We start from the raw sequence: 57,671 nt of genomic DNA on the forward strand, positions 1-57,671 counted from the left end.
AAAGAAGGACATCTCGCAGGCGCGGCTGTGGCTGTGGACGTATTCCCGAGGGAACCGGCATCAAACAAAGAGCGTTTTGAAACACCGCTGCAAGGTTTGGATAATGTCATTCTGACCCCGCATATTGGAGGGTCGACCGAAGAAGCCCAAGAACGTATTGGAAGAGAAGTCTCGAGGAAGCTTGTCGAATATTCGGACATCGGCTCGACCCTAGGCGCTGTCAACTTTCCCCAGGTTCAACTGCCGCCACGTCCAAACGGCACGCGTTTCATCCATGTTCATGAAAATCGCCCTGGCATTCTCAACAATCTGAATACGGTTTTTTCGTCTCGTGGACTTAATATTGTGGGCGAGTTCCTGCAGACGCACGGCGATACGGGTTACGTGGTTATTGAAGTCGAAGGCGTTGGCCAAACTGCAAATGATATACTTGATGCACTCCGCCAGATTCAAGGAACGATACGGGCTCGATTGGTTTACTGACGCCGTTGGGAATGCCTTTTCCAGGGTGCTCGCCAGGATCAGGGCTCATCGTGACGTGCCCCGTTAAACATTGTGCAGCAGCCATAGCCATTGCGTTGAAGGGGTTCGAACCGTCGACCCGTAGATTATTGGTATGTTCACGCGGTTGGGGGCAAAGGATCAGTGCCTTCGCCAAGGATCGCGACGCGAGTATGGGTTTCGGCCGCTATTTAAGCAAGCGTGGCTTTATTTAAATAAGGAGAAAGCTAAGGTAAGCGCTCTTAAGTAATCTTCGCCACGTTCGACCGCCTTGAACGGATGTGAACCAGCAACCCGCCTATTTCCAGAACCTCAGTTTCTCGAAGATGCATATATCGCCTTTCGTCGGATTTCAGCGGGCATCCTCCTCAATCTCGCTTCGGGCGAGCTTTGATCATTGGATGGCCTACCTCATCGAGGATGATTGGGGTCTTGAAAGGAGTCGAACCGTGAATTCGGCCTGGCACGCGTGAGACTTTGACCCGATATGACACGTTAACGACATACTGTCGTCTCCTGGTACAAAATCATTAGGGCAAGCATATCGTCTTTTGGGGCGGAATTTGCGGCTCGTCTTGCCTCCGGTCGTCTGCTCCCTAGATCCGACACATGGATACCGAGCGAACCACAGCTCCTATCAAACCGGTAAGGGCGTCTTCGCGGAAACCTCTCCAGAGGTTGAGCCCGGCCATTGTGGAGCAAGTCGAGCGCCTGCTCGGTGGACGCACGCGTGATATCCGCTTCAATGGGGAACTGGCTCAGCTTTTTCGCGAACGCTCCTGGCCGCGGACTGCCAAGATCATCCGCGCGTGGATGGTTTGGGTTATCGTGCTCGACGTTCTGACGTTGGGCCTCAACGCGATCTTGCTTCCGACCGAAACCGTAATGTCGATGCTTTGGCCAGCGTCTATCCTTCCCCCCGCAGCTCTTGTCGCCGCGATAGCCTTCCTGCGGCCGCACGCTTTGTGGGTGCAGGGAGTTTTCCTCCTCTCGGCTGTTTTTCTCATCCTTCTTTCGGTAGCCTTGGTGGGCGTTAACACCGGTGGCGAGTTTTACGAGCGGCATTTGACCATCATGCTCTTTGTGGCCGTCACTGCCATTATCATATTTCCCGTTCCACTCGGTTGGGCGATGACGATCGGTGCAGCTGCCCTCGGTATTTACCTTGTGTTTCAGCTGCGAAATCCGGGCATTGAAGTGGGGAGTGCTCTGGCCGGTACGCTGTTTTTCGCAAGCGGTGTGGCGGCAACCGTCGTTGCCAGACGCACCGCCACCATCTTCGCTCAGAAAACCTTCTTGCTTGAGTTACGAGATCGAACTCGCCTCGTGGAGCTTACTGACGCCAATTCCCAGCTGGAGTTGCTGGCGCGGACCGATCCGCTGACCGGTGTCGCCAACCGGCGTTCGATGATGGAAACGCTCCATCATTTCTGGAACGAGGACCTTAAACGAACGAGCAGCGCGGCGATGCTGATGTGCGATGTCGATGACTTCAAGCGCCTCAACGATAATCGCGGGCATGCCGAGGGCGACCGTTGCCTGGTGAAAGTTGCCGGCATCATTCAGAGCAGCATGAGAGACGAGCGAGACCAAGTCGCCCGGTACGGAGGCGAAGAATTTCTCGTCTTTCTCCCACGCGCCGATGAACAAGAGGCCCGGCTGGTTGCTGAGAGAATTCGAAGCCGAGTAGAAGCTGCGTCTCTTCCAAATCCTACCTCCCGCGTCGGTCCCTGGGTCACTGTCAGCATCGGAATAGCGATATTGATGGAAAACAGTGAATTCGTGTCCGCAGAGCACATGCAGCGACAGGCCGATGCGGCACTCTACCTTGCCAAAAGGACCGGCCGCAACTGCGTGGTGGTCCATGCTGCAGAGGTCGGTCAAGCCTCCGGCTGAGGTCGTTCCAGGAAAACTGAGCTGTTTGCATCTTGTCGTTCTGGCCCCCAGGAACGACCGCCTCAACCAGATGCGAGCGGGGTTCGGTGTCAATCGTTTAAGCCTGACCATTTGACAGATATCCTACAAGTGGATATGTAATATCCATCTTATTGGCGATGCGAGAGAGTGGCCGGCATGACATTGAAATCGATGAAGCCGCTGACGCGCGCGCCGCTGCTGCATGTCTCCGTGCAGGAAAGTCTGCGCGCCTATATCGACGACAATGGCCTTGCGCCCGGAACCCTTCTTCCGGCGGAAGGAGAGCTTGCCACCCAGCTCGGCGTCAGCCGCAATTCGCTGAGGGAAGGCATCAAGGCGTTGGAATCGCTCGGTGTGCTGGAGACGCGGCGCGGCGTCGGTATCTTCGTGAAGGCCTTTTCCTTCGAGCCGCTTCTCGACAACCTCGCCTACGGCCTCGGCGGCGCCCTGCGACAGATCGAGGAAGTCCTCGAAATCCGACGCACGCTGGAAGTGGGATTGATCAGCAAGACGATCGACGTGATCGGGGAAGAGGACATCGCCGAACTGCGCGCCACCGTCAATCGAATGCGCTCCCATGCCGAACGCGGTGAAACCTTTGCGGAAGACGACCAGCTGTTCCACCGACTGCTGTTCCGCTGCCAGGACAATGAAACGCTCGTGCGGCTGATCGATGTCTTCTGGCTCGCCTTCTACAAGGCATCGGATTTCGTCAATCTTGAAAATACGGATCCGATGGCGACGTGGCGCGACCATGCCGCGATCGTCGATGCGATCGAGGCAAGGGATCTGGAGGAGGCGCGCAGACGCCTGGATCGTCACTACGAGGGCATCGCCCGGGTGATTGCCAACAACAAGACAAGTTCAAACGTGGGAGGAACACATGAAAAGACTGTCTAGATTATCCGCTATTGCGCTTGGCGCCCTGCTGTCGACGGCTGCCGTTCCGGCTCTTGTCGTTTCGGGCGTTGCAACCCAGGCTCAGGCAGCCACGCTGTCCGGCGGCTTCGATGTCGGCCCCGGCGGTTTCCAGGGCAACTTCAATCCGCTTGCCGCCACCGCCGGCTTCACCTGGCTCAGCGTCTACTACGAACCGCTGATCACCTATGACGAGAAGCTGCAGAAGGTCGTCGGCGCGCTGGCAAGCTCCTACGAGGTCAGCCCGGACCAGATGAGCTACACGTTCAAGCTGGCGGACGCCAAGTGGCATGACGGCAAACCGTTCACCGCCAATGACGCGAAGTTCACCATGACCCTTGCGATGGATGCGAAAACCGGCTCGGTACTCGCCGCCCGATTGAAGGGCATATCGTCCGTCGAGACGCCGGACGATCACACTGTTGTCATCAAGCTCAGCGCACCGAGCAGCAGTTTTCTCGATACGATGACCAAGGTGATGATGCTGCCCGAGCATGCGCTCGCCTCGATTCCGGCCGACCAACTGGCAAAGAACACGTGGTGGTCCACCGCGCCGATCGGCACCGGCCCGTTCAAATTCACCAAATACGTCTCGGATCAGTATGTCGAACTTGCCGCAAACACCGATTATCGCGGTGGCAAGCCCGCACTGGAACGCGTCATCGATCGCTATTTCGCCAACCCGGCCGCGGCGATCGCGGCGCTCAGATCCGGCGAAATCCAGTTCACCTATGTCGATTCCAACGATGTGCCGACCTTCAAGGACAACAAGGACTTCAAGGTCATCGAAGGCAACTCTTTCGTCGTCAACTATCTCGGCTTCAACCACGATTCTCCGCTCTGGAAGGATGTGCGCGTGCGCCAGGCGGTGATGTACGCGATCAATCGCGATGCCATCATCCAGAGCCTCTATGGCGGTGCGGCCAAGCCTGCCAATTGCGCCTATGTCGCCGAACAGCTGACACCGCCTGATATCGACACCTATGCCTACGATCCCGAGAAGGCCAAGCAGTTGCTGACCGAAGCCGGCTGGGACCAGATCAACGGCGGCAAGCCGATCACGCTTCTGACCTATTACACCACGCCGCTTGCCACCAACGTGCTTGCGGCAGTCCAGGCGATGCTGGCCCAGGTCGGCATCAACATCGTCCCGCGCGCCGTCGATGCGCCGACTTATAACAGCATCGTGCTCAATGCGACGCCGGATATTGCCCAGTTCCAGCTGGTTTACGCCGGGCTGCAGAACGGGCCGGATGCCGGAAGCATCAATGTCGGCCTCAACGAGAAGCAGATTCCTCCGGCCGGACCGAATGTCGCCAGGGTTCGCATGCCTGACCTCACCAAGGCGCTCGACAGCGCGCTGGCCGAGCCGGACAGTGCCAAGCGGGATGTGGCCTACCAGGACGTCTGCAAGGTGATGAACACGAACCTACCGTGGGCGACGCTCTGGGTGGCAAACCGCTACGGCATCGTCTCGACCAAGGTGAAGGATTTCGTCTGGACGCCGGCGCCGGGCGGCGGCCCCTACCAGGCCAACCCGCAGAAGTGGTCGATCGCCGAATAGGCGTTTTCCGAAAAGCCTTGAGGGTGGCCTCGGCCACCCTGTCAAGACGGCCTGACAAGACGGCCCGATAAGACGGATTGCCGATGCTCCAATACAGTCTGAGACGCCTGGTGATAGGAATAGGCATGCTCGTCGCCCTGAGCATGCTGATCTTCCTGCTGCTGCGCCTGACACCCGGCGATCCGATCGATGCCTATATCGATCCGAACCTGCCGATGTCGCCGTCTGACCTTGCCGATCTGCGCAGAAGTCTCGGGCTCGATCAGCCCTTGCCCGTGCAGTATCTGGGCTGGCTACAGCAGGCGCTGACAGGCAATCTCGGCTATTCGATCAAGCGTCTCGATCAACCGGTTCTCGGTCTGGTGCTGTCACGGATTGGCCCGACAGTGCTATTGATGGGCACCGCACTTGCCTTCGCCGTCGTCGCAGGCATCACCTTCGGGGTGATCGGCGCGGTCCGCCGCAATTCGCTTGCCGATCTCTCCTTGTCGGTGGTTGCGCTTGCCGGCATTTCCAGCCCGGCATTCCTCAGCGCGCTGATCGGCCTTTATATTTTCTCCGTCCGCCTGCACTGGATGCCGTCTGGCGGCATGCTGACGCCGGGCGAGGAATTCTCGGTGAGCGATCTCCTCCACCATCTGATCCTGCCGGCGGCACTTCTGTCTGTCGCGCAAGCCGCATTGATCATGCGCTACATGCGCGCTTCGCTGCTCGAAGTCCTGAACCAGGATTACGTGCGCACGGCCCGAGCCAAGGGTGTTCGTGAATTCTGGGTCATCAGCAAGCATGCGTTGCGCAATGCGCTTCTTCCGATCGTCACGCTGATCGGCTCCACCATCGGGCTTGCAATCGGCGGCGCCATCTTCATCGAGAGCGTCTTCAACTGGCCGGGCATGGGGCTGTTGCTCGTCGATGCCGTGCAGACCCGCGACTACCCCGTCATCATGGGGGCGACGCTCGTCATCGGCACTTGCGTTATCGTCGTCAATCTTCTGACCGACATCACCTATGCGGTCGTCGACCCGCGCATCAAGGTGGGTTGATATGCTGGCACGATCTCCCGAACGCCGCAGCCCGGGGCCACTTGCCCGCGCCTTCAGTCGATTTCTGCTCAATCGCGCAGCCGTTGCCGGCGTCTGCATTGCCACGCCAATGCTGCTGTTGATCCTTTCCTATCCGCTGTGGTGGGCTTTCCGGCCGAACGACATCGATCTCCTGGCGATGAATAGCGGCCCGACGGCAACGCATTGGTTCGGAGCCGACGGCGTCGGACGCGACGTCTTCGCCCGCGTGCTCGAAGGTGGCCGGATTTCGCTCCTGGTCGCCGTCGCATCGACCGCGCTTTCCGCAGTCATCGGGTTTCTCTTCGGGGCCATCTCGGCGCTTGCGGGACGTTGGACGGACGCCGTCTCGATGCGCTTCGTCGATCTGGTGATGACCCTGCCGCCCGTCATCTTCCTGCTTGTGCTCGCCTCGATCGCCGGTACCGGCATCTGGCCGACCGTGATCGTCATCTCGCTACTTTCCTGGCCGCTGCTTGCGCGCATGATCCGCTCGCGGCTGCTGGAATTGCGTGAACGCGACTTCGTCCTGGCCGCCCGCGGCATGGGCGCCGGCATCGGACATCTGCTGTTTCGCCACGGCCTGCCGAACTCGATCGATATCCTCGTGGTCTATGCGACGCTGCAGATCGCCAATGCCATCCTGCTCGAGGCCGGCCTGTCCTTCCTCGGTCTCGGCATCGCCCCGCCGGCGGCCAGCTGGGGCAACATGCTGAACGCGGCCCGCTCGACCGCCGTGCTCGAACAATATCCGTGGCAATGGCTCTTCCCCGGCGCCGCGCTCATCCTTGCCGTCCTGGCAATCAATTTCATTGGCGATGGCCTCAGAGATGCCTTCGACCCGCGTGCCGAACTGAACTGACAATCGAAAGAAGCGAAAATGACCAAATTCAAGGGTGTCGTCCCTCCCGTCGTAACCCCGCTCAATCCGGATTTCACCGTCGACTATCCTTCCTATACGCGTGTGCTCGAGCACCTGATCGATGCCGGTTGCCATGGCGTATTCGTCCTCGGCTCGACAAGCGAGGTGATCTTCCATGACGAGAAGACCCGGCGGGAAATCATCGAACATTCGGCCAAGGTAGTGAATGGCCGCGTGCCGTTGATCGTCGGCGTCATCGATCCGACCACGGATCGCGTCATCGCCCACGCAAAGGTTGCAAAGTCCGCCGGTGCCGACGCGGTCGTCGTGACGGCGCCATTTTACACAGTCACCAGCCAGTCCGAGATCCTCGATCACTTCCGTTATATCCGCGACGCGGTGGACATTCCGCTGATCGCCTACGACATTCCCGTTTGCGTTCACGTCAAGCTGCAGCGCCAGACGGTCGTCACGCTTGCTGGGGAAGGCGCGATTATCGGCCTCAAGGATTCCAGCGGCGACGACGGCAACTTCCGCTATGCGCTCCTCGACCTTGCCGAACACAAGGACGTCTTCCTGATGACCGGCTCCGAGATCGTCGTCGACACCGCCTTGTTGATGGGGGCCGACGGCGTTGTCCCCGGTATCGCCAATGTCGATCCGCACGGCTATGTCCGCCTTTGGGATGCTGCGCAGCGCGGCGACTGGGTCGCCGCGAGGAAGGAACAGGAGCGCCTCTGCCGCCTCTTCGAAATCGTTTGGGTCGCGCAGGGCCGCGTCAGCGGCGGCGCAGCGGGAATCGGCGCTTTCAAGACCGCCATGCGTAGCCTCGGCATCATCGATTCTGCCGTCATGCCGCGGCCGCGTGCCAGCCTGAACGAGACGGAAACGGCACGGATCGACGAGATCCTGCGTGCAACCGGCCTGCTGAACTGAGACGACTGATGGAACAAACCGCCGAACCCGTTCTCGACATCAAGGGATTGCGAACGATCTTCCGTACCCGCGGCGGCGAGATCACGGCGGTCAACGATATCGACCTGACCGTTGCCGCCGGCGAGACGCTTGCGCTCGTCGGCGAATCCGGCTCCGGCAAGTCGGTCACCAGCCTGTCGGTCATGCGGTTGCTCACCCGCAATATCGGCGTGATCGCCGCAGGCAGCATCCGCCTCGCGACCAGCGGCGGCGCGGTCAGAGATCTCGTTTCCCTCGACGAAGAGAGCATGCGCAGGATCAGGGGCGACGACATCGGCATGATATTCCAGGAGCCGATGTCGAGCCTCAATCCCGTCTTCACTATCGGCGACCAGATTGGCGAGCCGATTCGCATCCATCGCGGCGCCGACCGCAAGGCGGCGATGGACGCAGCCGTCGCGTTGCTTGAAAGCGTCGGCATACCGGACGCTCGACGCCGTGCCGGCCAATATCCGCACGAACTGTCGGGCGGCATGCGGCAGCGTGCGACGATCGCCATGGCGCTCGCCTGCGATCCGGCGCTGCTGATCGCCGACGAGCCGACCACGGCGCTCGACGTGACGATCCAGGCGCAGATTCTCGACCTGCTTCTCAAACTGCAGCGTGAGCGTGGCATGGCCATGCTCTTCGTCACACACAATCTCGGTGTCGTCGCCGAAATCGCCCACCGCGTTGCGGTGATGTATGCCGGCCGAATCGTCGAAGAAGGGCCGGTCGGCGAGGTTTTCCGCAATCCCAAGCATCCCTACACGATGGGCCTTCTCGCCTCCATGCCGCGCCTTGGCGATGCAGCGCGGATGAAACAGGCCGGCGAAAAGCTCGCCGCCATTCCCGGCATGGTCCCGAGCCTGATGAACATCCCGAGCGGCTGCGCCTTTTCCCCGCGCTGCAAATTCGCGGTCGATGCCTGTCGCGTCGCGGTTCCCGCGCTCGAACAGGTCAATTCGCAGCACCGCAGCCGCTGCATCAGATGGAAGGAGATCTAGATGAGCACCCCCCTGCTCTCCGTCCGCGACCTTTCGAAACACTATACTTCCCGTGGCACGCGGCTGAACATTCTCCAGGGCATCTCCTTCGATCTCGGCAAGGGTGAAGTCGTCGGGCTTGTCGGCGAATCCGGCAGCGGAAAGACCACGATCGGGCGTACCGTCCTTCGCCTCGTCGAGCCGTCGTCTGGCAGCGTCCGCTTCGACGGCACGGAACTAACAGCGCTTCCCGCCTCCGCGCTCAGACGACAACGGCCGCGCATGCAGTATATTTTCCAGGACCCCTTCGCCAGCCTGTCGCCGCGCATGACGATCGGCGAGATCCTGACAGAAGGCCTGAAGATCCAGGGGATCGGCACCGCCCGTGACAGGCTCGAACGGGCGCGGTCGGCACTGGCCCAGGTCGACCTGCCCGCCGACGCGATCAATCGCTACGCGCATGAATTTTCCGGCGGCCAGCGCCAGCGCATCGGGATCGCCCGTGCGTTGACGTTGTCACCCGAATTCATCGTCGCCGACGAGCCGGTTTCGGCGCTCGACGTGTCGATCCAGGCGCAGGTGATCAACCTGCTGCGCGAACTGCAGCAGCGGCTTGGCCTGACCATGCTGTTCATCTCGCATGACCTCGCCGTCGTCGAATATATCTGCGACCGGGTGATCGTGCTCTATCTCGGCCGCATCATGGAAGTCGCGCCGAGTGCCGATCTCTATGCGAGACCACAGCATCCCTATACGCGCGCCCTGCTCTCGGCGATTCCGTCGCCCGATCCGGATGCCCGCCGCAACAGGCAGATCCTGAAAGGCGATATTCCAAGCCCGGCCAATCCGCCGAGCGGATGTGTCTTCCGCACGCGCTGTCCAAGCGCGCTCGATGCCTGCGCCGGTACGATCCCGCAATTGCGGGAAGTCGCTCCCGGCCACTTCAAGGCCTGCATCCGCGACGACCTCAACTGATCCGCCAGCCACCGGAGACAATAGATGAACGCGACGACGCCACATCCCGCCATCGGCGGAAACTGGGCGAGCCTGCTTCTACCGATCGCAGCCGATGACAGCATCGAATTCGACAAGCTCGGTGAAGAGATCGATATCCTCATCGATGCCGGCGTCGACGGTATTTATTCGAACGGCACTGCCGGCGAATTCCACAATCAGACGGAGGAGGAGTTCGACACTATCCAGGCAATGCTGGCCGAACGCTGCAAGGCTTCCTCTATGCCATTCGTCATCGGCGCCTGCCAGCCCGATCCGCTGATCATGCTCAATCGGGTCCGCCGCGCCGCCGCGCTCGATCCCCGCGCCATTCAAGTCATATTGCCGGACTGGTGGCCGCTCAACGATGACGAAGCGGTCGACTTCCTGAAACGAGCAGCCGACGCTGCCGACGGAATTCCGCTCATCCTTTATAATCCGCCGCATGCAAAACGGGTGCTGGCGCCAAAGGCGCTGGGCATGGTCTGCGCGGCAGTGCCTGAGGTGATCGGCATCAAGGTCGCCGACGGCGACGACTCTTGGTATGCGGAGGCACGTGAACGTCTTTCCGGTCTGTCGCTCTTCGTTCCCGGTCACCATCTCGCAACCGGCATCAAACAGGGCGTCGCGGCAGGGTCCTTTTCCAATGTGGCCTGCCTTAGCCCCCGCGGCGCTCAGACCTGGACGGTCTCGATGCGAAACGATATCGACGCCGCGCTCGATCTGGAACGACGCATCTGCACGTTCATGGACGCGCATATCGTCCCTTTCCGCCAGCAATTCGGCTATTCGAATGCCGCTCTCGACAAACTCTTGAGTGCCATCGGCAATTGGGGACCCGTCGGCACCCGTTTACGGTCTCCTTATCGCTCGATAGACACGGCAGAAGCGGTCAGGTTGCGACCCATCGCACGCTCCGAACTCCCCGATCTTTTCCCCTGAATTTGCCTAAAGAGCGGGCATGGCACGAAACAACCTGCGTTGGCTCGCCTTGATGGGCGTCGAACCGAAGAGACAAGGTCCGATATGGCGCAGGACGAAAAGTTCTACCATCCCAGCCGGGCCGATATCTTGCTGGAGGCCTCCTTCAGCAGAACGATGAAGCGGTCGACGTCGCTTTTTTGCGTGCGGAAGGCCGGGGCGCCGACATTCACCGCGGCGATCACGGATCCGTCGAATGCCAGAACCGGCACTGAGACGGAGACAAGTTGCTCGCTCACTTCACCATAGCTCACACAAAATCCCTGGCGGCGGATTTTATCCAATTCAGCCACCAACTTGCCGCGATCCGTGATCGTGCGCTTGGTCAGCCGCGGCAAAGTTTCGGGGATCATTTGCAACTGCACCTGGGGCTGGAGATAGGCGAGAAGCACCTTGTACGAGCCCGCCGTGAGCGGCCGTCTTCGACCGATCATCGCCTGCACCCGCAAGTCGCGCATCGGTTCGAACTTTGCAATGCACAGGGATTCCCCATTGTCGATGATCCTGAGCTGGGTCGTTTCGTTCGCCTTCTGACCGACTTCTTCAAGGATAGGATTGGCTATTCTCACCAGATCAACCTGTGTCGATGCAGCGGTCCCGAGAATGATCGCAGTCGTCCCCAGCCGGTAAGTGCCTGTCTCGCTCTTCCGCACCAGGCCACGACGTTCCAGTGTGCGTAACATGCGCAAAATTCTCGGCTTGGTTTCCCCGAGGTTCTGCGCCACCTCAGTCAGTCTGATATCCGGGTTTTTGGCGACATTCAGCAATACCTCGATGCAGACATCAACCGATTGCACGATATCGCTTTTTGATGGTTGTCTTTTGTCCATGGGACAAGAATTTTCTCCGCGACCAGAGCCGAAGGATTGGCATAATTTCAGGTTACGCCTATCGTAACGCACTTGTTTTCCGTTTGACAGTCCCCTTGAGGGCCCCTTACCAATTTGTGTCAAGAGTGGACGGGAACCTGCTCGTACCGACCAGCAGGGTCGGCCTAAAAACGCTAAACCGGGATGGAAGAAATGGCCGCAAAAACATTAACGCGGGCAGCGATCGGGCTGCTTGGAACGATTGCTATTCCTGCAATGGTCGTCGCACAGGAAACCCCGCTGACGATCGGGATGTCGACGACGCCGACGACGCTCGATCCCCATGAAGACAGTTCGGCTCCCAACAATGCGACCTCGCGCCATATCTGGGACAGCCTGCTAAACCTCACGGGAACGTCGGCAAATGCGCCGGAACTCGCCACCGAATGGAAGGTCATCGACCCGACCCACTGGGAGTTCAAACTGCGGAAGGGCGTGAAATTCCATGACGGCAGCGAGTTCAACGCCGATGACGTCATCGCTTCGCTTCTGCGTGCCCGCGACAAGCCCAGCCAGAGCTTTGCTTCTTACACCCGCAATATTGTCAATGTCACGGCCACGGATCCCTATACCATCGTCGTCGAGACGAAGGTTCCGGATCCGATCCTGTTGAATTCCGTCAGCCGAATTCGCATTATCAGCGCCGATTGCAAGGAGGCGCCTGTCCAGGATTTCGACAACGGCAAGTGTGCAATCGGAACCGGGGCCTATTCCTTCGTCTCCTATTCGCCAGGCAGCAGCCTGACCTTGAAGCGCAATGACAGCTATTTCGCTGGCCCCTCGCACTGGTCGAACGTCACGCTGCGCTTCCTGCCCGATGACGGCGCCCGTCTGGCATCGCTTCTTTCCAACGAGATCGACATTGTCGAAACCCTTCCTGCCGATGGAATGGCACGCGTGGAAGCGAGCGATAATCTGCAGATCATCAATGGCCGGTCTTCCCGCTTTGTTTATCTTGGCCTTGATGTGAGCCGCGATGTTTCGCCTTTCGTGAAGTCTGCGGATGGCTCCGATCTCGGCAAGAACCCGCTCAAGGATGAACGGGTGCGTCGCGCAATGCTGATGTCGATCAACCGGCCGGCAATCGTCGACCGCGTCATGCAGAAGAACGGCACGGTGGCCGACCAATTCGTCGCCCAAGGCTATGCGGGCTTTTCCGGAAAAGTCGAGAAGGTGGGCTATGATCCCGCTGCCGCCAAGGCGCTTCTGGCCGAGGCCGGTTATCCGGATGGCTTCAGCCTGACCCTGCATGGCCCCTCTGGCCGTTACGTCAAGGATGCCGAAGTTCTGCAGGCGGTCGGCCAGATGTTCACGCGCATCGGCATCAAATCGAAAGTCGAGGTCCTGCCTTGGTCGATGTATTCGGAAGCCTATTCAAAAGGCACCTACAGCACCTATTTCGGCTCCTGGGGTGTGAACACCGGTGAAACCACCAATCCGACTGTTGCGCTGGTCGCAACGCGCGACGAGAAAAAGGGGACCGGCAGATATAACGGCGGCGGCGTGTCCGATCCGAAGATCGACGAGGTGCTGGCCAAGGCCAGTTCGACGCTCGATGAAGCTGCACGCGCGCCCCTTCTCGAGGAACTGTCGACCGAGACCTTCAACAACCTCTGGCTCCTCCCGATGCACTACGAAAACGTCGTGCTGGGCGCAAAGAAGACCGTGTCCTACACCCCGCGCGGCGATAAATATACGCTCGCTTACGACGTAAAGCCGGCGGACTAATGCATGCCGTCCAAAAGCGTGCCGCGGTTTTGGGACAAATAAAGATTTGAAGTGCGTCGCGTCGATCCATTCGATGCGACGCGGTTTAAAACAGCAGCATGGGGCCGCACCAAGGCCGTCCCGTTCTTCATCTCCCAGGAGACATTCATGCAGGAACTTGGAACGGGCGAAGCCGTCGCCCGGGCGAAGGCCATCTATGACTATGGCCAGACGGCCATCTTCGCATCTCAGGCCGATCCCCGCCTCCATATGGTGCTTTATGTGCCACCGACGGCGGCAGACGGCCGCAAGCTCGACCTCCTGGTCGCGGTCCACGGCACCGGACGCACGTCGGCCATCGACTTCCGCGACGGTTTTGCCGAATTCGGGCTCTATAACGACTGTGCCATCCTTTGCCCGATATTCCCGGTCGGCGTTCACGGCGACGGTGCGCGTTCCGGCTACAAGTTCCTTGAGGAAGGCGACATTCGCTACGATCAGGTCGTCCTCGCGATGGTCGCGGAGATGGCCGACAAATACCGCCAGGACTGGTCCAAATTCGCCATGTTCGGCTTCTCCGGCGGCGGGCATTTCGTGCACCGTTTCGCCATCCTGCATCCGGAAAGGCTCTGGGCGGCATCGATCGGCGCACCTGGTTCCGTCACTCTTCTGGATCCGACGCGTGACTGGTGGGTCGGCATTCGGGATCTGGAGGCGCGCTTCGGCAAGTCCTTCCGGCCCGAAGATCTTGCTAAGGTGCCGGTGCATATGATCGTCGGCGATGCCGATCTGGAGACGTGGGAAATCACCCATAAGCCGGGCGGCAAATACTACATGGATGGCGCCAACGACGCCGGCAAAACGCGGCCGGAGCGCCTCGCCGCCCTGGCGGGCTCATTCCGCGAAGCGGGTGTCGATGTGACGTTCGATCGTGTTCCAGGCGTCTCTCACGACCGGATGAAAGTTCTCGGCCACGTCAAGGCCTTCCTGGCAAAGGTGCTAGAGGGGCGGCGCGCGAAATGAGAAATGCAACGATCGTAGCGCCTCAGCCGGAGGCAGTCGAAGCCGGTGCGGAAGTTCTCGAACGCGGCGGCAATGCCATCGACGCAGCACTCGCCTGTGCCTTCGTCCAAGGTGTGGTCGACCCGCAGATGGCCGGCATCGGCGGCTTCGGCTCCATGCATGTCTACATGCCGAAAAAGGGCGTGCACGAGATCCTCGAATTTTATGCGCGGGCGCCGTTGAAGGCTGCGCCGGACATGTGGCTCGACAAGATCAAGCACCAGAGCCGCGACGGTTTCGGCTATGTGCTTGAAGGCAATATTTCCGATATCGGCTATCTTGCCGTCTGCACCCCCGGCTCGCTCAAGGGCTATGAGACCGCGCTGCGCGACTACGGCACCTTCGATTGGGCCGATCTCATCAAGCCGGCCATCCGCCTTGCCCGTAACGGTTTCATGATCCGAAACCACATGCACTGGTATTGGGCCAAGGACCAGTCGAATGACGGTTTTGCCAACACGCTCGACAAGCTGCGCTTTTCTGCAACGGGCCGGAGAACCTATTTCCACGACGACGGTACGCTCAAGAACGTCGGCGACCTCCTCGTCAACAAGGACATGGCAGAGACCCTCGAACGCATCGCGCGAAGCGGTGGCTCGGACATCTTCTATCACGGCGAACTGGCCGAACAGATCGCCGGCGATTTCAAGGCAAATGGCGGCTTGATCGATCGGGAGGATCTGGCGCGTTACGAATTGTCGAAGGTAGAACCGGTTTGGGGCGACTACCGCGACAACCGCATCGCCACTTCGCCTCCGCCAGGCTCGGGCTTTCCGATGCTGGAACTCCTCCATATCATGGAGCAGTTCGACGTCGGCTCGCTGCAGCATGGCAGCGCCGAACATGTCCGCATCCTGTTCGAGGCCATGAAGCGGATGACGATCGACAAGGACGCGCATATGGGCGATCCCGCCTATGTCGACGTGCCCTATGAAAAGCTGCTGTCGAAAGAGCATGCAAAGGCGCATGCTGGCGCGATCAAGGCAGGTGAGATCGCCAGCGTATCGCGCCTTGATGGATCGCAGCGCGACACCACGCATATCTCGGTGATCGACAAGGACGGCAATGCCGTCGCGATGACCCACACCCTCGGCAGTCCCTCGGGCGCGATCACCGACGGCCTCGGCTTCATGTACAATGGCACGATGAGCCGCTTTAACCCGGTTCCCGGTAAGCCCGGCTCCATCGCGCCCGGCAAGCGGCGTCCAAGTTCGGCTGCGCCGACGATCGTCTTCAAGGACGGCGAGCCCAGCATCGTCATCGGAGCGCCAGGCGGCAGCTATATCGCGCCCGCGGTTGCGCAATGCCTGATGAACATGATCGATTTCGACATGTCCGTGCTCGAAGCCGTCTCGGCGCCGAGGATCGTAGGGGTGTCAAACACGATCGACATCTGCAATCGCATTCGACACTCTGTCGAAGACGAGCTTCGGGCGCAAGGCTATCAGGTGGCGCGGTCGCCGCAGACATATGCGTTCGCCGCAGTCCACGCGATCAAGATTGACGGCGGCATCTCGAAAGGCGCGGCCGATCCGCAGCGCGACGGGATGGCCATCTCCGTCGCCTAGATTCAAAGTGTTACAGCGTCCTTTGCGGTTCTCGAAAAGACGCGCGGCGCTGTAGGGAGAGGTTCAATGGTCACATCCATTATCAGGCGGTTGATACAGGCGCTCTTCGTCATTGTCGCGATGACGATCATTGTCTTCATCGGCGTCAATGTGATCGGCAACCCGGTCGACATCCTCATCAACCCGGACGCCAATCAGGCGGAGCGGGCACTCGTCATCGCGCATTACGGTCTGGATCAGCCGCTGTGGAAACAGTATCTGCTGTTTCTCCAAGGACTTCTGCACGGGGATTTCGGCAACAGCTTCGTTTATGGGCGGCCGGCGCTGGGTCTGATCCTCGAACGTCTCCCAGCGACGCTCGAACTGGCGATCACGGCTCTCGGCATCGCGCTGCTGTTCGGCTTGCCGCTTGGGCTGTATGCAGGGCTCTACCCCAATCGGATTTCCTCCAAGCTCATCATGAGCGGCTCGATTCTGGGCTTCTCGCTTCCGACCTTCTGGGTCGGTCTCATGCTGATCATGGTGTTTTCCGTCGAGCTCGGCTGGTTGCCGACGAATGGCCGCGGCCCGACGCAGGAGCTGCTCGGCGCACAATGGTCGTTTCTGACCGCAGACGGCATCCGGCACCTCTTATTGCCGGCCTTCAACCTCGCTCTGTTCAAGACGTCGCTCATTCTTCGGCTGACCCGTGCCGGCGTGCAGGAGGTCCTTCCCCAGGACTATGTGAAGTTTGCCCGCGCCAAGGGATTGCGAGAGCGGCGGATCATTTCCGTGCACGTTCTCAAGAACCTGATGATCCCGGTGGTGACGATTATCGGTCTCGAGTTCGGCTCACTCATCGCCTTTTCGGTCGTCACCGAAAGCATCTTTGCGTGGCCGGGCATGGGCAAGCTCATCATCGACTCGATCAACCTTCTCGATCGCCCCGTCATCGTCGCCTACCTGATGATGATGGTGCTGCTCTTCGTCGTCCTCAACTTCATCATCGACATCTGTTATACCCTTCTGGATCCGCGGGTCCGGCTGGAAGGAAAGGCTTGACCCCATGGCCGAACCACACACGCAAGACACAAGCGCTCCAACGCCCGAACCCAGTCGTCTGTCGAAAGGGATCGCGGATTTCTTCAGCTCTCCGGCAGCTGCGATCGCCTTCCTCACGCTGGTGATCATCTGTTGCCTGGCGCTGTTTGCGCCATGGATCTCTCCGCAAAATCCCTATGATTTGATGCAGCTCGACATCATGGATGGACGACTGCCGCCGGGGTCCGAATCCATGACCGGGCTCGTCTATCACCTCGGTACCGACAGCCAGGGCCGCGATATCCTGTCCGGCATCCTCTATGGCCTGCGCACCTCTTTGCTGGTGGGTGTTCTGTCGGCTTTCGCCGCTGCCATCATCGGAACCTCAGCCGGCTTGTTCGCCGCTTACATGGGAGGGCGCACGGAAACCGCGATGATGCGGCTCGTCGACCTGCAGCTGTCGTTTCCCACAATATTGATGGCGCTCATGATGCTCGCCGTGCTCGGCAAGGGTGTGCCCAATGTCGTGATCGCACTGATCATCGCCGAGTGGGCGACCTATGCCCGCACGGTCCGCGGCACCGCTCTGGTCGAGCGCGAGAAGGAATATATCGAGGCGGCCCGGATGCTGCGCCTGCCCGGATGGCGCATCCTCTTCAGGCACCTGCTGCCGAACTGTCTTGCGCCGGTCATCGTCATCGCCACCATGCAGATAGCGAGGGCAATCGGCCTCGAAGCAACCTTGTCCTTCCTCGGTCTCGGTGCATCTGTGACCGAACCCTCGCTCGGCATGCTGATCTCGACGGGCTACCAGTATCTTCTGACGGGCCTCTACTGGATCAGCTTCTTTCCCGGCATTGCCCTTCTGGTCACGATCGCGGCGATCAATCTCGTCGGTGACCGGCTGCGCGATGTGCTCAACCCGAGGAACATGTCATGACCCCGTTGCTGCAAGTGAGCAATCTTGTCACCGAATTCGGCGGCGGTAGGGGACGCCCCAGCCTTTGCGCCGTCAATGATGTGTCGTTCACGGTGGAGCGCGGCAAGGTCCTTGGTCTTGTGGGAGAATCCGGATCCGGAAAGTCGGTGACCGGCTTCTCGATCATGCGGCTCCTCGATAAACCCGGCCGGGTTGCCGGCGGCCGGATCATCTTCGACGGCGCCGACATCGCGAAATATTCGGACGAAGAGATGCGGCAGCTGCGCGGCAAGCGGATCGCCATGGTATTCCAGGATCCGACGATGACGCTCAACCCGGTCCTGACGGTCGGGACGCAGATGGTGGAAGCCGTTCAGGCACACGAGCGAGTCCCGAAGGATACCGCCCGGCAGCGGGCGCGTGATGCTTTAGCGCTGGTTGGAATACCAAGCCCTGAAGAGAGGCTTGCCGCCTATCCGCATCAATTTTCCGGCGGAATGCGCCAGCGCGTGGCGATTGCCATCGCGCTTCTTCACAAACCGGACCTCATCATCGCCGATGAACCGACAACGGCGCTTGATGTGACGATCCAGAGCCAGATCATTTCCGAATTCCAGAAACTCACCGAAGAGGGAAATACGGCAGTGATCTGGATCACCCACGATCTGGCGATCGTCTCAAGATTGGCCGACGAGATCGCCGTCATGTATGCCGGCCGCCTCGTCGAGACCGGACCGGTGGGCAAGGTTCTGACTGATCCTCACCATCCCTACACTGCCGGTCTGATCGCGTCGGTGCCATCGCAAAACAGACGCGGAGAACCCCTTCACCAGATCCGCGGCATGACACCGGCCATCAACCGCCTCCCACAGGGATGTAGTTTTCGTACGCGTTGTGATCGGGCAACCGACGGCTGCCTGGTCATGCCAGAGCTCATGCCGGAAGGCGATCGCTCCTTCCGCTGCATTCATCCCGTAACGAAAGAATTAGCATGATGACCGCGACCGCCGCGCCCCTGATCGAAGTGAGGAACGTGTCGCAGCGCTTCGGAGCCAAGCCCGATTTGGCCGCCAAGATCGCGCTCAAGCTCAAGCTGGCCAGACCCGCGCCTGTCGTTCACGCGCTTGACAACGTCAGCCTCAGCATTCGGCCCGGAGAGGTTGTCGGCCTTGTCGGTGAAAGCGGCTGCGGGAAGTCGACGCTCGGCCGCGCCATTGCAGGGATCACCTCGCCGAGCCAGGGTCACATTCTCTGGAAGGGGATGGATCGAAGCGCTATGTCGAAAGGCGAGCAGCATCAGTTTGGTCTCGCCAGCCAGATGATTTTCCAGAACCCGATGGCGGCTCTCAATCCGCGCATGACCGTCGAGGAGCTTATCTGGGAGGCGCCTCGAACGCATGGGCTTGCCCGCTCGGCGGAACGCGACGCCTATGTTGACAGATACTTAATGCTGGCCGGTTTCGACCCGGCCATGAAAAAGCGATACCCGCACCAGTTTTCCGGTGGCCAGCGGCAGCGCGTCAATATTGCGCGCGCGCTCGCCGTGCAGCCGAAATTCCTCGTCTGTGACGAAAGCGTCGCGGCGCTCGACGTTTCTATCCAGGCTCAGGTCATCAACCTGTTCATGGAACTTCGTGACAAGCTTGACCTGACCTACTTGTTCGTCAGTCATGATCTCGGCGTTGTGGAACATATTTCCGACCGCGTTGCGATCATGTATCTCGGCCGCATCGTCGAAGAGGCGCCCGTCGAGGAGGTTTTCAGGCGGCCCAATCATCCGTACACGAAAGCGCTCTTGGCCGAGGTGCCGCGTATCGAACCCGGCAAGCGACAGTTCAAACCCGTCGATGGCGAACTCCCCAGCCCGATAAACCCGCCGAAAGGCTGTCACTTTCATCCGAGATGCCCGTTCGCGATGGACCGCTGCCATATGGAAGTGCCGGTGAAAAGGGAAATTGCACCGGGGCATTTGTCGGCTTGCCATCTCAATGATGAATGATCTCAAACGACAGGATCCTGATTGCTTCAGGCCTAAAATCATCCTCCTCTAATGTGCATGAGCTCCCGCCCGGTCGGGAAACTTTTTTCAACCCGGCTCCCGCTGCAGCGGTGTCCGCCAGGGACGCATCGCCGAGCGAGATGACGCCGGTAAGGCGTTTGTCACGATTGACGACGGGAAGGCGGCGGACCTGGACCTGCCCCATATTGCGGGTCACGTCGTCGACATCTTCGTCTTCGAAACAATATTTGACATCGCGTGACATGACTTCGCGCACCTTTGCATCGCCCCCGAGTCCATCGGCAAGCCCACGCACGACGAGATCGCGATCCGTGATCGTTCCGACGAGCCGGTCGTTGTCGCCGACCGGCAGGAAGCCGATCTGCCTGTCGGCCATGCATCTCGCGATTTCGGCTATCGTCTGATCAGGGTTGGCGATTTCTACATCGCGAGACATGATCTCTGACACTTTCATGGTCTTTCCTCCTGCCTTTTACGGTTAGTGGACGTCGAATGTTCCGGTGAGAGTCGCTTCCGAAACGACGTGGTTGCGGCTCCTGCCACCCTCTCGATGGGGACTGAGTGTCGCTATCCGGATCCGGCCAGAGCGCCTGGACTTCTGCCGGCAGTCCGTGGCGCACTTTCCGCACCTCGCCCGGGCGTCGATGAACGCTCGTCGTTCACCGCAGACTAGCTGCCGATCAGGTCCCTGCTCGGCCATCAGATCGTCGTGCCGCATATTTGTAGTTTGCAGCGTCTTATCGAAGACGGCGACACCCGGAGCGCTCATGGCTCCACCCCCATGATGATGGTTCTATGAAACCGGTCAGGGAGACGAAAGTTCCGGAAGCCATCGGTAAATGCTCCGGTCGCATCGTCAGGAATCCGACGTGCCCTCCTCCTCCACGAATATCCCCCAAGCGGCGATGAAGAGAGCGGCGATCAGCGGCCCGATCACGAAACCATTGATGCCTAGTAGAGAAATGCCGCCAATGGTGGAAATGAGGACAACATAGTCGGGAAGCTTGGTCTCTCTGCCGACCAGGGACGGCCGCAGCAGATTATCGACAAGACCGATGACGAGGGCGCCTACCGCAACCAGCACAATCGCCTTCACCCAAAAGCCGGCCAGAGCCAGGTAAATGGCCGTGGGGACCCAGATCAATGCGGCGCCGACCGCAGGCAGCAGCGACAGGAAACTCATCAGGACGCCCCACAGAAGGGCTGGCTCGACGCCAAGGGCCCAGAAGGCGATTCCGCCGATCGAACCCTGGATGATGGCGATGATAATATTGCCTCGCACGGTCGCGTGAACGACCGAAGTGAATTTGGAGGTGAAGCGAAGTGTATGGGCATCGCTGAGAGGCAGCGCTCTTCTGATGGCGCGGGCAAGGGCGCGCCCATCCCGGAACATGAAGAATAGGAGATAGAGCATCACGCCGAAGGTGACGAAGAACCGCACGGTGTTCTGACCGAGGCTCAAGGCGCGTCCGGCAAAAAAACCGCCGCCCTGCATCAATGCCGAGTAAACGCGGTCCTGAAACGTATCGACGCCGTTCAGCTCGATGCTCCGGAGCCAGTCGCGGAGGAACAAGGGCAATGCTTCCTGCAGATTATGAATAAAGCTCCGGACGTCGATCTCGCCGGTGTCCATACGTTGGTAGAGATGGTTGCCCTGCTGGACGAGTGAACTGAGGACGATCAGCCCGGGAATGATAACGACGCAGAGGCAGATCAACACAGACAGCGCTGCAGCGAGGTTTCCCCGCCCACCCAGCCGCGCCTCGATACGGGCGTGAAGCGGGAAGAAGATGATAGCGAGGACGACTGCCCAGAATATCGCCGAATAGAACGGTAGCACGACGGCGACGAACGCAATAGTCACGAGGACCAGAAGCACATAGAAACTGACACGCTGAAGGAGCATTCGATCTTTCCGCTTCGAGACCGCGATGATGGTAGCACAGATAAGGCGGCAGCGCTGAGCCGCCCGTCCATCCTACTCTAGCGGCTCAATGCCGTAGGCGCCGTCCCGACGGGAACTTCTTCTTCCGATTTAGTTATGCGCCTCATGTTAGTGAAGTCTGTCCAGCCGACGTTCGGAATAACAATTCACGTCGCAGATCAGGACGTTCACATCCTTGGCGGTGGCAACTCACATGGCATTCCAGTCGTCCTCCTGCATGGCTGCGGCAGTCTTGCGCAGGAAATTTTGCTTCCCTTCGACAACAGCGATATCCGGATCATTGCTCCCGACCGGCCCGGCTATGGACTGAGCACGCCGGCTGCACCGGCTGAGCGTGGACCTGAGGGACAGCCCTTCTGGCTTGAACGCCTTCTCACGTCTCTTGACCTGTCGGAGGTGAGGATCGTTGCGCACTCGATCGGCAGCGCAGCGGCGTTACACCTTGCTGCAAGAAGACCAGAAGTGTCGGGCATTTGCCCCATCATGTGGTCCCAGGCGTTGCGCGAGAGATGCTTTGTGATCTTGTGGAGGCATTCGCACAAGAAAAGGAACTGCCGCGTGTGAAGAGCATCGGCTCGCAGGCGGTTGCGGAAAGAGTACATGCCGATTTCAAAGGTGATGAATGCCCGGCCCTTTAACTCGAAGCGCCGCGGCATTCCAGAGTAACAATGGGGCAATACCAGACACAGGAGGCCCGTGAACCGATCTCCGCCTTTAGGGAGGATATGATTTTTCTGTTGTGGCAAATGAAAAATCTGATTTACTGACACTTCGCTGCTTGGCTTTAAGGGGGATATTGCCGATGCCGTGGACACGCAGAAATATTGTGCTTGGTGGATTGGCGTTACTTGGCGCCGGTGCGGTCCAGAAACCGGCATTCGCCGCCGCATCTTCCAATTTTGCCGGCACCGCCGTCGACAATGGCGTGACGTTCCAAAAGACCAACTTCGCCAAGATCGACAAGAAGTGGCACCGCCAGGTTGTCAAATATTTCAGCAGCGAGCCGATCGGCACCGTCGTCGTCGATACAAGGCACCATTTTCTCTACGTGATCATGGAGAACAAGACGGCCATCCGCTATGGCGTCGGCGTCGGCCGCGAGGGCTTCAAATGGTTTGGCCGCGCCACGATCGACGCTAAATCGCTTTGGCCGCGCTGGACGCCGCCGCCGGAGATGCGCAAGCGCCATCCTGAACTGCCCGAATTCGTGGCCGGAGGTTCACCGAAAAATCCACTTGGTCCCCGCGCCATGTATCTGCATCGCGACGGCGTCGACACCGGTTATCGCTTCCACGGCACGCTTGAGCCGTGGAGCATCGGCAAGGATGCCTCCAGCGGCTGTATCCGCATGTTCAACGAAGACGCCATCGATCTTTACCAGCGTTGCCCCATCGGCACCGCGGTGCAGGTTCTGCCGCACATTGCCGACCAGGCTGAACGTGCCGCGCAGGTCAGCCAAATAACTCCGGTCGAATGAGGAATATCCGCTGATGTTTGCTCCGACCGGATACATGAGGCAGCTTATGGCCGCGGCCATGCTCCTGGCGCTTACCGCCTGCACCACAACCAAGGTCGCGTCTCTGGAAGAACCCGCTGCGGCGCCGATGACCGGCCAGACCAACGATCCGGCGCCCGGTTTCGAAACCGTCGCGGCTGGCAGTGAAGAGGATTTCATCCTCAATGTCGGCCGAAGGATCTACTTCAAGCAGGACTCCGCCACGCTCGATTCCGTCGCCATGGCAACATTGGACAACCAGGCCATCTGGCTAAACAAGAACCCGACTTGGCTGCTCAAGCTGCAGGGATTTGCCGACGATTCCGGTTCCGCATCCCAAATGGAGACGCTGTCGCAGAAGCGCGCCGATGCGGCGATGGCCTATCTCGTCTCGAAGGGCGTGGACGCCAGTCGCATGTGGGCCAAGGGCTACGGCAACGACCGCGAAGTGCGCGACTGCACGGAGCGCTCCTGCAAGGTGCAGAACCGGCGCGTCGTCACCAATCTCCGCTCTCAGCCCGACGCGGCCTGATCCAGCTCGAACCAACGCTTGGTGCAGACGCGCCAAGCGCGATCGGCCGGGCTCAGCTCGAATACGATATGGATCTCGCCAGCCTGCCTTTAATTCGAAGATGGCAGTACATATTCGAGTGGTGACGGCAGATCGATGATGAACCTGATATCCGCGGCATTCGCAGCCACCACCAGTTGGTAGTCGCCTGCTTCTGCGCGGAAAGCGCCGGCCCCGACGTCGTAATAGGCGAGGTCGCGCGGCAGGATCCTCATTTCGGCCGTTCCTGTCTCACCGGGCAACAGCGAAAGCTTTGCGAAGGCGCGCAGTTCCTTGTCCGGCCGTTCTACCTTTGACCTCGGCGAACGCACATAAAGCTGGACAAGTTCCGATCCGGCCCGATCGCCGATATTGGTCAGATCGACGCTGACGGTCACGCCTTCGGCACCCATTTCGCTGGCTGAAAGCCGCGGTTCGCTCCAGTTGAAGCGCGTATAGCCAAGGCCGAAACCGAAAGGGAAGAGCGGTTCGACAGCACGCGTATCGTGATGACGATAGCCGACGAAGACGCCTTCGGCATAGCGCACATGCCCATCCTTACCCGGATAGACGGCCGGATCACCTGTGATGGCGGAATTGTCGGCAAGCGTCCTCGGGAATGTCTGCGGCAGACGTCCGCCGGGCTCGACATCGCCGAACAGGACATCCGCGACGGCATTGCCCAGCTCCTGCCCGGGGTACCAGATCTGCAGCACGGCGCGAACCTTGCCGAGCCACGGCATTTCCACTGGACCGCCGGTCTGCAGCACGACCACGGTGTTGGCGTTGGCGGCCGCAACCCGCTCGATCAGCTCTTCCTGCCGCCCCGGAAGCCGCATGTCGGGCAGGTCCAAGCCCTCGGTATCCCATTCGCCGTCGCGGCCGACGAAGAGAAGCGCCACATCGGCATTCAGCGCCGTCTCGACGGCACCCACGATATCGGCCTCGCCCAAGGGCTTTTCGACGCCGAACCGAATGGCCGTGAGGTTGATCCCCTCTCCGTTCGCCACCGGCGGGTCATATTCGACGGTGACGGCATGGGCTTTGCCCGCATCGAGCGCTACCGTGCCGCGCTGTTCGTCATTGGCCGTGCCGAAATAGTTTTCGCCGCGTGCCCAGCCGTCATGGCCGTCAACCGTCAGGCTGCCATCGACGAAGAGCCGCGCCAGTCCGGCATTGGTCATGCCGAAGACATGATCGCCGCTCTCCTCCGGCACGAATTGCATCGTCATCCGTGCCGAGAAATCGGTGGGGTCGAGCTCGGCCGCCGGCAGTTCGAACCAAAAGAACTCACCCTTGTCGACGGTCTCGACATGAAGCGGAGTGCCCCGGCAGCCGCGTCCCTTGAAATATTCGACGGTGATCTTTCCCTTGGCCACCTCGATCAGACGGTTATGGCGGCAGCCGACGGCGTGGCTGACGCTATTGGCATTGGAAAGGGCGGCTCGAATCCCTTCGAGCGGACTGACCACGTAATGCGCCGCGATCTGCGCGCTGCCACCGCCCATGACGCGCGCGCTCGCGGCGTTGGGTCCGATGACGGCGATCCGGTCGAGCGACGTCTTGGCAAGCGGCAGTATGCCGTCGTTCTTCAAAAGGACTGCGCCCTCTGCGCCGAGACGCCGGATCAGCGCCCGGTCTTCCGGCAGGTCGACCGCCTGCTCCGTAAGGTCGGGCTTCTTCTCGAACGCGCCGACCCGCTCGAGTAGAAGCAGGATCCGCTGCGCCGCCGCCCGCACGGTGGCGGCTTCGACCCTGCCCTCGCGCACGGCCGCAACCAGCTTCTCGCCGCGATCGCGCGCCGGGCCGGGCATCTCGAGATCAAGCCCGGCATTGATCGTCTCGGCCGTCGAATGCGAACCGAACCAGTCGGACATGACGATACCGTCGAATCCCCATTCCTGGCGCAGCACCTTGGTCAGCAGCCACTCATGCTCGCTGGTATAGGTGCCGTTGAGGCGGTTATAGGAGGACATGACGGCCATCACACCGGCGCGTTTGACAGCCTGTTCGAAGGGCGGAAAGTAGATTTCGCGCAGCGTCCGCTCGTCGATATCGGAAGACATGGTCTGCCGCTCTATCTCGGATTCATTGCCGGCGAAGTGCTTGATCGTCGCTGCGATCCCCTGGCTCTGCACGCCTTTGATATAGGCGACGGCGAGTTCCGCGGTCAGCATCGGATCCTCGGAATAACATTCGAAATTTCGCCCGTTGAGGCCGGAACGATGGATGTTCACCGTAGGCGCGAGCAGTACGGCGGCACCCTTGCTCTTCGCCTGGTGGGCAAGCGCCACACCCATGCGCTCGACCAGATCGGGATTCCAGGTGGCGCCGAGCGCGATGGCAGTGGGAAAACAGGTCGCCTTGACGCCGCCGACCAGCGAACCGGCGCCGCGGGCGCCATTCGGTCCGTCCGTCACCTTGATCTTCGGCACATCAAGACGCTCGACGGGAACCGTCGTCCAGAAATCGGCGCCGGACAACAGGGAGACCTGCTCCTCGAGCGTCATCTTGTCGAGAATGGAATCGATCATGCAAACCTCCCCTTCAATGGAATTCGGTTGCCGTGAAGTATTGCCGGAGCAAGCGCGGTGCTAACCCATCGGCGGCAAACGCGCACTTCTCAGCAGGTAAGGTAGTTCTTAAACCTACCGATTACTCGGTATTTGTAAGATGTCAACTGGCGAAGCCTGATGTATGGATAAAGAGCGCCGGAGAAACCGACGGGAGAGGCGATGGCAGAGTTTTCCGAATCGAATACCGGACAGGACGAAAAGCGACGACGCAGATCCCGCAAGGGCGAAGCGCGCCGCGCGGAGATCCTGACTGCTGCGATGCGGCGCTTCGCCGAAGACGGCTACCAGAATGCCGCCATCGCGGATGTTGCCCGCGACGTCGGCCTGTCGCTGCCCGGCCTGCTGCACCATTTCCCGACCAAGGTCGATCTCCTGCTCGCCATTCTGGATAAGCGCGATCGCGAAAGCGAAAGCTTCATCGGGCCCCATCGTTCCGATCTCCGCGGCCTGCTCAAGGGCATGGTCGAGGTCTTCCGCCGCAACGCCGATATGGTCGAGGTCATCAGGGCCTTCGCCATCCTGAATGCCGAGAGCCTGATGAAGGATCACCCGGCCAAAGGATGGTTTCTCGATCGCGCCACCCAACTGCAGAATGACATCGCCGCGACCTTCGAAGAGGCCGTCGCCGATGGCTCGATCGACGGCAAGATTGACGGCAGGGCAATGGCGGCCGAACTGATCGCGGTGATGGACGGCCTTCAGATGCTCTGGCTGCGCGATCCCACCCGCTTCGACATGGTCGGCGGGTTGGAAGCCTATATCAGCCGGCTGTTGGCGAGCCTTGGTCCGCAAGGCTGAGCCTTGGCTTACGGCTCTACTCGCGGGCGGTCCAGGATGATGCCTTATCGGAAACCGGCCTCCCATCAAAGCGCGCTAACCAGACCATAATGCGGCTTACAGCTTCGTGATACCTCTGCCCGACAAGCAGACCGGTATGTGTCGTGCCCCAGAGACCTAGATACTCGCTGCCGATGTGACGCGCTGTCGCCCGGCCGCGATGTTCATCGGATTCGTCGTTGATGGCGCAGATGACGAGGCTGGGACAGGCGATCATCTCGCCTTTGATGGAAATCCCCTCGGACCCGAAATGAAAGGAAAATGCGCTGAATGCCTTCGCAGATTCCATGGACAGGTACTTCCGCTGGAATTCGATATCCTCGAATGTTTCATCCACACTGATCTGCTCGTCGCGTGCTGGAGCAGGCACGACGAGGCCGGGCATTCGCAACGCGAGATCGCGATAGGGGGCCTCCGCATGCACTTCCCTGCAAATGCTGGAATCGATCAAGACCAGCCCGGCTATCTGCACACTTTCCGCCAGTTTCTGGCTCAGGATTCCGCCCATGCTGAATCCGATCACGATGGGAGGAGTTCCACATTCTTCGACGATTTCGGAGATCACCAGCCGGATGTCTTCCAGGTAATCTTCAAACAGGATTTTTGTGAAATCCACCGACCTGCTTTTGTAGTGGCCTCGCAGATTGACGCAATAAGACTTCCATCCAGCCGACATGAAATGAGGAATGTATTTGCTCCACATCCAACTCCCGGTAAAGGCGCCATGGACGAAGAGCAAAGGCGGCCGAACGGACTGCCTCGAAGCGCGGTACGCATGAAATATTTCCAGAAATAGGTCATTCTCTCCGACGTATTTTTCCGTGTGTTCGGGTCGTTCTTTTGCATAGTCCCGCATGCGTTCACTCCTTTGATATTGCCAGACGCCGTCCGAATAGGCGGCAATCGAGATCACCCGACCGCTGCGGCTGCAGGCGAAGGATTAGGCCTCGAAAAGCGCCTAGCATCGTGAGACAGAGGATATTTCCTACGCAATATTGATCAATGGTGGCCTGTGGACGTACATAAAGGACAAGATATCTCTAATCGGGTGTTATTGTGGACAGTCTCGCAAGCGTTGTCGCCTTCGTCCACGCCGTCGAACAGCAGAGCTACGTCGCAGCCGCCAGGGTTGGCGGAGTTTCGCCGTCTGCGATCGGAAAGGCAGTGGCGCGTCTCGAAAGCCGGCTGGGCGTGCGGCTCTTCAATCGGACAACGCGCAGTATCAGCCTGACTGAGGAAGGAGCGGTCCTCTACGAGCGCTACAAACGCATCATCGACGACATGGATGACGCAGAGGCCACAATCTCACGAAGCCGGGAACGTCCAAGGGGACGCCTTCGCGTCAGCGTACCGCATATCGTCGGGCATCACCTTCTCATGCCGCTTCTGCCCATTTTTGCCGAGCAATTTCCGGAGATCGAACTGGACATCGATTTCGAAGACAAGGTCACAGACCTGGTCGCAGAGGGCCTGGATGTCGTCGTTCGGAGTGGTGAGCTTGCCGATGCTCGATTGATCGCCCGCCATCTTGGCGACCAGCATTTCGTCGTTTGCGGAAGTCCCGATTATTTCAAGCGCCATGGGCAACCGCAGACGCCTGATGACCTCTCCCAACATGCTTGCATTCACTTCAAATACCCATCCAGCGGCCGGCTCGCGCCGTGGGCATTCCGCTCACCATACGATCGGCTAATTTTGCCAAGAAGCCTTACATTCAACAATACGGACGCAGGGCTGCGGGCAGCACGGGACGCTTTGGGGCTCGCGCATCTGCCTGTCTACGTCGCAGAACCCCATATGCGAACCGGAAGTTTGGTCCCCGTCCTGACCTCCTTCATGGTGCCGTACGGCTCGCTCTCGCTCGTCTGGGCGTCCAATCGTCAGCTTTCACCAAAAGTCCGCGCTTTCGTGGATTTTGTAGTTGCGAACTTTGCCGCCCGACCCGACGCTTTTCGACCGCTGGATGCGGCTGGCGGCTCATCCAATTCTGGGGGATAGCGGCCGCTTTCAGAAGCGCCCGCCAGTTCTTCAAATCATGGCGCGACATGCTTGCCATAGGCCATTTGATTCCCGGCACGTATGGCGGTTAGGCGTCAGGCATATTTCAGCTTCCAGGTCCGGATTTCGAACGGCATGATGTCGGCAGGTCCCTTCCGCTCCATCGGCTCTTCGAGAATGTTCAGCGGTTGCGATGCTGCCCATCCGGAAGGTAGACCGAGGGAGAGGTTACCGCGCCGGCCAGCTGGTTCGTAAAGGCGCAGGATGAGACCATCGCCTTCTTCCGCCGGCTTCAGGCCTGAGAACGCGACAGGGATGCCGTTGACCACAAGCGGCGCGAAGGTGCCGGTGGAGAGGCCGCTGGCCTCAGCAGCGACGAGCGGTTGATTGAGATCGATCGCCTCGTCGAGGACGCCGCCTTCATGCCAGGTGCCTTCATGCGGCATCAGCGCATAGGTAAAGCTCTGCTCGCCTTCATCGGCCAGCGGATCCGGATAGATCGGACCGCGCACGAGGCTCATGCCGATCACATTGCCGCGGGCGCTATGACCGTATTTGGCATTGTTGAGCAGTGCGACCCCGAAGCCCGGCTCGGTGATATCGACGAAGCGGTGCGCGACGGCCTCGAACATCGCCTGTTCCCAGGACGTATTCGTGTGCGTTGCCCGCTCGACGATGCCGAAGGCGCATTCGAACGTTGCCTTCCGGGCCAATGCGGCGACCGGGTTCAGCGTGCGCAGAAGGGTGCGGCGGTCATGCCAGTCGATCGTCGTTTCGATGTCGAGGCGCCTGGCGTTGGCCGTCAGCACATAGGTCTGCGTGACGCTCGAATTCCGGTAGCGGTAGACGACGCGGATCGCCGCTCGGTGCGGCCCTTCTTCAACGAGCGTGATGCTTTCCGGGGCATCGAGGCGGACGGCCTTTTCGGCATAATCCGCATCGATGTCCCAGGCGTCCCAGTTGCGCGGCTTGTCGCCCGGATAGACCCAGAGCTGATTTGCCGAGCCGTCGACCGCTTCCCGGCCCGTGGCCTTATGGATGAGGCTCACGACCGCCCCGTCCTTGCCGATGGCGACCGAGAGGTGCTCGTTTTCGAGATGGCCGGGGCCGGCCTTCAGCCCACTCGCGGGCTTGAGCGTGCCCTTGTCGAAGACCGCGACGGACAGGGGGGCGACGACATCGGCGGCCGAGACGACCGTGCCGTCGGAGAGCGTTGCGCTGAGCGGTCTGGCCGCAAGAGACGGATTGACGACGACGAGGGCATCGCCAACCCCGCCCTTCGGCAGCTTGGCCGACAGCGCCTGCAATGCCCTCGCCTGCTCGATCTTGGCACGGTCGATGACGCCGCCCAGTTCCTGCTCCGCATCCTGATAGACTTCACGGATGCTCGAGCCCGGCAGAATGTCATGAAATTCGTTCTTCAGCACGACGCGCCAATCGGCTTCGAGGCTCTGGGGCTTGTCTGCTCCAAGCATGTGCCCAAGCGAAGCGATGGCTTCGGCGGTGATCAGCGCACGTTCGGCCTGGCGGTGCTTGCGCTTGACGCCGCTTTGCGACGTCAGCGTGGCGCGGTGCAGTTCGAGATAGATTTCGCCATCCCACACCGGAAGGCTCTTTTCCCCCGCGGTGCGGTGCGCCTGCTCGTAATAGCTTTTGACGGTGCCCCAGCGTGCCTGCGGGATCGCCGGGAAATCGCGCAACTGCACTTCGCGCTCCACCATCTCGGGCGTGACGCCGCCGCCGCCGTCGCCATAACCGACGGCCAGAAGCGAGGTATCGTGCTGCGTCTTGCCGCGGAAATTCTTCCACGTCGGCACGTAGCAATCGGGTTGCACGAAGCCGTTATAACCCTGCATCGGATTGTCGAACGTATGGGTCAGCACCTGGCTGCCGTCGAGGCCCTTCCACCAGAAGAGATCGGAGGGAATATGATTGGTCTCGCTCCAGTTGACCTTGATGGTGAAGAAACTGTCGATACCGCCCTGTCTCAGGATCTGCGGCAGCGCGCCTGAAAAGCCGAAGCAATCCGGCAGCCAGCAGACCGTATGGCGCGTGCCGAAGGTCTTCTCGAAATAGCGCTGGCCATAGAGAACCTGACGGGCGAGACTTTCGCCGGTCGGCATGTTCGTGTCGGGCTCGACCCACATGCCGCCGACGGTTTCCCACTTTCCTTCCGCGACCTTGTTCTTGATGCGCTCGAGAAGGTCCGGGTCTTCCTCTTCCATCTGCGCGTAATAATGGGCGGTCGATTGATTGAAGCGGAAATCGTCGGAGCGCTCCATCAGCGAGAGCGCCGTATTGAAGGTGCGCCGCATTTTCCGACGCGTCTCGCGATAGGGCCAAAGCCAGGCAAGATCGATATGCGCATGGCCCGTCAGCAGCAGTTCTCCGTTCGGCGGAAAGCGCTTCTGCAGCTCCTTCAGCCGCGCCGTCAGAGCCTCGAAGGCCGCGGCTGCCGAAGCGCTTTGCTCTTCCGTGAGGCCTGCCGGATTAGCTTCAAGCTCCGGCAGTTCCCAGATTTTCTGCTGCATGACGGCGCCGGATGTGCGGGAGATATAAGCCGCCGTATCCGACGGCCAATCGAGACTGCGCAGCGCATGCTCGGCGGCATCCATCAGATGCGGAACGACTTCATGTTCACCCAGCGCATCGATTGCCTCGGCAACCTGCTTCAACAGAAGGTGCAGGCGGTGAGCCGGGCCATCGAGCCAGATAAAGCGGGACTTGTTGAGCCGCGGAGCGCGATTGGGTTCGCCGAATGGAAAGCGGGCGACGGTTTCCGTTGCGATCGAAAAGCGGCGACCCCTCAGCGGGAATTCCTGATGATAGGGATCGAGGCCGAATGTTTCGGTCTCACCGCCGGGGTAGCTCAGCGTAATCAGGCTCTCGCCGCCGAGATCGAGCTGCAGGCGAATGTCTGCGAGAGGCCACGCCTCCGGCGCTTCAGCGGTCGCGGCAAAATGCACCACCCCCTGGCGGTGCGGCCAATCCTGCTGAAGCGCGATCGGCTCGCCCTCGAAAGTCCAGCCGTCGATCACAGCACTTTGTCGATCCCGCCAATGAGCCAACTCGGCAATGCGAACTTTGAGACGATCGAGGCGCTGGGCAATGGTCAGAGGCATGGCTTATCCTGTTGAAAATCGACGGCTGACAATTTTGTCGTCATGCTTTGGGGCCGGGGTCATGGTTTGGGGGAGATGAAGATGGCGCGACCGACATCGCGATTGCCCGGCCCCTCCTCCAAGCGGGCTTGCAGAGTCTTAGATTAAGTAACTTTGATTTGGCGTCAAGCCCGGAAGAAGTGAACCGCGCCTGCGAATAGATCAAGCCGATCAACTCGCCCTTTCTAGGACCCTTGTAGTGCGGCAAACGTGGCCACGGAGCTTAGGTCACATGGAATTCAGAACTCGTGATGCGACGCTTTACGAGAGCCTATCCCCAGGGGTCATTTTTACGTCTCATTTCAACTGACCGGCCAATTGCGGGAGCTCTTTTTCTAAGAGGTTCATTGACTTATCGAAATCCTCTTGGGCGACCGCCGCTCTGAGGCGCGGAAAATAAACGCTGTTTGAGATCCCATCGATCACGACGAAATCGTAGGGTATCATATAGGACTCTACGACTCGGGCCGACGAAAGCTCCAACTTTCCTTCGCCGCCGACCGTTGTAATGGTGCGGGCTATCATTGAACCCTTCGTGGCACTTGGTTCGGGCGATAGTTTATTCTCCTCATCGTAGGCGTCCTTGAGAACGATCTGGTTTGCGAAATCCTGAGTAAACTTAATGTTTACGACGCGCGGCATGGCTTTGCTCCTGACTAATTGACTAGTCGCGTGTTAGACGGCTGTCACGATGTGCCATACTCTGAGTGATGGCATATGAATTCGGAGATCTCTTACCGGGTAACTGAGAGTCTAAAATGAGTGACTGTGCGTCACCGAGTTTGGTCGATATCTCAAGAATCTTCGAGGATGCAGTAATGCGCCACATTTGGTAGCCGGTGCCGAATCCGCATCCCACGGCTTCCCTCGCAGTTGAGTCCGTTACCAGAAATACTCGCGCTGAATCCATACGATAGCAGTGACTGTCGAAAGAGTATCCGTACGCAAGCACGACCGATGCGGTAATGCCGACTGTGCTGACAATTTTTAGTTCAAGGTCAGTGGCGATCCCGAGACCAACATCGAAATGCGCACTGGTTTCATTCCCTTTATCGTCGCGAGGATTTATTTCGACACCGTACAAGATAATCTCATTAGCTATATAACGTTTTTTAGAAGGTGCTGGGACATACTCGTCTGTCATTTCCAAGTCTCCCTGTTAATCGATTATTCTACGCCACCTCATGCAGTCCTCTATTTGTTGGATGAAGCTTTGGCCGCGACCGCTGTAACTGGCTTCAACAAATGTAAGCGCTGCTGATTCAAACGTGACTGTGTCAGGCTCCAGCAGGTGCCATGAATGCGTGAGGCCCTCACCAATGATATCCCGCGCCTCCTGCAGTGCAGCTTTGTAGGCAAAGTGCTTCAATTCGTATGACGCGCTCGATCGCTTTAGGCCTTCATAAAGTAAGGCTGGCTCCAGTTGCTGACGAAGGTTGCTGAAGCGCCGAGGATCGAGATCCGAGAGGCCACGTTCAAAAAGCAGCGTTTGGTAAACCTCGATCAGACTGTCGAAAAGCCCCGCAGCAAAAGGTTTTGATCGATCATGAGCCTCATCGCTAACGTCACCCATTCGCAACGAATTGTTGAACGACCGGATCTGCCTTTCGTCGCTCAGTTCGGCAAATCGATCTAGCTCGTTATGGATCAACAAGTTCCCACCGGTGCGCCGAAGAATTCGATCGAGGGCAGTGTCGAACTGCAGCAAGCCAAGGAGAGATATAAAATCGGCTATCGCCTCATGATACGCGAAGAAGTCACAGCCTCGTCCGTCCCCTTCGAGGATTCCGAGTTCGCTTAGGAGAACAAGATGGCCCATCTCATGAGCGATGGAGTCGAAATTTAACCCGAAGCAAGATGTCTGTCGGTTTGGAGCGCTCTCGCCGAGTTCAAGAAATCCGAAACCCGACTGCGCATTGTCCCAGCCCACGATATGAGGCACGATTTCAAGGCGCTGCAAATCCGGCTCGAAGAACCAGTTTATGCTTCGCCCGATGTATCCTTCGCAGACGTCAAGAACTCTCCGCGCACAAGCGTAACTATGTGCCGAGAGAAACCCCGGGGACCCGGGCGTGATGTGGTCAAAGTGACCGTCCGGACCCGGCTCTACAGGTGGTCGCAAAAGGCCGCGATAAGGCGGCAGGAACGGAAGAGCGTACGGACGCTTCGGCTCGACCGGCTCCACCACGTACATGCGATGATCGGAAGGTCCAGCGAGAATTGGTCCTGCTGAAGCGCCAATCCACACAACTTCGGGCTTTTCATATCCTGGTATAAAAGGCGCTTGTGGGAAGACAAGGAAGCGGGTTCCGAGAGCCGCTTGTGTAGCGACGCCACGCCCAGAGCCCTGCGGATGTATGATGGCATCCAATGCTCGCCCCCCATCGCTCAATTACCTAGACTTAAGCGATGGGCAACTATACCAGTACTAGGATGCGCACGGCAAGATATGATCGAAGAGATTGTAGTAATCCATATCGAGGGCGAAAGCTTCCGTAATTTGAAAATTGCTTTGGATTTCAGGCTGAGATCGGTGTGTGCCGAGGGAGATTAATTGCAGAAGGCTCTCTGCGTCGCTCTTCTTCTGTTTCACGACGCCGGACCGAAGCCACGTGGAGAGTGATCCAAGTTTACTGTACTTCGTGTCCTTTCGGGTCGCCGCCGCCAAGATCTTGCTGAAGCTTCTATCTCGGAAATGTATTGACCGGGCCGATGTTTCCAGCAGCCTGCGAAGCTGCTCAGAAATGATGCCGTTCCGTTCTGCGCTCTTTAGCGTCAACCTAATATCAATGAGGGCTTCGCCCAAGGCTTGGGACCCTAATTCAGGAGGAGCCATTGGCACGGTGACGTCAGCATCGTCGGCAAGTGGGTTGCGACGGTAGTACCGATAGATCAGTCCGTGACCGACCATTCCTTGAGGAGCGAGTTCGGCAGCCCTTAGGGCGCCGATGCTTGAAGCTCCGTACATGCGGACGCCCCGAGACATTGCCCAGATAATTTCCTTATGACGAATAGCAGGAGCCTGTCCGAACACACCGTCAATCAGTGCGATGGCAGATGGTGCGTACTTGGCAACAGCACGAACGACATCTCCACTCCCAACTGGAGGAAGAAAGATGGCGTCCAAGTGGTTCCGACCTTCGGCAGCGCTAAGTGTGGGCCCGGAGAATACGACCACATCATTGCGCATAGTAGATCTCTGGGTTCGTTTCCAAGGGTGGTGCGACAACTCGAACGACGTGGAGTGGCACCTCATCGTCGGTATATAGCATAACAAGTGCTACTGCTCTCGCGCCTGCGAGCTGCATTGCCTTCAGAACATGCTGAAACGTGCGGTCGTGATTGACGGGAGGTTCTTGCCAGGTGATAAGTCGACCTCCTGATGCGAGCCGTTTACGCCAAGCGGTCAACTCTGTAGCATCTGCGTTCCCATATAGTTCTGTCCTAATATCCTCTCGGGCTGCTGATATGACACCGAGCCGCGATTGGCATGCTTCCAACAACGCCTTGGTGAGTGCGCGGTCGTGGCTAAGGTCGCACCCAAAGCCTTCGCCAGGCAAAGGCGCGAAAGAAGCTCTATCGGACCCCTCCATTATTTGGCACCAGTACACAGGTAGTTCGTGAGGCGCGGGGATCTGCCAGATACCAACTGTAAAACCAACTGCGTTGAGCTTCTCGAGGATCTCGCCCGCGCTGCCTGAAGTAACTGACCTGCTCGCGACCTGATATCGGTCAAAGAAATGAGGGGTTCTCATAGCTTTGCAGCGAGCGTGCCGCTCCAGAATTTCAAGGCAAGCATGTATGGTAGCTTGGCGGACGCTGGTGCCGGCGGCAAGGCCGGTCGTATCTCTAGGCATCCATCGCGGGTGAGGCGAGGGGAACGTATACGTGGTGTCAACCAGCGCCAATGGAACTGACAATCGGTTTCCACTAAGAAGATCAACTCCCGCGATCCACGAAAGCGGCTCGATACTGTCTCCGGCGTCGAGGTACGACCAGAGCATGTTTTTGTTCAGCTCGGAAAAGGGTGCAGTGGTCACGATGTCGGAACTAATGCGCTCCGATGCCCAACCCTCCAGCGACTCCATCAGGGCGGAAATCGCTGCTAGCGGAAAGGTTAGCCCTTTGCCTTGATTGACCGACACCGACAAAGATTCGGGTCGCACTACCTGGACAACGGGTATCCTGATCCAATCCAACTCTGTCACCGAACCTAGTCGGGTTATTCCATACTGGTGCTTGCGGGCGAGAATGCGCTGAACCGTCTGCCATGGATCGTGAAACTCCAAAGGCCCACCATCTAGGACGCTTTCAAGGACTGATACGTGTTGCAAGATCCCCTCAGATTTTCTTGGACTATGGTTTGATCATCCTATCCATATCAGTCTTAGCCCGTCCAAGAAGCCAAGCCGCACCCTGTCCTTCGGCTATCCGGATTGCGTTTGCCAAGTCCTTTTTGATCGACGACGGTCGTTCGCTTAGGACACGCCTCAGCTTCGCGCTGTGCCTGTACAACTCGGGGAGCCAAAACAGTTGGCCGCTACTACGACCGACATCGACAGCATTTTGCAAGGTTTGCAGCGCTTCATCATTTCGGCCAAGCCGGTGGAGCACTTGGGCATGCATGTCGCTGTGCATGGAGAGATTGTCATCAGTGCCCAGTTGTTGCTGGAGTTGAAGGGCGTCTCCGAACCGCTTTCCGCCAATTCCGTCGGAAGATGTCATCAATTCCGCCCATCCGCAGTACATGTTGGCCCGTGCTTGACTTGCTGCCAGGCCGTGTTCTTCAGCCAGCGACAACATCTCCTCCCCTAAGGCGTGGACGTCATCGTACCTGCCTTGGCATCGACGAAGTACGATCGCGTAATAAAGCCCATGAACCATACTCCCAACGTGTTCAGTCGAGTCAGCCCAATCCAAGCACTCTTGAATTGCTGCTTCGCTGGCGTCAACTTCATTGAGAAGCAGGTAAGAGAGAGCACTTTCGCCCAATCCACATACCTTGGCGTCGTGTCCGCCGAAAAAGGCTCGATTTCGGACGGCTCGGTAAGAATCGTATAGCTCAAGGCCCTTCGCGACGCAGTCGAGACAGAAGTTGTGTTCACCTGCGTGAAAGCTGGTCGCCCACCCGCAGTGATACGACTGAAGCTTTGTTTCCTCGTCCTCGACAGATTGCATGTCTTCGACAAGGATCCGTGCCCGAGATTGTTGAGTCTGAATCTTTGGCGCTGTGAACCACCACCCCCAATACAACGGGAAATGCCTCTCCCGAACGGCAGAAGGTTGTTTTCGCAGGAGCTGCGTCGCTCGCGAATAGATCCGTCGCGCAACTTCGGAGCCTTCTCCTTCGAGCGCAGTTGCAACTACGCCCTGGAGCTTCAGCAGGTTCAACGTGAGGTCAGTGCGATCGGCTTCCCGCGAAGATATGCTACTCATCACTTCGGCGCAGAGTGTGAGGGAAACGTTGGCCTCATGCATTGCGGACCGAAGGACGCTTGCTTCAGCCGCTGCCAATGCGAACCTCGCGGCGGCAACGTGTAGGCCAGCTTCGGCGCACTGCCAGGCAGCTATTGCTGCAGGCAAGCTGGGGGTTCGCTCCTGAATCAGTAAGTCTGCAATCCGCCGGTGTATTCGCCGTCGATCGCTCTTCAGAAGACTTCCGTACGCAGCTTCCTGCATTAGAACATGGCGAAACTGATAGGTGCGGGGAGCCGTAGGCAAGGGTTCGATAATGCCTTGTGAAAGCAGTCTCTCGATGTGGACATCAACAGCTTGACGGCTTGTTTCCTCAAGAAGATACGTGAGCAGCGGGATGCTGAATTCACGACCTATTACGCTAGCAAATTGGGCAACCTTTCGAGCGGGGCCGGTTGACGCCAGTCTTGCGGACAGCAGATCGTTTAGCGAGGTGACGCCACCATCGAGTAGCAGCCCTTTCCATTTCCCAAGTGGGTGTCGCCCCCGGAAGAAATCGGTCAATTCCTCAGCATAGAGGGGCATCCCATCGCATTGGCCTAGAATGAAATCAGACAAACCTGGAGGGGGACGTTCACCCCAGATGGATTCCACCAGATCCCGAATTGCAGTCGGAGCCAAGCCCGTGAGTTCTATTTCGGTTGTGGCCGCCAATGACCTCCGTATTCGGGAAGTTTGTAATATCAGCACCGGGAGCTCGTGAGCCAACGAACCAAGGCGATCCATCAACTCGACCGTCATCCCATCGGCCCAATGAACGTCCTCAAATACGAGGAGCGTAGGGGTAACAACACTGGCATTGCACGTCAACAGATGAGCGGCGGCTTCGATCACCTCCTGTCGAAATGCCCGACCGGAAAGATCCGTCGTACGGATCTGGCCGGGGTTGCTTGATTTTTGCTCGGCTGTGAACGAAAGGATCGTTGCGGCGGAAGCCTCACTTAGCTCTCTGCCGGTTGTTCGGAGAGCCTTTAAAAAAGCTATCGCATTTCCATCCCTCAGAATGGATGTTCCCACGACGGCCTCAAGAAAGGCAACGAACGGGTGCAATGGTTGGCTTTCCAAGCGTCTGTTGCACTGAAACACCACACTATCATGCTGGGTCTTCGCCAATCGATTTGCGAATTCCCGCATCAGTTTCGACTTGCCTATACCCGCTTCACCGACTAGCGCTATTGCGCTTCCGTTACCCCCGCAGGCCGCTTCCCAAGCTTTCGAGAGTGCCGTCAACTCCTTTTCCCGGCCCCTAATGGGCCTGTTGAGGTCTTGAGGCAGCGCCCCTCCAGGTGGCTCCTCCAATCGGCCTTGGGGTCGCCAAAGACCAATCGGTTCGTCAAAACCTTTGAGTTTGGCTTCTCTCGACAAGCTGTATTGAAATTTACTGCGCGTCAGTTGGAAAGTGGACTCGGCGACGAGCGCCGAATTCGGATCGGCCTCTGCCTGCAGGCGGGCGGCCAGAATTGGCGCCGTTCCTATAATTTCATTGCCTTCAGAGGAAAACACGACGAGGCTCGTCGCAACACCGATGCGCAACTTGAATACCAGTCGGGACTTCGCTTTGGATTTGGCGGCAAGCTCGATCAGTTCCAGCGATGACTGAACTGCGCTTTCTGCAGCATCTTCGGCTTGTTCGGGATATCCAAAAAAGCAGCAGCCACCGTCTCCAAGGCGCTGATGAAGAAAGCCGCCATGCTTTTTTATGATGGCCTCAGCGTTTTGATGCAGGGCGGTAACAGAACGGAAGAACTGTTCCGGCTCGCTCTTCAATAGAAGCTCTGTCGATCCAACTATATCATAGAACAGGGCAGTGACTTGCCGTCGCTCGCCTGAAAACCGAAATCGTGCGTCGCGGGTCTTCATGATGGATCGCCCAGCATCAGAGAAGCCATGCAAGGACAGCCGATTTGTGGCTTTTATGCAAGCTTTAAGTGGATCTACTCAATTATCAATTGAGCGGGCGCAGCGCCCGGAATGGCGGATACATATGGCGACAGGTGCGGGAACGGTCATCGATGCAGCTTCTACATTCTCGATGGCTGGTCACATCAAGAGACACTTGACGCGCGTATTCAACATCCAAACGTCATCAGGGTCCGCAGGCGCGATGCGCTGGGTCAAGCAGCAGCCTGCTGGGCTCAGATGCACGGCATAACCATGCTAATGATCGACGGCCTGCTGTCGGACGAAACGGTTGGACCGGATCCTGTCGCCTCTGCACTCTCCACTTTTCTTGAAGGATTGGCGCGATGAAGGCGTAACGTCAGAAGCATCCTGACCACCTGCAGGTTAGGTTTTTGCATTATATTGTTCGAGAAATCTCCGCCGGGACTGCTCGATGTGATGTTTCGTTGCTTTATATGCCGCCGCAGAATTTCTTCGGGACAAGGCTTTGATAATACCAGCGTGTTCTTTGTTGACGTCCTTGGTCGCGCTTGGCAAGTAAAACAACCGGAACAAATGCACGTGCGTATGCAGCCTGGTTAGCGCGTCGTGAACCAGTTCGTTTTTGCTGGCCGAAGAGATGAAGTTGTGCAACTGCCCATCGCTCCGTGCGAAGTCGAGGAACTTTCCCCTGAGATCGCGGCTCTCGATCGCCTGCATCGAATGATCGATCGCGTTCAGCGTCTCTATCGCTTCATCGTCGAGGTTTCCCGCCGCGTGTTCCGCTGCATAGGGTTCCAGCAGTAATCGCATGTCGAACAGCTTTTCCACCTGACTAAGATCGAGTTGTCTTGCCGCGCTGTAGCCCACCAAATGGGTTTTCACGACAAGTCCTTGCGCTTCCAATCTCGAGAGCGCCTCCCTTATCGGTGTGTGCGACACGCCGATTTCCTTGACGAGATTGTCGATGAAGATGCGGCTTCCCGGCGGAATGCTTAGCGACTTCAGCTGTGGGTAGAGGTAGTTATAGACCTCATCCGCCAAAGCGGCCGCTTTGCACCGCTATTCGGATTTTCGGCTGCGTTGTTATTTATCATTGAAGCCCCTTGACTGTATTGGCCACTGTCGGGTCTGACACACCATTGTGGGCTTTCTGAAGTCCACCTGCCGAGCCTTTACCGCAACATAAACGATGACGACGAGGAACAGGATCGCGAACAGGCCTTCTCCGACACCGCTCGTAGGTCTGCTCATTTCGATCTGCCCAAGGGCGATAAGTGAGAGGTAGATGAAAGGGAGCGCCATGACGCCAAGGAACGTGAAGAGGCATCTAACGCTCCCTCGCAGTACGAGAATTGGCTGGGCGGCGTTTGGGTCGCGGCCGGCGGCGGGAGAATGTTCATCAGTCATCGGTTGAATTCAACTCTCTACGCAAGTGATTCCGAGCACATCTTAACTGTGTAGAGCCGCGGCCCTTCGTTAAAAGCATCTACTGGAAAATCGTTACGAACACCTGCAAGCGTGATACAGAACCGAATAGTGCTCTAGGAAAGACGGTCATGCGGTATCTTCGATCAGGGCCGCGTCGGCTTCAAGCCCAGGACATGGGCGCCCCGCGCGCCAAAACAGTCGGTCTGAGGTCGGGCGAGATCGCCGACCGGAATATTCGCGTCATTCTGGAAGCCATCCGCCGCCACGGCCCGCTGACCCGGATGGAGCTTGGCCGGCATTGCGGCCTTACCGGCCCCGGCATTACCAATATTCTCCGCCGACTGGCCGAGGAAAAGCTTGTCACCTCCAACCGCCGCAATGGCCTTGGCGGAGGCGCCACCGCTACCGAGTTTGCCTTGCGCCCGGAAGGTGCTTTCTCGATCGGCGTCAAGCTTCGCCAAAGGCGTGGCGAGGCCGTGCTCATCGATCTGAGTGGTCAGGTCCATGACCGGGTCTATATCGAGCTGGACCCCGCAGACAAAGTCGGCCTCGTGCATGCGGCGGTCAGGGATATGGTCGACCGTCATGCCTCATTGCCGATCATCGGCCTTGGCATCGCCGCCAACGACTGGACGCAGGATCAAAGCGATCAGATCGCCGCGATGTCGACGATCGCGCGTCCTTATGTCGAGAACGAGTGTACGGCGAGCCTTCTCGCCGAACGCACGATCGGCAGCTCCGGCAGGGAAGGCGGACTTGCGATGATCATTATCGACGACGACGTTCAGGCCGGCTTTCTCATTCGCGGTATTCCCTATTCCGGCGTGCATGGTCGGGCAGGCAGCATCGGCGAAATGCTGACCGGCCCGGATAATGTCCAGCTAAACACCGTCGTCGGTTTCGAATCCCTGCGATCGCGGATCGGCGACCAGGACTTCACCCGCCTGTTGCAGGGGGAAGAATTCCCCTCGTCGTCACTGTCGCAATGGATACGGGAGGCCGCTGGTCATCTGCTCGACCCGATCATCGCCATGGCTGGATTCCTCGCTCCGAGCGTCGTCATGATCGGGAGCGATTTGCCACAGGGTGTGATCGAAGCGCTGATCCATCAGCTTTCCATCGAGCGGCGCGACACCTCGACGAGGCCCTTGCTGACGCCCTGGATTTCGCCGATGAAACCCGCGAGCTTCAGTGGCGGCGGCGTTGCGCTCGGTGCAGCCCTCCTGCCCTTCCTCAACACTTTGCTGCTGCCGCCTGCTTCGGCCTGATGGCCGGCTCAGCCGAGTGCTTCATCGGCGTGGCTAAGATCGGAAGCCAGCGCCTTGTCCAGGACTTTCTGGATATTGGCCGCCCGCCGGAATGATGGTTCCTGCGTCTTTCCCGCCCGCACGGCCTGGACGAAACGCTGGTAGTTGGTCTCGACCGGATCGAAGGGAACGTCACGCCAGGTCGCCGTGTGCACGTCTTCTCCAAGGCAGGCGCGAAGTGTCGATTTACCGGTATCGTAGATCATCTCGATCGAGCCGGTTTCGCCATAGACCCTGAGGCGCAGCTGATCCATCTGTCCGGCCGCCGTGCGCGTCGCCTGGATCGTCCCGATCGCCCCATTGGTGAAATCGACATTCATCGTAAAGCTGTCATTCGCATCAAGATCATATTCGCCGATCTTGTGGCCCGGCGCCTTGTCGAAGGTCTTCAGCCGCGCGAAGACATGGGCAACGTCAAGCCCTGAACCGTAGGACGCAAAATCGACGATGTGAATTCCGATATCGCCGAGCGCGCCGTTGGATCCATGCTTCTTGCTCAGCCGCCACAGCCATTTGCTTTCGCTCTTCCAGTCGCCCCAATGACGACCGACCAGCCAGCTTTGCAGATGCGACGCCTCGACATGGCGCACTTGCCCGATTTCGCCGGCGAGCACCATCTGCCGGCCTTTCTGGAGAGGCGGCGAGTTGCGATAGGTGAAATTGACCATGCCGACCTTGCCCGATCGCTCGATGGCTTCGGTCATCTCCATGGCCTTGATCGCATCGGTGGCGAGCGGTTTTTCGCAGAAGACGTGCTTGCCGGCTGCGATCGCCTGCAGCGTCGTCGGGTGGTGAATGCGGTCCGGCGTGACGTTTGCCACTGCGTCGAATTCGCCCCAGGCGAGAGCTTCCTCAAGGGTCGTGAAATGGTTGGCGATGCCATGTTCGGTGCAAAAGGCCGCGAGCCTTTCCGGGACGATATCGACGCCGCCCACGACACTGACGCCTTCGATCGCCTTGAACTTGGCGGCATGCTGGTTGGCCATTCCGCCGGTACCGAGAATGAGTAAACGCATCTTATCCTCCCCTAGCGCATCCTATCGGACGCGGGTGTGTCAGAGCTGAGCTCCGGCGTGCAGCCGGGCAAAATCGCACTCCTGCCATCGCGGCCATCCGCGATCGGCTTCTCTCTGTTTCAGGAAAACTGCGGTCGATGCGCCGTGCGCCCGACAGGACGCTCCATCACGTTAATGGCGCGGATCCTTTTCCGAAAATCGATCTCGATTTTCGGAAATTATGCACTAGCTGCTGTTGATTGTCGCCAGCATCTCAACCTCCCAGGTTCTGGCCTCCCAAGCTGTGGCTTGACATCAAATCAAAGTAACTTAATCTAATTAATGCAGCACGGAAATGAGGAGAGGTCAACCGACCGCCAGGCTGTATCCGTTCAAAATGGGGAGGAGACCCATCATGAAGAGCGCCACCATCAGCGTATTTGCGCTGAGCACCATGTTATTTTCAGCATCTACTTCATTTGCCCAGGAACTTGCCACGAAGGACAGGATTGGCCTTGCCGATGCGCCAAAATCCCTCGTCGTCCGTTTGACGAACGACAGTCCCAACAATTCGGATCCGGCGATCGCCGAGGGCTATCAGAAGCTCTTCGTCGATTTCATCAAGAAGCATCCGGACTGGAAATTGCAGATGCAATTCATGTCCTCTGACATCGGTACGGAACAGGCCAAGATGCTGGAGCAGGCCAAGGCCGGCAACGCGCCTGATTGCGCCGCTGTCGACTCCTTCGTCCTCTCGCAGTTCATGGTCAATCACGTGCTTGCGGACTTCACGCCGTATTTTTCGAAGGAGGAAGTGGATGACCTGTTCCCCTTCATCCGCAGCGGCATCACGGATAAGGACCAGACGGTCCGCGCCTGGTGGTGGGATACGGACCTTCGTGTGCTCTACCGCAACAAGTCGATCGTTGCGGATGCGCCGCAGACATGGGACGACCTGAAAAAGGCCGCGCTCGCCTCCACCAAGGAAGGCATGGAAGGCGTTCTCTTCAATGGCGGGCGCTGGGAAGGGACGACGTTCGACTGGCTCGCGAATTATTGGGCGCTCGGCGGCAAGCTCGTCGACGACTCGGGCAAGCCAGTATTCGGCGAAGGCGAGAACAAGGAGAAATTCCTGAAGGCGCTGAATTATTTCAAGGATCTCGTCGATTCCGGCGCCGCGCCCAAGCGCGTCAGCACGATCGCGAATTACGACGATATGAATGCAGCGGCCGCTGCGGCGACGACAGCTCTCTTCATCGGCGGCAACTGGCAATATGCGCAGCTGAAGGCCACGCTCGACGAAGACGAGTTCAACAACTGGACCTTCTCGCCGATTCCCGGTCCCAGTGCCGATCAGCGCTCGACCGGCACCGGCGGCTGGACGATCGCCTCCTTCAGCAAGGACAAGGACAAGGTCGAGATGTGTGCCAACCTCGCCCGCGAGGTCTATATGGGCCCGGCAAACGCGCTGCAGCAGCAGTTGCCGACCAGGAAATCGCTGTTCGACAAATATGAGGTCTTCTCCACCGAAGCCAACAAGACCTTCGCCAAGGCTCTGGTCGACGGACAGGCGCGCCCTGGTGTGCCGATCTATCCCGAAATCTCCAACCAGATCCAGATCATGATGGGCGACGTGCTCTCGGGGACCAAAAAGCCGGAAGACGCCTTGGATGCCGCCTTCAACGCGGCGCTGGAGGCGTACAAGCGTCTCTAGTGCTTCCGACCGTGACGGCGCCTGCCTGCCAGGCGCCGTCGACCTACGGCGCGCGCCTTTTAATACGCGCAAAGGACGCTGTAACACTTTGAACCTACGCATTCTGCTTTCCGAAAGTCGATTCCGATTTTCGGGCCGATGCGCAAGCCAAACCCGGACAGAGAAGCTTTAATGAGCCCCATCGCCATCGAGGCTGTCAGCCCGCCTCAAAGCAGATCGTTCATGCGCCGTTTTGCCGGCGCGCCCCTGCCCTGGATCGTGCCCGTGATCATCGTCATCGGCATCTTCTACCTTTATCCCGTCATCGACGTTTTCAGACTTTCATTCACCAACGCCACGCTGATCGGCGACAATCAGGATTATACGCTGGGGTCGATCACCAATGCGTTGAGCTCGCCGCAGCTGCCCGACATTTTATGGGCGACCCTGATCTTTGTCGGCGGCAGTGTCATCGGTCAGCAGATTTTAGGTCTTGCGGTGGCTGTCGTGGTCATCCGCGGTGAAAAGCGCGGCTTGTTCGGCACCACCATCCTCAGAACGACGGCGCTGGTTGCCTGGGTCGTGCCCGGAATTGCCGGCGGCATCATCTGGCAGATGCTCTTTTCCGAAGCGCCTTATGGCGCGCTGAACAGCATTCTGAGGCTGATGCACATGCCGACCGTCGCCTGGCTCTCGGACCCTGCTATTGCGCCGTGGTCCACCCTCATCTCCAACATATGGCGCGGCACCGCATTTTCGATGGTCGTCATGTATGCGGCGCTGAAGTCGATCGATCCCTCGCTCTATGAAGCGGCCGAGGTCGACGGCGCGACGGCATCGCAGCAGTTTTTCTTCGTTACCCTTCCGCAGCTGCGTGCGGCGATCCTGGTCAATATGATCCTCATCACGATCCAGACGGTGAATACCTTCGATGCGATCATCACGCTGACGGGCGGCGGTCCGGGGCGTGCGACCGAGGTCATCTCACTCTACGTCTTCAATATCGTCTTTAGAAACTACGACCTGTCCGGCGGCAGCGTGCTCTCCGTGCTCATGCTGATCATCAGCCTCGGGCTCGCCTTCGTCTATGCGTCGTTCCTGCCGAAGGAGGAAGAGCAATGAGCGGACGGACCGGAACGCGGCTCGGCGATGCCATGAGCTATCTCTTCATGCTGGTGATGTTCGTGTTCTTCGCCGGCCCCCTCACCTATCTCCTGTCGATGGCGATGCGTGACAAGCGCGAGATCTATCGCGGCGCGGCGCGATATATTCCAAACAATCCCACCATCGATAACTTCATCACGGTTTTGAACAACAGCTACTTTCCGATCTATCTCTGGAATGGTCTCAAGCTTGCCGCCCTCAGTGGGCTGGGCGTCCTGATCGTCGCACTGCCAGCGGCTTACGCCTTTTCCCGATTTCAATTCCGGGGCAAGGGCCTGTCGATGATGGGGCTGCTTCTCTTCCAGATGATCTCGCCGCTCGTCATCATGGTGCCGCTCTATCGCTACATGAACCGTCTCGGCCTGCTGGATACGCATTTTGCCGTCGTCATGGTCTACATCGCGCTGGGCGTTCCGCTGGCGACCTGGCTGTTGAAGAGCACGGTCGACGGCATCCCGCGCAGCCTCGACGAAGCGGCCATGATCGACGGCTGCAACAGGTTTTCCGTCTTCTGGCGCATCGTTCTGCCATTGTCGGCGCCGGGCATAGCCTCGGTCTTCATCATCACGGTGATCGCCGGCTGGTCGCAATTTCTGGTGCCGTTTCTGTTGCTCACGAAAAATGATCTGATGCCGATCGGCGTCGGCATCTTTAACTTCCGCGGCATGCAAACCGACTCGTCCATCCAACTGCTTGCCGCCGCCTGCCTGATCGCGGTCGTTCCGGCGATCGTCGCCTTCCTGTCGCTCCAGCGGCTGATCCTCGGTGCGATGACCAGCGGCGCAGTCAAGGGATGAGCGGTCAGTCTATGCGCAAGGAAGGATTTCGAGCATGAACCAGACACTCGGCGCCAGGCTGTCCCCGGATCTGACCGGCGCCAATGTCGAAGATGCTGGCGAGCACAACAGGGCGGTCGTTCTGCGCTGCATTCATCGCCAGGCGCCGATTTCGCGCGCCGAAATCGCCAGGCGGACGGGTTTTACCAAACCGGCAATCGCCCGGATCGTCGATCGCCTGCTGGACGAGGGGCTGATCATGGAAGCCCGCCGGCGGCACGGGTTGCGAGGCCAGCCGGCAATCGAACTCGAAATCAATCCGGATGCCTGTTTTGCCATCGGAATCAACATCGATCGCGACCATCTGACGATCCTGGCCGTCGATGCCGTCGGCAATGTCCGCGCCCGCGTGCATCACGAGAAACGTTTCATCCTGCCGGCGGAATTCCTGCAGCTAACGGCCGATGCGATTTCGCATTTCCAGCGCAGCCGGCTCATTGACGACGCGCGCCTCGCCGGCATCGGTCTAGCGATGCCGGATTGGCTTGGCGAGATTTCGCTCCTCGGCAAGCCCAAGACCTATCAGGAATGGACAGCATTCGATGTGCGCGCAGCATTGGAAAACCTGACGCAGCACCCCGTCTTCATCGAAAACGAAGCCAATGCCGCCGCCCTTGCCGAACTCGACTATGGACTGGGTGCCGAAAGCAGCAGCTTCTTCTACATCGCCATCAATCCATGCCCGGGTGGTGGCCTCGTGCTCGATGGCAACGGTCATCGTGGCGCCATGGGCCTCAGCGGCGAAATCGGCTGGCTTCCGATTGCCGACGGCGGGGACGGGAAGGCCCATAAGGTCCAGCTTCTCGGCGAGATATTCTCGCTGTTCTTCCTCTATGATTTCCTCGCGCAGCACGGCGTCGAGGTGAGTGTTCCGCACGATCTCCTGACGTTGGATGCGCATGGCAGGCGCCTCGTGTCGCAATGGCTGAAGGAAATGAGCGCGCATCTGGCAGTCGCAGTCAAGCATATCGGCATGATCGTCGACCCAGACGCCGTCCTCGTCGGCGGCAGACTGCCGATCCGCATCGTCGACGAATTGCTGCGCTACGTGCACGAGCATCTCGATGCCGAGGACACCAGCCTTCCCTCGCTTCATCGCGCCTCGCTCGGAGAGGATGCCTCGGCCATGGGAGCGGCGGCCATGCCGATGGCAGCAGCCCTGATGCTCGCATCGGCGGACGCTGCTCAACGCACACGTTCGCCGCTCAAGAATATGGACCGCCTGAACAGTTGAAACGGCCAGCAAGGCCCCACGGATTTTGGTGAAGACGGGAGGATTTTGGTGAAGATCGGCTTTTACACCTCGACATTCAACGATCGCCCCCTGGAGGAAGTGGTGGATTTCGCCGCATCGGCAGGTTTCGACGCAATCGAGATCGATGTCGGCGGCCATATCAAGACGCCCGATCGGGTGGAGGCAGCCGTCGCGCTCGCACGCAGCCGCGACCTCTTCGTGTCGTCGATCACCTATTTCGGCAATCAGCTCGATGCTGACCGCGCAAAGCGTGAGGCGCTTCGGGCGAAGACCGCCGAATTTGCCGGCGCGATCGGTGAAGCGGGTGTCCCAATCTTTGTGATCTTCCCAGGCCGGGACGACACTGCAAGCGACGAAGCCAACTATGATGACTTCGCCGATTTCGCCAACGGCCTGATCGCGCAGACGCAGTCCTATGGCCTGACCTTCGCAATCGAGAACTGGCCGGGTCCGAAGGACAATTTCATCGGAACGACGCCGAGAGGGTGGCGGGAGCTTTTTCAAAGAATCAGCGATCCCCGCTTCGGGCTGGAATTCGACCCCTCCCACCTCATTCGCATTGGCGTCGATCCCTACCAGGCGATGGCGACGGTGAAGGATCGCATTGCCATCCTTCACGCCAAGGACACGGCAATCGATCCGGAGAGGCTGCAGGCTGTCGGCTATCACGGCAAGGGCTGGTGGCAATACAAGCTGCCGGGGCTCGGCCAGATCGATTGGCCGAGGTTCCTGCGCCAGGCTCGCGGGGCTGGCTTCGACGGCACGTTGTCGATCGAACATGAGGATGCCGCCTATGGCTGGCCGGGCAAGGACTTAGCCGCTCGCAAAGACGGCGAGCGCCTCGGCCTCGATTATTTGAGAAATGTCCTGAGCGGACTTTGATAGCGATTTCGGGAGGACTGTTATGGCCCATGTTTCGGTCAACAATGCGCGCAAGGATTATGGCGCGTTCAAAGCCATCAAAGGCGTATCGGTCGACATTGGCGACGGCGAGTTCGTCGTTCTGGTCGGCCCCTCTGGCTGCGGCAAATCCACGCTTTTGAGGATGATTGCCGGCCTGGAGGGCATTACCTCGGGGCAGATCCAGATCGGCAAGCATATCGTCAACGAGCTTGCGCCCAAGGATCGGGACATCGCCATGGTGTTCCAGAATTACGCACTCTACCCGCATATGACCGTTGCAAAGAACATGGGCTTTTCGCTGCGGCTGAAACGAATGCCGCGGACGGAGATCGATCAGCGGGTGGGCAACGCCGCGAAGATTCTCGGCCTCGAAAGTCTCCTGGAGAGATATCCGAAGCAGCTTTCTGGCGGCCAGAGACAGCGCGTGGCGATGGGCCGGGCAATCGTCCGCGACCCGGCCGTCTTTCTCTTCGACGAACCCCTGTCGAACCTCGATGCCAAGCTCAGGGTGCAGATGCGCTCGGAGATCAAGGAACTGCATCAACGGCTGCAGACGACGACCATCTATGTCACCCACGATCAGATCGAAGCCATGACCATGGCCGACAAGATCGTCGTCATGAAGGACGGTCTGATCGAGCAGTCGGGTTCTCCGTTGGAATTGTACGATCGTCCGAACAACCTTTTCGTCGCCGGATTCATAGGCTCGCCGGCGATGAATTTCATCAGTGGCCACATGACGGAAGATGGATTTCGAACCGCCGATGGCCTGCTCCTGCCGAGCGAGCGCCGTCCGCCTGAAGCCGTGACCTACGGCATTCGTCCCGAGCATCTCCGGTTGGACCCGGGCGGCATCGAGGTCACAACGGTGGTCGTAGAGCCCACGGGTTCGGAAACGCTGCTCATCGCCCGGTTGGGAACGCAGACGCTCACTTGCGTCTTCAGGGACCGGATCAGGGCAGCCCCCGGCGAGGTGCTGAGGATTGCGCCAATCCACGATGCGGTTCATCTGTTTGCCGGAGACGAGCAGCGGATCACATCAGGCGAAGCTCCGTTGAACTGACCCGGCCGATTGCCCCCTCCCCTTCGGCCGGCGCCAGCCGGGGGCGCGTTTTCCGCGCCCCCGGCCCCGAAACTCTCAGTCCTTCACGGTCGGTTTTCCGCGCTCGGTTCAGGCTGCGTCGCGATACGTTCGGGTGTCGGGCTGTGTCCTGCCCAATTCGAACTGCGTAACCAGTTCGCGCAGGCGCTCGGCCTCGCTGGCGAGCGTGATGCTGGCGGCTGTGGTTTCCTCCACCATCGAAGCGTTCTGCTGGGTCACCTGGTCGAGCTGGCCCATTGCCGAATTGACCTCCGACAGGTTCGTCGCCTGTTCGCGCGCCGAGGCCGCCAGCGCTTCCATGCGCTGATTGATATCGGCAATGAAGCGGCCGATATCGCCAAGCGCTGCGCCGGTGTGGCTGACCAGTTCAACGCCGCTGGCGACGTTGGCGGATGCCCGCCCGATCAGGTCCTTGATCTCTTTGGCGGCTTGGGCCGAGCGTTGCGCAAGTTCGCGCACTTCCTGGGCGACAACGGCGAAACCTTTGCCGGCTTCGCCGGCCCGGGCGGCCTCCACACCGGCATTGAGCGCCAACAAATTGGTCTGGAAGGCAATCTGATCGATGACGCCGATGATGTTGTTGATCTGCTTGGAGGATTCCTGGATCTGATCCATGGCCTCGACTGTCTGGGCCACCACCTTGCCCGAAGCCATGGCGCTGCGGTTGGCGTCGTCGGCGACGCTGCGAGCCTCTTTGGCGATCTCGAAAGCTTCCGTGACCTTGGCGGTAACGGCGTTCAGCGCCGCGGCGGTCTGTTCGAGCGTCGCCGCCTGCCGTTCGGTGCGGCCGGAGAGTTCGTTGGAGCCGTTGCTGATTTCGCGAGTGCCTGAATTGATGATCGAAACGCTTTCGGAAACGGAAAGAAGCGTATCGCCGAGTTGCTTGACGGAGGCGTTGAAATCATGCCTCAGCGGCTCGAATTCCGGCGCGAACGCATCCGCCAGCTTGAAGGCGAGATCGCCCTGGGCGAGCCGCTTCAGGCCGGCGGCAAGGCCTGAGGTGGCGACCGTCAGCCGTTCCGCCGCGCTCAGCTCCGCCTGCTCCTGGTCCGCCAGCCGGTTTGCTTCCGCCAGGCGACGGTTCTCCTCGGCCTCGCTTTCGAGTTGTCCGCGGGCGATGGCATTCTGACGGAAGACTTCCACCGAACCGGCCATCAGGCCGATTTCGTCGCGACGCCCCGCATAGGGGATCACCTTATCCGTCTCACCGGCTGCGAGTTCCTGCATGGATTGGGTGATGCGCTGGATCGGGCGCGACACATGCCGGGCGATGGCGATGAGAATGCCGAGGCCAACGATCGCGGCAATGGCCCCCAATGCCAGTTCGATTTCGATCTTCGATTCCAGCGCGCTGCCGGCGGCAGCGACGCTCTCGGTTGCTATTTTGTCGACGATCGTATTGACGGCGGCAATGCCGGTAAGGATCGCCTGCTGCGAGCGCGCCAGCTTCTCGGCCGTCGGGACTTCGTCCGCCTGCTGCAGCCCGAGACTGATCCTGACGTCCTTTTCCCAGGCATCATGGGCCTGGCGGAGCGACCGGACGCCCTCGGTCAGTGAACCGGCGAGATCGACGCTGCCAAGCTTATCGAGCGACTGCACCAGCGCGCCGTTGCTCTCTTCGAACCCGGCCTTGATCTCGGCCGCCGGGACGAAGTTCGTCATCGACAGCACCCGGTCCACCACGGAAGTGGCTTCCTTGAACTGCTGTTCGATATGGGCCGAGGCTATCTTGGCGTTCACCGCCTCCTGCACCACCGCAGCGACCTGGGTCTGGCCGAGGATCGCCTGGTAGCCGATCAGGAATGCGCTGCCGAAGCCGACGACGATCGTGACCACCATCGGAGCGAGAATCTGCATGCGTATGGAGAGTTTCATTGCCTGCACCTCAGTTCGGCAGCGTCGGCAGGGGGATGTCTTGCTTTTCGGCTGTCAGAGTTCCCAAGAACGCGATCAGATCTTTGTTCTCCTGGTCCGTCAGCAGGAAGGGAGACATCGCCCGATCAAGGGACGGACGGCTGACGCCGCCGCTTTCATAATGGACGATCACCTCGTCCATGCTCTTCAGGCTGCCGTCATGCATATAGGGGCCACGGTAGAGCGTGTTGCGCAGGCCGGGCGTCTTGAAGGCATATTTGTTGTCAGGGCTGCTCGCATCGATCTTGTAGCGGCCGATATCGTCGCTCGGCAAGCCGATGTCATGGAACTTGTTGTCGGTGAAGTTCCAGCCTGTGTGGCAGGAGGAACAGCCGGCGGCGCCGGTGAACAGCTCGAAGCCCCGTTTGGCGCTGTCGGAGACCGCCTTCTCGTCGCCGTCCACCCAGCGGTCGAAGGGCGACCAGTTGGAAACCACTGTCCGCTCATAGGTGGCGATCGCCGTCAGCATCGTCTCCTTGGTGACGCCCTTGTCAGGGAATACCTCGTCGAACCACTTCTTGTAATCAGGTATGCCCTGCATTTCGGTCACGGCGGTGTCGAGCTTGCCGTTCATTTCTGCGGCAGCCGTAATCGGACCTGCCGCTTGCTCCTCCAGGTTCGGCGCGCGGCCATCCCAGAAGAAGGGCGAGACCCAGGCAACATTCAGGACCGTCGGCGCCTGGCGCGCGAGCGCGGTATTGGCCGCGCCGATCGGCGTCGTCACCGGTGTCTCGAAGCCGAAGGAAGGGTTATGACAGCTGGCGCAGGTCATGTTCTTGTTGCCGGAAAGCCGCGGGTCGAAGAACAGCATCTTGCCGAGCGTCGCCAGTTGAGGGGAGTAGGCCGTCACGCCCTCGAAAGGGACTGTCAGCGGCCGCTTATACGCGGAAAGATCGGCGGCCGCGCCAGGCTGGACGACGGCCAATGCGAGTAAGGAGGCTGCAATCAGGAAACGCATCGTTCTAGCAAGTCCGAACTTGGTTCTGGATTATGCTAAAATTAGCGTCATTACGTTAAATCTATGTAAAGCAATCAATACCTGAGTTACACACGAAAGTTTGGGGGCCAACGTGACGCTCGCGGATATTGATCGCCCCGAAAGACAATATCATGCTCCAACTATTGCCCTTCAGAATGACGACCACGGTTCCGGCCTTGCTTGGCGCACTCAGGAACGAGCCGAGCAAATGTCGAGATATGAGGCTTTGAGGAGATCGACCAGCTGGAGCCAGCGAAACGATCTATGCAAACTGGAAAAGTTCTCCGCACCATCACGCGGCAAACTGCAAACGACTTCAAGGTAGCTTGTTTGAGCAAACCTCATCCCCGCTCTAGCTGACGGCGCTTCTCTTGCCGAGGAGGGCTGCGCGGATCTGTTCGCTTTTGCTCAACGAGGGAGGAGGAACCGGTGGTGTCGGCTCTGGCGCGTCTGTCTTACCGGTGGTCTGCTTGACGCTCAGGAAGCGTTTTTGCGCGACCATCCGGTCTTCGGACGACAGTGGTTCGACGGGTTCGCCGTCAAGGCCGTGGCGCATGGAATCGGGCTGGGCGCTGGCAAAATAGTAGCGCCGGCAGTGGACATAGGCAGCGGTCGCCCGCCGCAGCGTCGTGACGCCGGCATCGGGCTTCAGGAGCGGTCGGAGTTCATTGAAAAGGCCGACGGCAAAAGGGAGGACCGGATCTCCCGCCTTGGCCGGAAGGACGCCGACTGGCCGGATCAGCAACGTGCTGATCGCGTTTGCCTTCTCCACGTCGAGCTCGGTTGCCGCAATCGGTCCGCGGCTGATCTTCCAGGGCTTGTCCATGCGTCCTCCATGTAACGTCCATAGCGACCGACTGTGATAGTATCTTGACGGACAGGGTGAGCAACGGAAGTCGCACATCGTCGGTTCCACTGCAAGCCTGCGAACGCAGCGCGGGAGCCCTGTGGCGAAATGCCGTTTCCCAGAGCTAATGGAGCCTGGTGTCGTCGGCTGCCATTTGCATCTAATCGTTTTTATCGAGAAATATGCATTGACCTGCCACATCGATTACACTTCATATCCGCGCCCAAGATGGAGTGACCGACCGGGGGAGGATATATGCGGGTTTTCTCGAGCATTGACGAGCTGCGCCATACGCTCGATGCGCTGAGGCGGCAGGGTCGGACCGTCGGCCTCGTCCCGACGATGGGCTATCTCCACGCCGGTCATATGGAGCTCGTCTCGCGCGCTCGCGCCGAAAACGACATCGTCGTCGTCTCGATTTTCGTCAATCCGCTGCAGTTCGGCCCGGCGGAAGACCTCAGCAAATATCCGCGCGATCTGGAGCGCGATGCCACCATGCTGAGGCAAGCCGGCGTCAATTTCCTCTTTTCGCCCGGCGTTGAGGATATGTATCCTCGCCCGATGCTTGCTGTCGTCGACGTTCCCGATCTCGGCCGCGAACTCGAAGGGGCGGTCCGGCCCGGACATTTTGCCGGCGTCGCCACTGTCGTCTGCAAGCTTTTCAACATCGTCCAGCCGCAGACCGCCTATTTCGGAGAAAAGGATTACCAACAGGTCGTCATCATCAAGCGCATAGTGGACGATCTGGCCGTGCCGGTGCGCGTGATATCCGTGCCGACGGTCAGGGATAGCGACGGCCTCGCATTGTCGTCGCGCAACGTCTATCTCAGCGAGGCGGAGCGGCGTGCCGCGGTGATTGTCCCCCAGACCCTTGACGAGGCGGAGCGCCTGGTCGCCGGCGGCCTTGCCGATCCGGCGGAACTCGAGGCAAAGCTCACGGCATTTCTTAGTCGCGAACCTCTGGCAAAGCCCGAGGTCGTCGCCGTCAGGGATGCCTCAACGCTGCAGCCGGTCACGTCGATCGCAGAGCCTGTCGTCGTGGCGCTTTTCGTTCGGGTCGGCTCGACACGGCTTCTGGACAACAGGGTTGTTGTCGACAACCGAGTTGCCGGGGGCAACCGGGTTATCGGCGGGCGGGGCTTGCCGGGAAAGGGAGTGACCAGATGAGCGCGGCCGGAATTCAGAAGCGCCTGACACCAGCGCGCATTTCAGCCATGAAGGGCGGCAAGCCGATCGTCTGCCTGACCGCCTATACGACGCCCATGGCGCGGCTGCTTGACGAACATTGCGACCTCTTGCTGGTCGGGGATTCGCTCGGCATGGTGCTCTATGGCATGGAGTCCACCATCGGCGTCACGCTCGACATGATGATCGCCCACGGCAAGGCGGTGATGCGCGGCGTCGACAAGGCCTGCGTCGTTGTCGACATGCCGTTCGGCACCTACCAGGAATCGAAGGAGATCGCCTTCCGCAACGCTGTCCGCATCCTGCAGGAAACCGGCTGCGATGCCATCAAGCTCGAGGGCGGCGAGGAGATGGCCGAGACCATCGCCTTTCTGACCAAGCGCGGGGTCCCGGTCATGGGGCATATCGGTCTGATGCCGCAGCAGGTCCAAACCGCTGGCGGCTATCGTTCGGTCGGTCATTCCGAACACGAGACGTCGAAGATCCGGCGCGACGCTCATGCCATCGGCGGCTCTGGCGCCTTTGCCGTCGTCATCGAGGGCACGGTGGAGCCGCTCGCCCGCGAGGTGACCGGCGCCATGCACATCCCGACCATCGGTATCGGCGCCTCCTCCGCCTGCGACGGTCAGGTTCTGGTCTCCGACGACATTCTGGGGCTCTTCAACGATTTCATCCCGCGTTTCGTCAAGCGCTACGACGAACTCGGCAAGAGGATTTCGGCCGCCGCCGCCGCTTATGCCGGCGAGGTCCGGTCGCGACAGTTTCCGGCAGCGGAGCACACCTTCAAACGGCGGTCCTGAGACGAGGCGATACCAGGTCCATCACCGCGCGACATACTGTTCGCGCATGCTGTCGGCTGATCGGCGAACCGCCTCTGAAACCTGCACGAGCTGTTTGGCCATGGGCGTCGAATGGCGCCAAATCATTCCGATCGTTCGCGACGGCTGCGGAGACTGGAAGCGCGAAATCGAAACATGCGCCGAGCGCGTTTCGAGAGGAACAGCCATCTCCGGAATCAGGGTGATGCCAATACCGGCGCTGACCATCTGAACCAGAGTGGATAAAGAGCTGCCTTCCATGACTTCCCGGGGGCGGGCCGGCCCTATCTTGCAGAACGACAAGGCCTGATCGCGAAAGCAATGGCCTTCCTCAAGCAGCAGCAACCGCATTTCGCGCAGCGCCTCGCGTTCGGGCACCGGCTTGCCCTCGTCTTCGGGCCGCCGGACCAGCACGAACTCTTCCTTGAAGAGCTCGTGCTCGGCCAGGGAGGGTTCGGACACGGGCAAAGCAACGATTGCAGTGTCCAGCTGGCCTTGCGCCAACTCCTGAACCAGCTTCGACGTCTGCGTCTCACGCACCTCGATCTGGATACCGGCAAAGCTCCTGTTCAGATCGTTGATGATCGCTGGCAACAGATAGGGTGCAATCGTTGGGATGATGCCGATGCGCAGCCGCGTCAGGAAGGGATCGCGCGAGGTCCGCGCCAGCTCCGCCAACTCATCCACGCCACGCAGTATATCGCGGATCCTGAGAGCCACGGTCTGACCGAAGGCGGTCAGCTTCACCTCACGCGCATTACGCTCGAAAAGCTCACCGCCCAACTCTTGCTCAAGTTCTTTGATTTGCATTGACAATGCCGGCTGGGAGATCGCACAGGCGTCGGCAGCGCGTCGGAAGCGGCCATCTCTGGCCAGGGCTTCAAAATAACGTAGCTGTTTCAGGGTAAGGTTCTTCATAACCTCAGCTTATCGCAACGATCAGTAAATCCAACTTAAAATTATGACGCGCTTCCGATATGAAGACTGCCACAAGGGGAGAGTGGGGCGTAAGCTCGGCTCATCTTTTTTACGCGCAGACAGATCAAGCAACGAAGGAGACGATCATGGACAATCCCACTGACAGCGCAGGCAAATGTCCTGTTGCCCACGGCAATACGCCTCGCAGCCGATCGAATCGCGACTGGTGGCCGGACCAGCTGAATGTGCAGATTCTTCACCACAATTCCGGCCGCGCCGACCCGCTCGGGCAAGCCTTCGACTATGCCGAGGAGTTCAAAAAGCTCGATCTCGACGGCCTGAAGAAGGATCTTCACGCGCTGATGACGGATTCACAGGATTGGTGGCCGGCCGATTTCGGTCATTACGGCGGCCTGTTCATCCGCATGGCCTGGCACAGCGCCGGCACCTACCGCATCACCGACGGTCGCGGCGGCGCCGGCCAGGGCCAGCAGCGTTTCGCGC

51 protein-coding genes (1 of these 51 running past the window's edge) are annotated in these 57,671 nt (G+C 59.3%); 32 read left to right on the top strand and 19 right to left on the bottom strand.

The genetic code is table 11. The features are described 5' to 3' along the window. From AC1D2N_RS23885 to AC1D2N_RS23930, 10 genes are all read left to right on the top strand, one after another. Nucleotides 1-483: Rossmann-fold NAD(P)-binding domain-containing protein (locus AC1D2N_RS23885; protein WP_477982135.1), on the top strand; the 483-nt coding region annotated here is incomplete at its 5' end. A gap of 627 nt (nucleotides 484-1,110) precedes the next feature. Then, nucleotides 1,111-2,397, top strand: coding sequence for a GGDEF domain-containing protein (locus tag AC1D2N_RS23890; protein WP_018516876.1), 1,287 nt, complete (start codon nucleotides 1,111-1,113; stop codon nucleotides 2,395-2,397). A 177-nt stretch (nucleotides 2,398-2,574) separates the two neighbouring features. Continuing rightward, nucleotides 2,575-3,318, top strand: coding sequence for a FadR/GntR family transcriptional regulator (locus AC1D2N_RS23895; RefSeq protein WP_018516877.1), 744 nt, complete (start codon nucleotides 2,575-2,577; stop codon nucleotides 3,316-3,318). Then, nucleotides 3,302-4,900, top strand: coding sequence for an ABC transporter substrate-binding protein (locus AC1D2N_RS23900; protein ID WP_018516878.1), 1,599 nt, complete (start codon nucleotides 3,302-3,304; stop codon nucleotides 4,898-4,900). Before AC1D2N_RS23895 ends, AC1D2N_RS23900 begins: the two co-directional genes overlap by 17 nt. Nucleotides 4,901-4,983: 83 nt before the next feature. Continuing rightward, entirely contained in the window at nucleotides 4,984-5,943 is a 960-nt protein-coding gene (locus tag AC1D2N_RS23905) for an ABC transporter permease (protein ID WP_018516879.1), read from the top strand. Nucleotide 5,944: 1 nt separating this feature from the next. Next, complete coding sequence (locus AC1D2N_RS23910; protein WP_018516880.1) at nucleotides 5,945-6,823, top strand: ABC transporter permease; 879 nt, start codon at nucleotides 5,945-5,947, stop codon at nucleotides 6,821-6,823. A gap of 18 nt (nucleotides 6,824-6,841) precedes the next feature. Then, on the top strand, nucleotides 6,842-7,759 hold the full coding sequence (locus AC1D2N_RS23915) for a dihydrodipicolinate synthase family protein (protein ID WP_018516881.1): 918 nt from the start codon (nucleotides 6,842-6,844) through the stop codon (nucleotides 7,757-7,759). Between the two features lie 8 nt (nucleotides 7,760-7,767). Beyond that, nucleotides 7,768-8,784: an ABC transporter ATP-binding protein gene (locus AC1D2N_RS23920; protein WP_018516882.1), complete on the top strand. Its 1,017-nt coding sequence runs from the start codon at nucleotides 7,768-7,770 to the stop codon at nucleotides 8,782-8,784. After that, nucleotides 8,785-9,738, top strand: coding sequence for an ABC transporter ATP-binding protein (locus AC1D2N_RS23925; RefSeq protein WP_018516883.1), 954 nt, complete (start codon nucleotides 8,785-8,787; stop codon nucleotides 9,736-9,738). A gap of 24 nt (nucleotides 9,739-9,762) precedes the next feature. Then, nucleotides 9,763-10,698, top strand: coding sequence for a dihydrodipicolinate synthase family protein (locus AC1D2N_RS23930; RefSeq protein WP_018516884.1), 936 nt, complete (start codon nucleotides 9,763-9,765; stop codon nucleotides 10,696-10,698). 104 nt (nucleotides 10,699-10,802) lie between these two features. Here AC1D2N_RS23930 and AC1D2N_RS23935 read toward each other — a convergent pair whose 3' ends face one another. Continuing rightward, nucleotides 10,803-11,567, bottom strand: coding sequence for an IclR family transcriptional regulator (locus AC1D2N_RS23935; RefSeq protein ID WP_018516885.1), 765 nt, complete (start codon nucleotides 11,565-11,567; stop codon nucleotides 10,803-10,805). 192 nt (nucleotides 11,568-11,759) lie between these two features. Here AC1D2N_RS23935 and AC1D2N_RS23940 point away from each other — a divergent pair, with 192 nt between their 5' ends. From AC1D2N_RS23940 to AC1D2N_RS23970, 7 genes are all read left to right on the top strand, one after another. Next, entirely contained in the window at nucleotides 11,760-13,334 is a 1,575-nt protein-coding gene (locus AC1D2N_RS23940; RefSeq protein ID WP_018516886.1) for an ABC transporter substrate-binding protein, read from the top strand. A 147-nt stretch (nucleotides 13,335-13,481) separates the two neighbouring features. Next, complete coding sequence (locus tag AC1D2N_RS23945; RefSeq protein ID WP_018516887.1) at nucleotides 13,482-14,336, top strand: alpha/beta hydrolase; 855 nt, start codon at nucleotides 13,482-13,484, stop codon at nucleotides 14,334-14,336. Then, nucleotides 14,333-15,943, top strand: coding sequence for a gamma-glutamyltransferase (gene ggt, locus AC1D2N_RS23950; protein ID WP_018516888.1), 1,611 nt, complete (start codon nucleotides 14,333-14,335; stop codon nucleotides 15,941-15,943). Before AC1D2N_RS23945 ends, ggt begins: the two co-directional genes overlap by 4 nt. Before the next feature lie 66 nt (nucleotides 15,944-16,009). Next, entirely contained in the window at nucleotides 16,010-16,984 is a 975-nt protein-coding gene (locus AC1D2N_RS23955; RefSeq protein WP_018245511.1) for an ABC transporter permease, read from the top strand. A 4-nt stretch (nucleotides 16,985-16,988) separates the two neighbouring features. Continuing rightward, complete coding sequence (locus AC1D2N_RS23960; protein ID WP_018245510.1) at nucleotides 16,989-17,903, top strand: ABC transporter permease; 915 nt, start codon at nucleotides 16,989-16,991, stop codon at nucleotides 17,901-17,903. Continuing rightward, nucleotides 17,900-18,877, top strand: coding sequence for an ABC transporter ATP-binding protein (locus AC1D2N_RS23965; protein WP_018516889.1), 978 nt, complete (start codon nucleotides 17,900-17,902; stop codon nucleotides 18,875-18,877). The genes AC1D2N_RS23960 and AC1D2N_RS23965 overlap by 4 nt, the downstream gene beginning before the upstream one ends. Next, the gene (locus tag AC1D2N_RS23970) at nucleotides 18,877-19,881 is read left to right on the top strand and encodes an ABC transporter ATP-binding protein (RefSeq protein WP_026242339.1); all 1,005 of its coding nucleotides are present in this window, start codon (nucleotides 18,877-18,879) and stop codon (nucleotides 19,879-19,881) included. The genes AC1D2N_RS23965 and AC1D2N_RS23970 overlap by 1 nt, the downstream gene beginning before the upstream one ends. On the opposite strand, the gene AC1D2N_RS23975 is transcribed toward AC1D2N_RS23970, so the two are convergent. Together AC1D2N_RS23975 and AC1D2N_RS23980 are read right to left on the bottom strand one after the other, a co-directional pair. Next, entirely contained in the window at nucleotides 19,868-20,356 is a 489-nt protein-coding gene (locus AC1D2N_RS23975; protein WP_018516891.1) for a CBS domain-containing protein, read from the bottom strand. The genes AC1D2N_RS23970 and AC1D2N_RS23975 overlap by 14 nt on opposite strands. A gap of 402 nt (nucleotides 20,357-20,758) precedes the next feature. Further along, nucleotides 20,759-21,808 (bottom strand): AI-2E family transporter, encoded by a 1,050-nt coding sequence (locus AC1D2N_RS23980; RefSeq protein ID WP_113543042.1) that lies wholly within the window; start codon nucleotides 21,806-21,808, stop codon nucleotides 20,759-20,761. A 144-nt stretch (nucleotides 21,809-21,952) separates the two neighbouring features. Here AC1D2N_RS23980 and AC1D2N_RS23985 point away from each other — a divergent pair, with 144 nt between their 5' ends. The 3 genes from AC1D2N_RS23985 (at nucleotide 21,953) to AC1D2N_RS23995 (ending at nucleotide 23,874) form a co-directional block, all read left to right on the top strand. After that, nucleotides 21,953-22,411 carry an alpha/beta fold hydrolase gene (locus AC1D2N_RS23985; protein WP_245275429.1) on the top strand — a complete coding sequence of 153 codons (459 nt, stop codon included), beginning with the start codon at nucleotides 21,953-21,955 and terminating at the stop codon, nucleotides 22,409-22,411. A gap of 238 nt (nucleotides 22,412-22,649) precedes the next feature. After that, nucleotides 22,650-23,324, top strand: coding sequence for a L,D-transpeptidase (locus AC1D2N_RS23990; protein WP_026242340.1), 675 nt, complete (start codon nucleotides 22,650-22,652; stop codon nucleotides 23,322-23,324). Nucleotides 23,325-23,337: 13 nt separating this feature from the next. Continuing rightward, a complete protein-coding gene (locus AC1D2N_RS23995; protein WP_018516895.1) occupies nucleotides 23,338-23,874 on the top strand; it encodes an OmpA family protein in 537 nt (178 codons plus the stop codon). Between the two features lie 89 nt (nucleotides 23,875-23,963). Here the strand turns inward: AC1D2N_RS23995 and AC1D2N_RS24000 are convergent, their stop codons facing one another. Then, complete coding sequence (locus AC1D2N_RS24000) at nucleotides 23,964-26,426, bottom strand: glycoside hydrolase family 3 C-terminal domain-containing protein (protein ID WP_018516896.1); 2,463 nt, start codon at nucleotides 26,424-26,426, stop codon at nucleotides 23,964-23,966. Nucleotides 26,427-26,627: 201 nt separating this feature from the next. On the opposite strand from AC1D2N_RS24000, the gene AC1D2N_RS24005 reads away from it, so the two are divergent. After that, nucleotides 26,628-27,266: a TetR/AcrR family transcriptional regulator gene (locus AC1D2N_RS24005; protein ID WP_018516897.1), complete on the top strand. Its 639-nt coding sequence runs from the start codon at nucleotides 26,628-26,630 to the stop codon at nucleotides 27,264-27,266. A 16-nt stretch (nucleotides 27,267-27,282) separates the two neighbouring features. Here AC1D2N_RS24005 and AC1D2N_RS24010 read toward each other — a convergent pair whose 3' ends face one another. After that, nucleotides 27,283-28,161, bottom strand: coding sequence for an alpha/beta hydrolase (locus tag AC1D2N_RS24010; protein ID WP_032990309.1), 879 nt, complete (start codon nucleotides 28,159-28,161; stop codon nucleotides 27,283-27,285). A gap of 200 nt (nucleotides 28,162-28,361) precedes the next feature. On the opposite strand from AC1D2N_RS24010, the gene AC1D2N_RS24015 reads away from it, so the two are divergent. Continuing rightward, on the top strand, nucleotides 28,362-29,303 hold the full coding sequence (locus tag AC1D2N_RS24015; RefSeq protein WP_018516899.1) for a LysR family transcriptional regulator: 942 nt from the start codon (nucleotides 28,362-28,364) through the stop codon (nucleotides 29,301-29,303). Nucleotides 29,304-29,398: 95 nt separating this feature from the next. Here AC1D2N_RS24015 and AC1D2N_RS24020 read toward each other — a convergent pair whose 3' ends face one another. The 9 genes from AC1D2N_RS24020 to AC1D2N_RS24060 all read right to left on the bottom strand — a co-directional run bounded on the left by AC1D2N_RS24020 (nucleotide 29,399) and on the right by AC1D2N_RS24060 (nucleotide 41,230). Continuing rightward, complete coding sequence (locus AC1D2N_RS24020; RefSeq protein WP_018516900.1) at nucleotides 29,399-32,425, bottom strand: alpha-mannosidase; 3,027 nt, start codon at nucleotides 32,423-32,425, stop codon at nucleotides 29,399-29,401. 336 nt (nucleotides 32,426-32,761) lie between these two features. After that, nucleotides 32,762-33,106 carry a hypothetical protein gene (locus AC1D2N_RS24025; RefSeq protein ID WP_018516901.1) on the bottom strand — a complete coding sequence of 115 codons (345 nt, stop codon included), beginning with the start codon at nucleotides 33,104-33,106 and terminating at the stop codon, nucleotides 32,762-32,764. A 22-nt stretch (nucleotides 33,107-33,128) separates the two neighbouring features. Next, on the bottom strand, nucleotides 33,129-33,608 hold the full coding sequence (locus AC1D2N_RS24030) for a hypothetical protein (RefSeq protein WP_018516902.1): 480 nt from the start codon (nucleotides 33,606-33,608) through the stop codon (nucleotides 33,129-33,131). 15 nt (nucleotides 33,609-33,623) lie between these two features. Then, nucleotides 33,624-34,835: a gluzincin family metallopeptidase gene (locus tag AC1D2N_RS24035; RefSeq protein WP_018516903.1), complete on the bottom strand. Its 1,212-nt coding sequence runs from the start codon at nucleotides 34,833-34,835 to the stop codon at nucleotides 33,624-33,626. A 57-nt stretch (nucleotides 34,836-34,892) separates the two neighbouring features. Then, entirely contained in the window at nucleotides 34,893-35,591 is a 699-nt protein-coding gene (locus AC1D2N_RS24040; RefSeq protein WP_245275427.1) for a TfuA-like protein, read from the bottom strand. Nucleotides 35,592-35,643: 52 nt separating this feature from the next. After that, nucleotides 35,644-36,798, bottom strand: coding sequence for a YcaO-like family protein (locus AC1D2N_RS24045; RefSeq protein ID WP_026242341.1), 1,155 nt, complete (start codon nucleotides 36,796-36,798; stop codon nucleotides 35,644-35,646). Between the two features lie 22 nt (nucleotides 36,799-36,820). Then, complete coding sequence (locus AC1D2N_RS24050) at nucleotides 36,821-39,799, bottom strand: ATP-binding protein (RefSeq protein WP_018516906.1); 2,979 nt, start codon at nucleotides 39,797-39,799, stop codon at nucleotides 36,821-36,823. Between the two features lie 426 nt (nucleotides 39,800-40,225). Further along, a complete protein-coding gene (locus AC1D2N_RS24055) occupies nucleotides 40,226-40,864 on the bottom strand; it encodes a GntR family transcriptional regulator (RefSeq protein ID WP_018516907.1) in 639 nt (212 codons plus the stop codon). Between the two features lie 42 nt (nucleotides 40,865-40,906). Beyond that, nucleotides 40,907-41,230, bottom strand: coding sequence for a hypothetical protein (locus AC1D2N_RS24060; protein WP_018516908.1), 324 nt, complete (start codon nucleotides 41,228-41,230; stop codon nucleotides 40,907-40,909). Between the two features lie 149 nt (nucleotides 41,231-41,379). Between AC1D2N_RS24060 and AC1D2N_RS24065 the strand changes: the two genes are divergently transcribed. Then, nucleotides 41,380-42,519 carry an ROK family transcriptional regulator gene (locus tag AC1D2N_RS24065; protein ID WP_018516909.1) on the top strand — a complete coding sequence of 380 codons (1,140 nt, stop codon included), beginning with the start codon at nucleotides 41,380-41,382 and terminating at the stop codon, nucleotides 42,517-42,519. A gap of 8 nt (nucleotides 42,520-42,527) precedes the next feature. Here AC1D2N_RS24065 and AC1D2N_RS24070 read toward each other — a convergent pair whose 3' ends face one another. Continuing rightward, on the bottom strand, nucleotides 42,528-43,574 hold the full coding sequence (locus tag AC1D2N_RS24070) for a Gfo/Idh/MocA family protein (protein ID WP_018516910.1): 1,047 nt from the start codon (nucleotides 43,572-43,574) through the stop codon (nucleotides 42,528-42,530). A 394-nt stretch (nucleotides 43,575-43,968) separates the two neighbouring features. Between AC1D2N_RS24070 and AC1D2N_RS24075 the strand changes: the two genes are divergently transcribed. The 6 genes from AC1D2N_RS24075 (at nucleotide 43,969) to AC1D2N_RS24100 (ending at nucleotide 50,467) form a co-directional block, all read left to right on the top strand. After that, nucleotides 43,969-45,267: a type 2 periplasmic-binding domain-containing protein gene (locus tag AC1D2N_RS24075; protein ID WP_026188676.1), complete on the top strand. Its 1,299-nt coding sequence runs from the start codon at nucleotides 43,969-43,971 to the stop codon at nucleotides 45,265-45,267. Nucleotides 45,268-45,438: 171 nt separating this feature from the next. Then, nucleotides 45,439-46,368, top strand: coding sequence for a carbohydrate ABC transporter permease (locus tag AC1D2N_RS24080; RefSeq protein WP_018516911.1), 930 nt, complete (start codon nucleotides 45,439-45,441; stop codon nucleotides 46,366-46,368). Continuing rightward, nucleotides 46,365-47,207 (top strand): carbohydrate ABC transporter permease, encoded by an 843-nt coding sequence (locus AC1D2N_RS24085; protein WP_018245496.1) that lies wholly within the window; start codon nucleotides 46,365-46,367, stop codon nucleotides 47,205-47,207. Before AC1D2N_RS24080 ends, AC1D2N_RS24085 begins: the two co-directional genes overlap by 4 nt. 34 nt (nucleotides 47,208-47,241) lie before the next feature. After that, nucleotides 47,242-48,480, top strand: coding sequence for an ROK family transcriptional regulator (locus AC1D2N_RS24090; RefSeq protein ID WP_018245495.1), 1,239 nt, complete (start codon nucleotides 47,242-47,244; stop codon nucleotides 48,478-48,480). Nucleotides 48,481-48,528: 48 nt separating this feature from the next. Beyond that, nucleotides 48,529-49,383, top strand: a complete 855-nt coding sequence (locus AC1D2N_RS24095) for a sugar phosphate isomerase/epimerase family protein (protein ID WP_018516912.1) — start codon at nucleotides 48,529-48,531, stop codon at nucleotides 49,381-49,383. A gap of 22 nt (nucleotides 49,384-49,405) precedes the next feature. Next, nucleotides 49,406-50,467: an ABC transporter ATP-binding protein gene (locus AC1D2N_RS24100; RefSeq protein WP_018516913.1), complete on the top strand. Its 1,062-nt coding sequence runs from the start codon at nucleotides 49,406-49,408 to the stop codon at nucleotides 50,465-50,467. A 108-nt stretch (nucleotides 50,468-50,575) separates the two neighbouring features. On the opposite strand, the gene AC1D2N_RS24105 is transcribed toward AC1D2N_RS24100, so the two are convergent. The 3 genes from AC1D2N_RS24105 to AC1D2N_RS24115 form a co-directional block, all read right to left on the bottom strand. Next, nucleotides 50,576-52,381, bottom strand: coding sequence for a methyl-accepting chemotaxis protein (locus AC1D2N_RS24105; RefSeq protein WP_018245492.1), 1,806 nt, complete (start codon nucleotides 52,379-52,381; stop codon nucleotides 50,576-50,578). A gap of 10 nt (nucleotides 52,382-52,391) precedes the next feature. Further along, nucleotides 52,392-53,378 carry a cytochrome-c peroxidase gene (locus AC1D2N_RS24110; protein ID WP_018245491.1) on the bottom strand — a complete coding sequence of 329 codons (987 nt, stop codon included), beginning with the start codon at nucleotides 53,376-53,378 and terminating at the stop codon, nucleotides 52,392-52,394. Between the two features lie 373 nt (nucleotides 53,379-53,751). After that, nucleotides 53,752-54,225 carry a ProQ/FINO family protein gene (locus tag AC1D2N_RS24115; RefSeq protein WP_018245490.1) on the bottom strand — a complete coding sequence of 158 codons (474 nt, stop codon included), beginning with the start codon at nucleotides 54,223-54,225 and terminating at the stop codon, nucleotides 53,752-53,754. A gap of 276 nt (nucleotides 54,226-54,501) precedes the next feature. On the opposite strand from AC1D2N_RS24115, the gene panC reads away from it, so the two are divergent. Both panC and panB read left to right on the top strand, forming a co-directional pair. After that, entirely contained in the window at nucleotides 54,502-55,413 is a 912-nt protein-coding gene (panC, locus tag AC1D2N_RS24120) for a pantoate--beta-alanine ligase (RefSeq protein ID WP_477982152.1), read from the top strand. Continuing rightward, nucleotides 55,410-56,231 (top strand): 3-methyl-2-oxobutanoate hydroxymethyltransferase, encoded by an 822-nt coding sequence (gene panB / locus AC1D2N_RS24125; RefSeq protein ID WP_018245488.1) that lies wholly within the window; start codon nucleotides 55,410-55,412, stop codon nucleotides 56,229-56,231. Before panC ends, panB begins: the two co-directional genes overlap by 4 nt. A 21-nt stretch (nucleotides 56,232-56,252) precedes the next feature. Here panB and AC1D2N_RS24130 read toward each other — a convergent pair whose 3' ends face one another. Next, a complete protein-coding gene (locus AC1D2N_RS24130; RefSeq protein WP_018516915.1) occupies nucleotides 56,253-57,167 on the bottom strand; it encodes a hydrogen peroxide-inducible genes activator in 915 nt (304 codons plus the stop codon). Nucleotides 57,168-57,313: 146 nt separating this feature from the next. Between AC1D2N_RS24130 and katG the strand changes: the two genes are divergently transcribed. Then, nucleotides 57,314-57,671: the beginning of a catalase/peroxidase HPI gene (katG, locus tag AC1D2N_RS24135; protein WP_018245486.1), read on the top strand. It continues 1,829 nt past the right edge of the window; 358 of the gene's 2,187 nt are visible here — the first part of the coding sequence; the start codon lies at nucleotides 57,314-57,316; its stop codon lies beyond the right edge, outside the window.

Source organism: Rhizobium sp. P1_B8, assembly GCF_056406515.1.

Coding starts and splice junctions, on each gene's coding strand:
- AC1D2N_RS23890 (WP_018516876.1), top strand. CDS start 1,111: ATGGATACCGAGCGAACCACAGCTCCTATCAAACCGGTAAGGGCGTCT.
- AC1D2N_RS23895 (WP_018516877.1), top strand. CDS start 2,575: ATGACATTGAAATCGATGAAGCCGCTGACGCGCGCGCCGCTGCTGCAT.
- AC1D2N_RS23900 (WP_018516878.1), top strand. CDS start 3,302: ATGAAAAGACTGTCTAGATTATCCGCTATTGCGCTTGGCGCCCTGCTG.
- AC1D2N_RS23905 (WP_018516879.1), top strand. CDS start 4,984: ATGCTCCAATACAGTCTGAGACGCCTGGTGATAGGAATAGGCATGCTC.
- AC1D2N_RS23910 (WP_018516880.1), top strand. CDS start 5,945: ATGCTGGCACGATCTCCCGAACGCCGCAGCCCGGGGCCACTTGCCCGC.
- AC1D2N_RS23915 (WP_018516881.1), top strand. CDS start 6,842: ATGACCAAATTCAAGGGTGTCGTCCCTCCCGTCGTAACCCCGCTCAAT.
- AC1D2N_RS23920 (WP_018516882.1), top strand. CDS start 7,768: ATGGAACAAACCGCCGAACCCGTTCTCGACATCAAGGGATTGCGAACG.
- AC1D2N_RS23925 (WP_018516883.1), top strand. CDS start 8,785: ATGAGCACCCCCCTGCTCTCCGTCCGCGACCTTTCGAAACACTATACT.
- AC1D2N_RS23930 (WP_018516884.1), top strand. CDS start 9,763: ATGAACGCGACGACGCCACATCCCGCCATCGGCGGAAACTGGGCGAGC.
- AC1D2N_RS23935 (WP_018516885.1), bottom strand. CDS start 11,567: ATGGACAAAAGACAACCATCAAAAAGCGATATCGTGCAATCGGTTGAT.
- AC1D2N_RS23940 (WP_018516886.1), top strand. CDS start 11,760: ATGGCCGCAAAAACATTAACGCGGGCAGCGATCGGGCTGCTTGGAACG.
- AC1D2N_RS23945 (WP_018516887.1), top strand. CDS start 13,482: ATGCAGGAACTTGGAACGGGCGAAGCCGTCGCCCGGGCGAAGGCCATC.
- ggt (WP_018516888.1), top strand. CDS start 14,333: ATGAGAAATGCAACGATCGTAGCGCCTCAGCCGGAGGCAGTCGAAGCC.
- AC1D2N_RS23955 (WP_018245511.1), top strand. CDS start 16,010: ATGGTCACATCCATTATCAGGCGGTTGATACAGGCGCTCTTCGTCATT.
- AC1D2N_RS23960 (WP_018245510.1), top strand. CDS start 16,989: ATGGCCGAACCACACACGCAAGACACAAGCGCTCCAACGCCCGAACCC.
- AC1D2N_RS23965 (WP_018516889.1), top strand. CDS start 17,900: ATGACCCCGTTGCTGCAAGTGAGCAATCTTGTCACCGAATTCGGCGGC.
- AC1D2N_RS23970 (WP_026242339.1), top strand. CDS start 18,877: ATGACCGCGACCGCCGCGCCCCTGATCGAAGTGAGGAACGTGTCGCAG.
- AC1D2N_RS23975 (WP_018516891.1), bottom strand. CDS start 20,356: ATGAAAGTGTCAGAGATCATGTCTCGCGATGTAGAAATCGCCAACCCT.
- AC1D2N_RS23980 (WP_113543042.1), bottom strand. CDS start 21,808: ATGCTCCTTCAGCGTGTCAGTTTCTATGTGCTTCTGGTCCTCGTGACT.
- AC1D2N_RS23985 (WP_245275429.1), top strand. CDS start 21,953: ATGTTAGTGAAGTCTGTCCAGCCGACGTTCGGAATAACAATTCACGTC.
- AC1D2N_RS23990 (WP_026242340.1), top strand. CDS start 22,650: ATGCCGTGGACACGCAGAAATATTGTGCTTGGTGGATTGGCGTTACTT.
- AC1D2N_RS23995 (WP_018516895.1), top strand. CDS start 23,338: ATGTTTGCTCCGACCGGATACATGAGGCAGCTTATGGCCGCGGCCATG.
- AC1D2N_RS24000 (WP_018516896.1), bottom strand. CDS start 26,426: ATGATCGATTCCATTCTCGACAAGATGACGCTCGAGGAGCAGGTCTCC.
- AC1D2N_RS24005 (WP_018516897.1), top strand. CDS start 26,628: ATGGCAGAGTTTTCCGAATCGAATACCGGACAGGACGAAAAGCGACGA.
- AC1D2N_RS24010 (WP_032990309.1), bottom strand. CDS start 28,161: ATGCGGGACTATGCAAAAGAACGACCCGAACACACGGAAAAATACGTC.
- AC1D2N_RS24020 (WP_018516900.1), bottom strand. CDS start 32,425: ATGCCTCTGACCATTGCCCAGCGCCTCGATCGTCTCAAAGTTCGCATT.
- AC1D2N_RS24025 (WP_018516901.1), bottom strand. CDS start 33,106: ATGCCGCGCGTCGTAAACATTAAGTTTACTCAGGATTTCGCAAACCAG.
- AC1D2N_RS24030 (WP_018516902.1), bottom strand. CDS start 33,608: ATGACAGACGAGTATGTCCCAGCACCTTCTAAAAAACGTTATATAGCT.
- AC1D2N_RS24050 (WP_018516906.1), bottom strand. CDS start 39,799: ATGAAGACCCGCGACGCACGATTTCGGTTTTCAGGCGAGCGACGGCAA.
- AC1D2N_RS24060 (WP_018516908.1), bottom strand. CDS start 41,230: ATGACTGATGAACATTCTCCCGCCGCCGGCCGCGACCCAAACGCCGCC.
- AC1D2N_RS24065 (WP_018516909.1), top strand. CDS start 41,380: ATGCGGTATCTTCGATCAGGGCCGCGTCGGCTTCAAGCCCAGGACATG.
- AC1D2N_RS24070 (WP_018516910.1), bottom strand. CDS start 43,574: ATGCGTTTACTCATTCTCGGTACCGGCGGAATGGCCAACCAGCATGCC.
- AC1D2N_RS24075 (WP_026188676.1), top strand. CDS start 43,969: ATGAAGAGCGCCACCATCAGCGTATTTGCGCTGAGCACCATGTTATTT.
- AC1D2N_RS24080 (WP_018516911.1), top strand. CDS start 45,439: ATGAGCCCCATCGCCATCGAGGCTGTCAGCCCGCCTCAAAGCAGATCG.
- AC1D2N_RS24085 (WP_018245496.1), top strand. CDS start 46,365: ATGAGCGGACGGACCGGAACGCGGCTCGGCGATGCCATGAGCTATCTC.
- AC1D2N_RS24090 (WP_018245495.1), top strand. CDS start 47,242: ATGAACCAGACACTCGGCGCCAGGCTGTCCCCGGATCTGACCGGCGCC.
- AC1D2N_RS24100 (WP_018516913.1), top strand. CDS start 49,406: ATGGCCCATGTTTCGGTCAACAATGCGCGCAAGGATTATGGCGCGTTC.
- AC1D2N_RS24105 (WP_018245492.1), bottom strand. CDS start 52,381: ATGAAACTCTCCATACGCATGCAGATTCTCGCTCCGATGGTGGTCACG.
- AC1D2N_RS24110 (WP_018245491.1), bottom strand. CDS start 53,378: ATGCGTTTCCTGATTGCAGCCTCCTTACTCGCATTGGCCGTCGTCCAG.
- AC1D2N_RS24115 (WP_018245490.1), bottom strand. CDS start 54,225: ATGGACAAGCCCTGGAAGATCAGCCGCGGACCGATTGCGGCAACCGAG.
- panC (WP_477982152.1), top strand. CDS start 54,502: ATGCGGGTTTTCTCGAGCATTGACGAGCTGCGCCATACGCTCGATGCG.
- panB (WP_018245488.1), top strand. CDS start 55,410: ATGAGCGCGGCCGGAATTCAGAAGCGCCTGACACCAGCGCGCATTTCA.
- AC1D2N_RS24130 (WP_018516915.1), bottom strand. CDS start 57,167: ATGAAGAACCTTACCCTGAAACAGCTACGTTATTTTGAAGCCCTGGCC.